This is a genomic window from Microbacterium sp. NPDC056569 (genome assembly GCF_042793475.1).
Lineage (GTDB): Bacteria > Actinomycetota > Actinomycetes > Actinomycetales > Microbacteriaceae > Microbacterium.
The window spans coordinates 206,757-262,920 of sequence record NZ_JBHTUV010000001.1 but is presented as its reverse complement, the minus strand read 5'-3'; the positions used below and the strand labels follow the sequence as shown (position 1 = coordinate 262,920).

The following is a 56,164-nucleotide window of genomic DNA, read 5'->3' as shown; positions in this document are numbered from 1 at the left end:
GCGCGAGCGCGACCCGGAACCGCTCGCCGCCCGACAGCGTCCCGACCGGCCGCTCGACCGCGGCCCCTCGGATGAGGAACCGTGCGAGCCGGTTGCGCAGCTCGACGATCGTCACGTTCGGGGCGGACGGGGCGACGTTCTCGAGCACGGACGCCGCGTCATCGAGTCCGTCCACGCGCTGCGGGAGGTACCCGACCCGGTCGGTGTGCAGCTCGATGTGTGCGTGACTCAGGATGGTTGCGTCCAGAGGGTGCTTTTCCGGGGGCATCGCGGCCGATGATCCTGAATTGCGAACCACGGGACACACGAGCCGCTCCAGGAGCGTCGTCTTGCCGGCGCCGTTGGGGCCGATCAGCGCGACCCGCTCGGGTCCCTGGATGATCCACGAGCGCTCGCCGTCGGCGAGGGTGGCGATGCGGCGCCCCGCAGGAACGCCGGGGTCCGGCAGGTCGATCTTCACGATGTCGTCGTCGCGCACGCGGCGCTCCGCGGCATCGAGCGCTTCGCGGGCGGATGCCTCGCGCTCGGCCTTCTCGCCGCGCAGCTTGCCCGCCGACACCTGGGCCGCCATGCGGCGTCCGTTGGCGACGATCTTCGGCACGCGCTTCTCCTCGAACGCCTTCTTCCCCATCGCCGCGCGGCGCGAGATGGTCGTCTCAGCCTCGATGCGCTGGCGCTTCTCGCGCTTGACGGCCTGGCGGGCCGCGCGTTCGGCGTCGCGGGCGGCGCCCTGCTCGGCGTCCAGCCACGCGCGCCATTCGGAGTACGGACCGCCGAAGACCGACAGCTCGTTCGCATACAGCTCGGCGGTGTCGTCCATCAGCTCGAGAAGCGACGTGTCGTGGCTGACCACGACGAGCGCGCCGCGCCACGAGCGCACCATGTCGTGCAGGCGCGCACGTGCCTCGCGGTCGAGGTTGTTGGTGGGCTCGTCGAGCAGTGCGATGGACGAGCCGCGCAGGCGGATGCCCGCGATGGCGGTGAGCACCGCCTCGCCGCCCGACAGCTGCCCGACGCGGCGGTCGAGCATGTCGGGGGCGAGTCCGGCTTCGGCCAGCGCCGCGTGCGATCGCGCCTCGATGTCCCAGTCGGAGCCGACGGCGTCGAAGTGACGGGGGTCGGCGTCGCCGGACTCGATGGCGCGCAGCGCCCGGAGCGTGTCGCCCACGCCGAGCAGGTCCGCGACGGGGCGGTCGACGTCGAGCGTCAGGCGCTGCGGAAGGTATGCAGCATCCGTCGCGCCCGCGATGTGACCGCCCGAGGGCGTGAGCTCGCCGGCGATGAGCCGCAGGAGCGTGGACTTGCCGGAGCCGTTGCGGCCGACCAGGCCGGTGCGTCCGGTGCCGAACGATCCGGAGACGTCCGAGAGCGCGGTGGTGCCGTCCGCCCAGGTGAACGTGACCCGGTCGAGGATGACGGCAGGGGTGAGGGTGTGTGCAGGCATGAGGCCTCCTTGGTCAGACGTGCGCTGACACCGAGGGGCCGCAGAACCGTCGCCCGGGCATGCCGGAGCGGGTGAGGAAGCGGCGGGTCGACGGCAGCGCGAAGTTGTACAAGCGCTGATGCGTCGAGAGTCGACGGAGCAGCGCGATTACAGCGCGGTCGCGTCGATCAGCTTCAAGGGAGTTCCTCACGGAGGGGACAAGGCCGTCAGCCACCATAGCGGACGTCCCTGGGCATCGCCAGAGGGGCGGGTCAGGCGTCGGAGGCCGCGAGGTCTTCGAGCCGCTTGTCCAGGAAGACGCGGACGTCGGCGAGCTCCTGCTCGGACACGCTGTGCGTGAGGCCCGGGTACACGCGGCCGCTGAGGTCGACGCGTTCGGGCAGCCACTGCGTCGTGTGCTCGACCAGGAACGCCGGGATGATGTCGTCGTTGGTGCCCCGGCCCCAGAACACGGGCGGGCGGCGCTCGCCGAGCTCGGCGTCGCGCGGCAGGTCGCCCGGCGTGACATACCCCGAGAGATTGACGGCGAACGCGAACCGCTGGGGCTCGAGACGCATCGCCTGCAGCGCGACGGCGGCGCCCTGTGAGAAGCCGAGCAGACCGACGGGGACGTCGACGGATGCCGCGGCATCGGTCCACGCGATCAGGCGGTGCGCCGCTGCCGTGACGTGCTCGGGATCGCGACTGTCGAGGCCCTCGATGGGGTACCACGAGTACCCGGGTGCCGGGAAGGGCGGCGCGAGCGGGGCTCGCACCGCCGCGACGACGAACTCCTCAGGAAGGTACGGCACCAGGCCGAAGAGGTCGTTCTCGTCCGCGCCGTAGCCGTGGAGCAGGATCAGCAGCGGGCGGCCGTCACGGTCGGCGGGCTCGGCCGACCACCGGACGGGATCGGCGTCGAGGGGGTCGGGTGGGCTCACGCGTCCATCCTGCCCCCTCGCGCCGACATCGCGTCACTTCAGCTGGCCGCGCACCTCGCCCCCGGGGTACGTCGATGTGTGCACGTTGACGTAGTACGCGCGGGGGTTCTCGGCGATCGCGGTGAGCAGAGCCTGGTCGACCGTCGTGCACGCGCTCGTCTCGGAGCTCTCCTGGTTGGGGATCGTGAGGCCGATGACGACCGGGCCCGCCACGCCCTGCGGGGCGACGTGGACGTGCGCTGCGGTGGCGGGCGCGGTGAGTCGCTTCACCGAGAGCGTGTAGCAGAACTGGGTCCCCTCGATCGTGTACGTGAAGAAGCCATGGGCGCCGCCCTCGGCGCCGGTGACCTCCTGGCCGTTGTTGAGCGGTATCGCGGGCGCCGCCGATGCCGCCGCGCCTCCCCCCAGAGTCAGCAGCGCGATCGCGGTCGCCGCGAGCGCCGCACGTGCGGACGTGCGCATGATGTGTCCTCCCTGCTGGTGGTGCGGCCCCGGACCCGGCGTCTGCCGGCACCGGGCACGCTACGCCGGGTCAGGGCCCTCGACAAGGTGCCCGCGGAGCCGGGCGGCAGGGTATACAAGAGGCATGTCCGTGCGCACTCCCGACCCCGAACCAGCGGGCGACGAGCCGTTCGGCCCGCCGGCCGGCAACGTCTCGAATCCCGCGTGGCTCAGCGACATCGAGCTCGAAGAGGCCCGTCGCCGCCTGCCGATGCTCTACGTCGAGGGCGTGCCGGTGCGCACCGACGGGATGGGCCAGGTCACCCAGGTCGGCATCCTGCTGCGGGCGACTCCCATCGGCGAGATCTCGCGCACGATCGTGTCCGGCCGGGTGCGGTACGGCGAGACCGTCCGCGACGCGCTGTTCCGGCACCTCGAGAACGACCTCGGGCCGATGGCGTTCCCCCTGCTGCCGCCGCAGCCGACGCCCTTCACCGTGGCGGAGTACTTCCCGCTCCCCGGCGTGAGCGCCTACCACGACGACCGCCAGCACGCCGTCTCGCTCGCGTTCGTCGTCCCGGTGACCGGCACTTGCGAGCCACGCCAGGACGCGCTCGAGGTGACGTGGCTGACCCCGGAGGAGGCGGCATCCGATGCCCTCTCCGCCGAGATGGAGGGTGGACGCGGCACCCTCGTGCGCATGGCCCTCGCGAGCGTCGGGGCCCTGCGCTGAGCCGACTCGAACGGGTGCGGAATCCGCCCTCGCGCGGTGTCGCCCACGCCGCATAGGCTCGCAGAGTGACCCTCGCACCCCTGCCCTTCCCGTCCGACGCCGCCGGCTGGGCGGCCTTCGCGACAGAGCGCCCCGCGGAGCGCATCGCCCGCGTGCACGAGATCGACGCGCGCCTGACCTCCGAGCCGGAGCTCGCCACGGCCGAGCGCCTCGAGCTCTGGGACGAGGCCGACATCGCACTCGCCGAGGCCCTCAGCGAGGCCTACGTCGTGAGCGAGGCGCACCCCGACGCCGAGGTGCGCGAGATCGCGGAATCGCAGGTGCAGGCCGTCGAGTCGCTGTCGGCGGCCCGCCTGCTGAACCGCGAACTGTGGAGTGCTTTCGCGGATGCTGCGACCGACGGTCTCGACGACGACCAGGCGCGCCTGCTCACGCATCTGCTGCGCGACTTCCGGCGCGGCGGAGTCGAGCTCGACGAGGCGGACCGCGAGCGGGCTCGGCAGCTCGCCGACCGCGACACGGAGCTGTCGCTGGCGTTCTCGCGCAACATCCGCGACGGGCGTCGCGAGATCACCGTCCCGGCCGAGGGCCTCGCCGGGATGCCGCAGGACTTCATCGACGCCCACCCTGCCGACGACGAGGGGCGGGTGACGCTGTCGACCGACTACCCCGATCTCATGCCGATCCGCGACTACGCGCACGACCGCGCCACGCGGATCGCGCTGGTGAGCGCGTACAACGACCTCGCATGGCCTGAGAACGACGCGATCCTCGCCGAGCTGCTCGAGGTGCGCGCCGAGCGCGCCCGCCTGCTCGGCTACCCGGACTGGGCCGACTACGAGACCGAGACCCGCATGATCGGCGCGGGCGCCGAGATCCCGGCATTCCTCTCGAAGCTCGACGACGCATCTCGGGCCGCGACGGATGCCGAGTACCCGATCCTGCTCGAACGCCTGCGCCGCGACGTCCCCGACGCCGACGTCGTCTCGATCGCCGACTTCTGGTACCTGCTGGGTGCGATCAAGCGCGAGCAGTACGACGTCGACGCGCAGCTCGTGCGCTCGTACTTCCCGTTCGAGCGGGTCGTCGCGGGCGTGCTGGACGTCACCGGGCGCCTCCTCGACGTCGAGTACGTGCCCGTCGACGTGCCCGCGTGGCACGACGACGTGCAGTCGTTCGACGTGGTGCGCGACGGGGACCGCCTCGGCCGCATCCACCTCGACCTGCACCCGCGCGAGGGCAAGTTCAGCCACGCCGCGTGCTTCCCGCTGGCGCCGGGCGTCGCCGGGCGCGTGCTCCCCGAGGCCGCCCTCCTGTGCAACTTCTCGCGCGGCCTCCTCGAGCACGACGAGGTCGTGACGTTCTTCCACGAGTTCGGGCACCTGGTGCACGACATCCTCGGCGGGCGTCAGCGCTTCGCCCGGTTCAGCGGGGTCTCCACGGAGTGGGACTTCGTCGAGGCCCCGAGCCAGCTCCTCGAGGAGTGGGCGTGGGACCCGGAGGTCCTCGCCTCGTTCAGCGGCGACGCCGGCGGCGAGCCGATTCCCGCCGACCTCGTCGAGCGCATGCGCACCGCCGACGCGTTCGGCCGTGCGCTCGAGGTGCGCCGTCAGCTCGGGCACGCCAACGTGTCGTACCACCTGCACGTCGACCGCCCCGCCGACCTGCAGGCCGCGACGGAGCGGCTGTACGCGGCATCCAGCCCGGTCCAGCCGCTGGGCGGACTCCACTCGTACGCCGGGTTCGGCCACCTCACGGGCTATGGCGCCTGCTACTACACGTACCAGTGGAGCCTCGTGATCGCGCGCGACCTGCTGAGCGGTTTCGGCGCCGGACTGATGGACCCGGAGGCTGCCCGTCGCTACCGCACCGAGGTGCTGGAGCGGGGCGGATCGCGCGACGCGCAGGACCTCGTCGAGGCGTTCCTCGGGCGCTCGTCGTCGTTCGAGGCGTACCGCCGGTGGCTTGCGGGCGAATGACGTTTCGCGCACACGGCGGCGCGATGTAGGGTTCACCTACCCCCCGAAGCGCAGTCACCCGCGACACACCCCCCGGTGTCGTCGAGGACGGTGCGGCCACCGCTGCTCGCGCGCGCGGCGACACGTTCGCCGGCGCGGCGGGCGCGGTACCGCACGCCTCCGCCGCGAGCACTCGCCGACACTGCACGACCCTCGCCACAGAAAGCGGAGAAGCCGATGTCCGACCACGCCCAGAGCGCCGGAAACACGGGTCAGGAAGACCCGACCCCGTTCGACAACCTCATCGGTGACACCGCGACGACAGCCTTCGGGTCGGGATTCACGACGACCTTCCGCGGCTACGACAAGGAAGAGGTCGACGCCGCGATCGCGGGGCTCGACGCGCGCATGCGCGCCGCCAACGACGAGGTCGCGCAGCTCAAGCAGCACCAGCGCCGCGCCGGCGCCGCCGTCGCGCAGAGCCGTGCGAAGGCGGAGCGTCTCGAGGCCGAGCTCCAGGCCGCCGCGGAGCGTCGCCAGGCCGAGATCGACGCGGCGATCGCCGCGCGTCAGGCCGAGATCGACGCGACCCTCGTCGCCCGCCAGGACGAGATCGAGCGGCTCGAGGCGGCCCTCGCCGAGGCGGAGCAGACGCGCCAGGCGGAGCTCGAGCGCGTCGCGGCCGAGGCATCCGCCGCACGCGAGGAAGAGGGCGACGCGGTCACGCGCCTGCAGGGCGAGCTCGAGCTGGCCAACGCCAAGATCGCCGACGCCGAGCAGCGCGTGCAGACCCTGAGCGACGAGCTCGTCGGTGCGACCACGGAGTCGCCCAATCGCCAGCAGTTCGAGGAGGTGCTGCGCGTCGCCGAGGACCAGGCGAGCCTGCTCATCCGCAACGCGACCATCCAGGGCGACCGGCTGCTCGAGGCCGCGCGCGAGGAGATCGCCAACCGCCGCGCCTCCGCACAGGCCGAGGCCGACGGCATCGTCTCGCAGGCCCAGCACGACGCCCAGCAGATCCAGCTCAAGATCGACACGGAGCTGACGGCGCACGAGGCGCGCCTCGAGCGCGAGGCGGCCCACGCGGCCGAGAAGGTGTCGCAGGCCGAGCGCGAGGCCGCCGCCATCCGGTCCGAGGCCGAGAAGGGCGCCGCGGTGCTGCGCTCGACGGTCGCCCGCGAGACCGCGCGCGACCGCGCCGAAGCCGAGGAGACGGTGCGCGAGCTGCGCCTGCGCGCCCTCGAGTTCGAGGCATCCCTCACCCGCCGCCAGGACGACGCGCACCAGGAGTTCCTGGTGCTGCACAACCAGGCGGTCGCCCACGCCGAGCGCATCACGCAGGACGCCAACGAGCAGGTCGCCGCCTCGCTCGAGCACGCGCAGCGCGTCTCGGTGAAGGCTGAGGACTTCGAGCGCCTCATGCGCGCGCAGTCCCAGCAGATCGAGGCCGACGCGCAGCTGCGCGCCCGCGAGCACCTCGACCGCGCGCACGTGAAGGCCGAGCGCATCATCGACCTCGTCACGACCCACTCGCAGGCCGTGCTGCGCGACGCCGAGGACCGCACCCGCCAGCTGCGCTGGCAGCAGCACCAGCTCATGAGCTTCATGGCCGAGGTCAAGGAGCTCATCCGCCCCGAGGGACTGCTGGCGGCGGCCGAGTCAGCCGCCGAGGGCGATGCCGCCGAGGCGGAGGAGACGGATGCTGCCGCCGCAGTCGACGTCGAGGCCGAGGCTGCCGCGGTCGAGGTGGCGGCCGGCGAGGGCGCCGAGCCCGAAGGCGAGCACCACGAGGGCGAGCGCCACGAGGCCGAGCACCACGAGGGCGAGCGCCACGACAACTGACCCCCGCCTCGTCCCCCGGTCGTCGGGCGAGCGCGCAACGAGCGTTTCGTCTTCGGGCGCCGGAGCGCCCTCCGCTCAACGAGCGGTGGGCGACGTCTCGCGCGCGATCGCGCCGAGGAAGGCGTCGATGTCGTTCTCGGAGGTGTCGAAGCTGCACATCCAGCGGACCTCGTTCTTCGCAGCATCCCAGTCGTAGAACCTGAACGAGGTGCGGAGGCGGTCGGCGACACCGTCGGGCAGGGTCGCGAAGACACCGTTCGCCTGCGTGGGCTGGGTGAACTCGATGCCGCTGATCGAGCCGTCGGCGAGCCCCGTTTCGATGCCGGCGCGGAGGCGCTGCGCCATCGCGTTGGAGTGCGAGGCGTTGCGCAGCCACAGGTCCCCCTCGAGGAGGGCGAGGAGCTGTGCCGACACGAACCGCATCTTCGAGGCGAGCTGCATGTCGAGCTTGCGGAGGAACTTCAGCCCCTCCGAGGCCTCGGGGTTGAGCACCACGACGGCCTCGCCGAGCATCGCTCCGTTCTTGGTGCCGCCGAAGCTCAGCACGTCGACGCCCGCATCTCGGGTGAACTCACGGAACGGCACGCCGAGCGACGCGGCGGCGTTGGAGATGCGCGAGCCGTCCATGTGCACCCGCATGCCGAGGCTGTGGGCGTGGCCGGTGATCGCCGTGATCTCGTCGACCGTGTACAGGGTGCCGAGCTCGGTCGACTGGGTGATCGACACGACGAGCGGCTGCGCACGGTGCTCGTCGCCCCAGCCCCACGCCTCGCGGTCGATGAGCTCAGGGGTGAGCTTGCCGTCGTCCGTCGGCACCGTGAGCAGCTTGATGCCGGCCACGCGCTCCGGCGCGCCGCCCTCGTCGACGTTGATGTGCGCGGTGCCGGCCGAGACCACGGCGCCCCAGCGGGGGAGCATCGACTGCAGCCCGACCACGTTCGCGCCGGTGCCGTTGAACACCGGGTACGCCTCGACGCCCTCGCCGAAGTGGCGGGCCATCACCTCCTGCAGGCGCTCCGTGTAGACGTCGTCGCCATAGGCGACCTGGTGGCCGTCGTTCGCGGCGGCGATGGCCGCGAGCACCTCGGGGTGGATGCCGGAGTAGTTGTCGCTGGCGAAGCCGCGCAGGTTCGGGTCGTGGATCGTGGTCACGGGTGTCCAATCTAGTTCGGCTGCGGCGGGCCGGCAGCCGTCACAGTGAGGGGTCGGTGAGCTCGACGATCGTGTCGTCGATCTCGGTCGCGTCCGCGAGCCACAGATCGGCGAACCGCTGCGCGAGCGCCTCCTCGAGTCCGTCGAGGCTCTTCACACGGAAGATCACGGATGCTGCGGCCTGCGGTCTCCCCGCATCCCGGGCGTCCTTCGCGAAGCCCTGCGCGACGGCACGCGCCCACGCCTCGGTCGCCGCCTTCACCGCGGCGTAGTTCGCGCCGCCGGCGAGCGGTCGCGCCACCGCGGTGGACGACACCACCGCGAGGCGGCCGGCCCGGGATGCGCGCAGGTCGGCGTCGAACGCCCGGCTGACGTGCCGCAGCGCGGTGAGAGAGCCCTCCAGGAAGCGGTAGTCCGCGTCCGTCTGGCCCGCCAGGCCGCCTCCACCGCGCCAGCCGCCGACGAGGTGCAGCACGCCGTCGACGGGGCCGTCTTCCGCGTGGACGCGCTCTGCGAGCGCCGCGACCGCGGTCTCGTCCGCCAGGTCGCACACTTCCGTGCGCACGCTTCCGGCCGGCGCGGTGCCGAGGGGGGCAGCATCCGTCTCCAGTGAGTCCAGGAGGTCACGCAGCTTGCCCGCGTCGCGCCCGACGGCGACCACGCGCGCGCCCGCATCGCGGAGGACGCGCGCGGCCGTGACGCCCGAGGCGCTGGTCGCACCGGCGATGATCACGAGTCTGCCTGAGACGCTCATGTCTCCAGCCTTCCACGTCGCGAACGTGCGTTCTCGGCGAGAGGCGAGGCCTTGCCGAGAACGCACGCTCCGGCGTCAGGAATCGCGGCCGGTGATCCCGGCGGTCGACTCGATGACGGGCTTCATCTTCTTGTCGAGCGCCTCGAAGAACATCGACAGCGGGAACTCGTCGTCCAGGACCGCGTCGGTGTAGCCCTTCGGTGCGCCCGCGAGGATCTCGTCGGGCAGACCCCGCGCCCACCGTGACGCCGGGTTCGGCGTCAGCGTCGACCGCACGAGATCGTACGCCGCGAGCCAGTGGGCCGTCTTCGGCCGGTCGATGGAGCGCCAGTAGAGCTCGTCGATGGCCTCGCCCAGCGCGATGACCGCGGCGGGGACGTCGTCCCAGTCGAAGGCGAGCGCGGTGTCGGTCCAGTGCAGCACGTCGCGCTGGTGCAGCCACGCGAACAGCAGCTGACCGCCGAGCCCGTCGTAGTTGCGCACCCGCGTGCCGGTGATCGAGAACCGGAAGATGCGGTCGAAGATCACGGCGTACTGCACGAGCTTCGCGTGCTCGAGCATCTCGGCCTCGGCCGGGGTGAGCGTCTCGCCGGCCCCGGCCCGGGCGGAGAGCCGCTTCTCGATCGCGACGCACTCGCGGAACGCCGTGAGGTCGCAGCGCAGCTCCTCGAGCGAGTACAGGAAGTACGGCATCCGCTGCTTGATCATGAACGGGTCGAACGGCAGGTCTCCGCGCATGTGGGTGCGGTCGTGGATGATGTCCCACATCACGAAGGTCTTCTCGGTGAGCTCCTGGTCGTCGAGCATGCGCGCGGCGTCCTGGGGCAGGTCGAGCTTCGTGATCTCCGCGGCGGCGCGCACGACGCGACGGTAGCGCGCGGCCTCGCGGTCCTGGAAGATCGCGCCCCACGTGAAGGTCGGGATCTCCCGCATCGCCACCGTCTCGGGGAAGAGCACCGCGCTGTTGGTGTCGTACCCGGGCGTGAAGTCGAGGAACCGCAGCGAGACGAAGAGCTTGTTGCCGTAGTCGCCCGCCTCGAGCTGCGCGATGAACTCGGGCCAGATCACCTCGACGAGCACCGCCTCGACGTGGCGGTCCCGCGAGCCGTTCTGCGTGTACATCGGGAACACGACGAGATGACGGATGCCGTCGGCCCGGTGCTGCTGGGGCTGGAAGGCCTTCAGCGAGTCGAGGAAGTCCGGGATGCCGAATCCCTGGTCCATCCAGCGCTCGAAGTCGCGGATCGAGGCGGCGAGGTATTCGGCGTCGTGCGGGAATGCGGGCGAGAGGGCGCGGATGCCGGCTGTGATCTCGGCGACCAGAGCGCGGGCGCCGTCGTGGGCTGCAGCATCCGGAATCGACCCGTCCTGCGCCTGGAGGCTCTGGATCGCGGTCGCGGCCGCCTTGAGGCGCAACCAGGAGTCGCTGGTTTCGGCGAGCAGCGCGTCCTCGACGACCTCGGGTTCGCCGACGATCGCCTTCGACGTGTGAAGGGTGCTGCTGGACATGGTGAACCTCCGATCTTCGAGTGCGGTTTCCCTCCTGATTCTAGAGAAGTTCCCCCCGTTGCGTGATTCGGCAGGAAATTTTCCTGTCTCGGCTAGAGTCGAGCCATGCCCGCTCTGGATGACGCGACCGACGCCGCCATCGTGCGCGAGGTGTCGCAGGACGCCCGCGCCACCCTCGCCGACCTCTCGGCGGCCGTCGGGCTTTCGGTGTCCGCGATTCAGGCGCGACTGCGCCGGCTCGAGTCGCGCGGGGTCATCACGGGCTACCGGGCGCTGGTCGACGCCGAGGCGGTCGGCAAGCCGCTCGCGGCGTTCGTCGAGATCACTCCGCTCGACCCCGCACAGCCCGACAACGCGCCGGAGCTGCTCGAGCACCTCTCCGAGATCGAGGCGTGCCACTCGATCGCGGGCGACGCGAGCTACATCCTGCTCGTGCGCGTCGCGTCGCCGCGCCATCTCGAGTCGCTCATCCGCGACATCCGTGCCGCCGCCTCGGTGAACACCCGCACGACCGTGGTGCTGCAGACGTTCTACGAGAACCGCCCGGTCCTGCCGGCCTGAGACCGCGGCCTCGCGCAGATCGAAGGGCTGCGTGCAAGCCCTCGGCCGCGGCGGACGGGCGCGGGTAGCCTCGGCCCATGGATGCGGCGAAGACACCGCACGCCGACGGACGCGGCGTGCTCATCGTGCGGAACGCGCGATCCGGCACGGCGGTGATCCGGTCGGATCCCGCGGCGACCTTCGGCGAGCGGCTGCCGGCCGCGCGCGTGCACGAGCTGGCCGAAGACGAGGACCTCGCCGAGGTCGTCGCCGCGGCGATGGAATCGGATGCTGCACCCGACGTGCTCGGGATCTACGGCGGTGACGGCTCGGTGTCGCGCATGGCGCACCTCGCGCGGCGTTACCATCGCCCGCTGCTCGCGATGCCCGGCGGGACGTTCAACCACTTCGTGCGAGCGCTCGGCGTCGACAGCGTGGATGCCGCGATCGACGCCTGCGAGGCGGGGTCGACCGTCGAGGTCGGTGTGGCGGAGGCGACGGCCGATGCGGGCGACCCGGTGACGGTGCTCAATGTGGTGTCGATCGGCGCGTACCCGGAACTCATCGAGGAGCGCGAGCGGCGCACCAGCCTGGGCAAGTGGCTCGGCGGCGTCGTGGCCACCGCGGCGGCGCTGCGCCGCGCCGAACCGCTCACGATCGTGCGGGACGGGCGACGGGCGCGCGTGTGGTCGGTCTTCGTGAGCGTCGGCCGCAACGATCCCGACCGCGTCGCGACGATGCAGCGGCAGGAGGCGGATGCCGGAGCGCTGGACGTGCGCATCCACCACGCGCGCGGGTCCAAGGTCCGCGCCTTCGCGTCCCTCGCGTTCGGCAAGCGGTCCGCGGCCGTGCTGCGCGCGGTGCGCCTGTTCCCGCGCGACGCCGACATCGAGCGGCTCCTGGTGCGAGAGCTCGAGCTGCACGTGCGCCCCGAGCCGGGGCATCCGTCCGTCTTCGTCCACGACGGCGAGCTGGAGCAGCGGGGTCCCGGCGGCTTCACCCTGCGATGCGTGGCGGTGCCGCGGGCCGTGACGGTTTTCGCACCACCTCGTGAGCACTGATCGCGCTGTGCCCGCGCCGGTACTCCTGTTCGGACGATGAACTTCCGGCTCACACGTCTCGGAGTGGTCTCGGGCGTTGGTGAACTTCCGGCTCACACGTCTCGGAGTGGTCTCGGGCGTTGGTGAACTTCCGGCTCACACGTCTCGGAGTGCTTCAAGAGCCGATGAACTTCCGGCTCACATAACCTTCGCTCTGGGTGCGGGGTCGTGTGAGCCGGAAGTTCATTGAGGTTTTCGGCAAAGCTGAGGCCGCAGGGCGCCTCACACCGCGATTCTTCGGGCTGAGCGCGACGGTCAGTCGTGCTGGGGGAAGCCCAGGTTGATCCCGCCGTGCGACGGGTCGAGCCAGCGTGAGGTGATCGCCTTCTCCGCCGTGAAGAACTCGAACCCGTGCGGGCCGTAGGCCTTCGCGTCGCCGAAGAGCGACGCCTTCCAGCCGCCGAACGAGTGGTACGCCACCGGCACGGGGATCGGCACGTTGATGCCGATCATGCCCACGGTCGCCTCGCGCTGGAAGCGGCGGGCGGCGCCGCCGTCGTTCGTGAAGATGGCGGTGCCGTTGCCGTAGCGGCTCGAGTTGATGATGTCGAGGCCCTCCTCGTAGCCCTCGACCCGGACGACGGACAGCACGGGCCCGAAGATCTCGTCGGTGTAGACCGTCGAGGTCGTCGGCACGTTGTCGATCAGGGTCGGTCCGAGCCAGAAGCCGTTCTCGTCGCCGTCGATCTCGACGTCGCGCCCGTCGACCACGACGGATGCACCGTCGGCGCCGGCGACATCGAGGTACGACGTCACCTTGTCGCGGTGCTGGCCGGTGATGAGCGGCCCCATGTCGCACCCGCGGGTGCCGTCGCCGACCTTCAGCCCGGCCATGCGCTCCGCGACCTTCGCCACGAACGCGTCGGCGACCGTGTCGACCGCCAGCACGACCGAGATCGCCATGCAGCGCTCGCCCGCCGAGCCGAAGCCCGCGTTGACGGCGGCGTCGGCGGCGAGGTCGAGGTCGGCGTCCGGCAGCACCAGCATGTGGTTCTTCGCGCCGCCGAGCGCCTGCACGCGCTTGCCGTGCGAGGTCGCGGTCTCGTACACGTACTTCGCGATCGGCGTCGAGCCGACGAACGAGATCGCGCGCACGTCGGGGTGCTCGAGGAGCGCGTCGACGGCCTCCTTGTCGCCGTGCACGACGTTGAACACGCCGTCGGGCAGGCCCGCCTCGGTGAGCAGGCCGGCGAGCCAGTTCGCGGCAGTCGGGTCCTTCTCGGACGGCTTCAGCACCACGGCGTTGCCGGCGGCGAGCGCGATGGAGAAGAACCACAGCGGCACCATCGCCGGGAAGTTGAACGGGCTGATGATGCCGACCACGCCCAGCGGCTGGCGCAGCGTGTAGACGTCGATGCCGGTCGAGACGTTCTCGGAGTACGCGCCCTTGGTCAGGTGCCCGAGGCCGCACGCGAACTCGACGACCTCCATGCCGCGGGCGATCTCGCCGCGCGCGTCGGAGAGCACCTTGCCGTGCTCGGCGGTGAGGATCTCGGCGAGCTCCTCCTTGCGGGCGTTGAGCAGCTCGCGGAAGGCGAAGAGCACCGACTGGCGCTTGGCGATCGACGCGTCGCGCCACTGCAGCCACGCCGCGGACGCAGCATCCACCGCTTCTGCGACGTCTTCGCGCGACGCGAACCGCACCTCCTTCTGGACCGTCCCGAGTGCGGGGTTGAACACCTGGCCGGTGCGCTCGGATGCCCCGGCCCAGGGTGCGCCGTTGATCCAGTGGTCGAGAATCGCCGTCTCGGTGCGCGGCAGGGTGTCAGTCATCGTGTTCCTCCTTCGGAAGCCCTCCTCGTGAGAGGGCGTGCACGTGTCACGCGAGGTCGCCTTCGACCTTCGTCAGAGCTTCATCGTAAATCGACATCGCCTCCTGCACCTCCTCGTCGGTGACCACGCACGGCGGCACGACGTGGATGCGGTTCTCGGCGGCGAAGGGCAGGAGGCCCCGCGAGGTGAGCTCCTTCTTGAGGCGTCCGATCACGGCGGCGCCCACCGGCTCGCGGGTCTCGCGGTCGGAGACGAGGTCGAGCGCCCAGAACACACCCTCGCCGCGCACCTCGCCGATGAGCGGGTGCTTGTCGGCCAGCTCCGCCAGCCCGGGACCGATCGCCTCCTCGCCGACGCGACGGGCGTTGTCGACGATGCCCTCCGACTCCATCGCGTCGATGGCGGCGATGATGGATGCCGCGGCCAGAGGATGACCGGAGTACGTGAGCCCGCCCGGGAAGACGCGGTCGTCGAACGTCTCCGAGATCTCGTCGGGGATGATCACGCCGCCGACCGGGACGTACCCGGAGTTCACGCCCTTCGCGAAGGTGATGAGGTCGGGCACGACGTCGTAGCCCTGGAACGCGAACCAGCGGCCGGTGCGGCCGAACCCGGCCATCACCTCGTCGAGGATCAGCACGATGCCGTACTTGTCGGCGAGCGCCCTGACTCCCGCGAGGTAGCCGGGCGGCGGCAGCATGATGCCGGCCGTGCCGGGAACGGACTCGAGCAGCAATGCCGCGATCGTCGAGGGGCCCTCCGACTGGATGACGCGCTCGAGGTGGTGCAGTGCGCGCTCGGACTCCTCCTCCGGGGTCGTCGCCCAGAACTCGGTGCGGTAGAGGAAGGGGCCGAAGAAGTGCACGTGTCCGCGGGCGAACTGGTTCGACATCCGTCGCCAGTCACCCGTCGCCACGATCGCTGCGCCGGTGTTGCCGTGATACGAGCGGTACGTCGAGAGCACGGTGTCGCGTCCGGTGTGAAGGCGCGCCATGCGGATCGCGTTCTCGATCGCGTCGGCGCCGCCGTTCGTGAAGAACACCTTGGCGAACCCGTCGGGCGCCTTGTCGAGGATGCGCTGAGCGGCCTGCCCGCGGTGGAGATTCGCCGTGGCGGGGCCGATCGTGGCGAGGCGCTCGGCCTGCTCACGGATCGCCGCGACGACGGCAGGATGCTGATGCCCGATGTTGACGTTGACCAGCTGGCTCGAGAAATCGAGCATGCGGCGGCCGGCGTGGTCCCACACGACGGTGCCCGAGCCGCCGGCGATCACGGGGAGGTCCAGGCCCGCCTGCGCGGACCAGGAGTGGAACACGTACTCGCGGTCGAGTTCTTTCGCGAGGGCGTCGAGGTCTTCGGTCATGCGGCCACGTTGCTGGATCGCGTCGGTCCGCGCAAGACCCGACGATGCCCGCCCGACGCCCCAGGAGGGGCGTCGCGCGGGCGAACGGCGGTCACCGGGCGGCGACGGCCCGCTCCGCGCGCGCCCGCCGGAGGACGGCGACGCCGAACCATGCGGCCGGCACGAAGCCCACGGCGGTCACGGCGGCGAACAGCAGCGGCGTGAAGGGCACGACGAACATGACGACGGTCGGCACGATCGCGAACGCGAGCAGCCACCACGGGACGACACCGGCGCGGGCGAGCCCTGCCGTGGCGAGCGGGGCCGCGATGAGGTTGAGCATCGGGAGCATCGACAGGATCCCGAAGACCGAGCCGCCCTGCACCGCTTCGGACACGGCGACCGCGGTGGCGGAGTCGAGCTCGAGGCCGATCGTCATCGTCCAGAAGTCGAAGAGCACCCATCCCGACACCAGCGCGTGACTGAGGGTCGCGAGCAGTGCTCCGATCAGCGTGAGCCAGCCGCCTCTGGTGCCCCGGACGAGTCCGGGGACGGCGAGGAAGCCCAGGGCGAGGAACAGGTTGCCGAAGTGCAGCAGCGTGGCCGACAACTGGGTGAGGGTCGGGTCGGAGGCGAGGGAGGCGATGTAGTCCGCGGTCGACTCGGAGGCCTGCGGCGGCGACGTCGCGATGCCCGCCGTGTAGAGCACGGCGCCGGCGATGAGGGCGAGCCCGCCGAGGGCGGCGAGCCGGCGCCCGGCCACCGAGGCGGGTGCGGCGACCGGCGTTGCGCGCTGTGCCGCGGGGCCTGCCGGCAGCGGGGTGGTGAGAGCGGGCGGGGTGTCGTGGGCGGTCATGTCGGTCCTTCCGGTTCAGGGGCTCGCTGTGAGCCGTCACCGAAGCTATGGGCGGGCGATGCGGCCGCGGATCGGCCTCCCGTATCGAGCCGCAGCGCCGCTCGGCGGAATCGGTCGCGGTCCCGTTCCGTCGTACGACGGACGCGGGCGTCCCCGCGCGGGCCCTAGCATTTCGGGCATGACGCCGCGCGAACCCGCTCTGCCCTCTGCCCCGTGGCTGTCGCGCAACGGCTCAGCCCTGCTCTACATCGCGGGCGGGGCCCTCGTGATCGCGCTCTCGGTCATGGAGTTCCTGCTCGACGACCGCGTGGTCGTGCCGCGGCAGGCGCTCATCCCTCCCATCGCGGTCGGCGTGGTCGTCATGCTGGCGCCGCGGCTGCCGCTCACTGCGGCGATCGTCGCGGCGCTGTCGCCGCCGTTCAACCTCCTGCTGGGGGCACCGGGGCCGGGCGGCGTGCAGCTGCTCGCCATCATCCTGCTCATCGGGCGTGCCGCCGCGGTGCTGCCGACCCGCCGCGCGGTGTGGGCCCTCGTCATCGGCGCCGTCGCGGCGCTCGCGGCGGGCATGCTCGGTTCGGCCGCTCTCTGGGAGGGCCTCTTCACCGTGTCGGTGTACGTCGCGGGCTTCGGCGTCGGCCTCCTCGTGCGCCGCGAACGCAGCCAGGCCCAGCGTCTGCGCGAACTCGCCGTCGAGCTCACCGAGCAGCGCGAAGCCGCCGCGGCCGCGGCGGTGATGGCCGAGCGCGCGCGGATCGCGCGCGACGTGCACGACTCGGTCGCGCACCAGGTGAGTGTGATGGTGCTGCAGATCGGGGGTCTTCGCCGGCTGCTGCCCGAGCGCCCGGACGCGCAGGAGGTGCTGCGCGGTCTCGAGGGCGTCGGGCGCGAGGCGGTGGACGAGATGCGCCGCGTGGTGGGGCTCATGCGCGAGCCCGCCGCCGACGAGCACCCGTCGCTCAGCAGGCTCGGGAAGGTGCTCGCACCGCTGCGCGAGTCCGGCATGCCGATCGCCCTCGACGTCGTGGGGGACCCCGTGGCGCTCCCGCCGCTGCAGGACACCGCCCTGGTGCGGGTCATCCAGGAGTCGCTGTCGAACGTCGTGCGCCATGCCGGGGCGGCGGCCACGGCCATCGAGGTCGCGTACCTCGACGGGCGGGTGCGCGTCACGGTGACCGACGACGGCGTCTTCCGCTCGGCGGACGCTGCGGGCGCCGCCGGCGGCCATGGCGTCCGCATCATGCACGAGCGCATGGCGGTGGCCGGAGGTTCGCTCACCGCCGGACCGCTCGGCGGCGGCTGGCGCGTCATCGCCGAAGTCCCGGTACGCGAGAGCTCGACGCCGCTGACCGAGAACGCGGTCGCGTCGTGATCCGCGTGCTGCTCGTCGACGACCAGGCGATGGTCCGCGCGGGTCTGCGCATGGTGCTGAGCGCCGAGACGGATGTGGAGGTCGTCGGCGAGGCATCAGACGGTGCGGAGGCGCTCCGGCTCGTCGCGCGCCACACGCCGGACGTCGTGCTGCTCGACGTACGCATGCCGGGCATGGACGGCCTCGAGGCGGCGCGCCGGATGACTCAGGATGCCGCGGGGCCCGGCATCCTGATGCTCACGACGTTCGACGAGCACGAGATCGTCGACGAGGCACTCTCGACCGGCGTTGCCGGGTTCCTCCTCAAAGCGTCGTCGCCGGAGCAGCTCGTCGACGCGGTGCGGGCGGTCTCGGCCGGCTCGGGGGTTCTCGACCCCGCCATCACGCGGCACGTGATCGACCGGTTCGCGACGGCCCCGAGGGTGGATCCCGGAGCCGCGGCGACGCTCGCAGAGCTCAGCCCCCGGGAGATCGACGTGCTGCGGCTCGTCGCCGCCGGTCGCAGCAACGCCGAGATCGCGTCGATCCTGTTCCTCGGCGAGGCGACGGTGAAGACCCACGTCAGCCGGATGCTGCTGAAGCTCGGCCTGCGCGACCGCGTGCAGGCGGTGGCGTTCGCGTACGAGAGCGGCCTGCTCACCCCGGGCGGCTGATCGCTCAGCCGCCCGGGATCGGGCGACTACTCGCCACCCTCCTGCAGTTCGACCTCGATGGGTGCGAAGCCGTCGCCACTGACGTCGACGCCGTCGGCCTCGAGCTCGTCCAGCGCCTGCTGGATGTACTCGTTGCTCCACGCCGTCGCCGGCGGCTCCTCGGTGATGAGGTGCGCGCCGGTCTCGTTGACCGCGGCGAGTGCGCCCTCGACCGTCTGCTGCCACGCCGCCTCGTCGATGATGCCGATGCCCGACGCGGCCGGCCAGATGAGCTTGTTGGTCTCGTTCATCATCCACAGCTCGTGGCTCGGGCCCCAGCCCGAGCCCTGCCCGAGTGTGATGTCGGCGGCCTCCTCCGGGTTGTCGCGCGCGAACGCCCAGCCCTTGATGACGGCCTTGAGGAACTTCACCGCGGTCTCCGCGTATGCCTCGTCGGACTCGAGCCGCTCGGTGTCGGCCCAGATCGCGTCCTGCAGCATCGCTCCCGTGGTGTCGTCCTGGTAGCTGATGACGTTGAAGTCCTCGGGCTGATAGAGCTCGCCCGTGTCGGGGTTCGTGGTCTCGAGGAGCTGCGCGTACTCGTTGTAGGTCATCGCCTGCGCCGCGTCGATGTCGCCCTGCAGGAACGCATTCATGTTGAAGTCCTGCGTGATGATCTGCACGGTGGTCGAGTCCAGGCCTTCGGCGGCCATCGCCGCGAAGATCTCCCACTCGTTGCCGAAGCCCCACGAGCCGATCTTCTTGCCCTCGAAGTCGGCGACCGACTCGATGCCGGAGTCGGCCCACGACACCTGCAGCGTGCCCGAGCGCTGGAAGATCTGCGCGATGTCGGTGAGATTCGCGCCCGCCTCGATCGAGCCGAGCACCTTGGGCACCCAGGCGATCGCGAAGTCGACGTCGCCGTTGGCGAGTGCGTCCTGCGGCACGATGTCGCCGCCCGACGGGATGATCTCGACCTCCAGTCCCTCCTCCTCGAAGAAGCCCTGGTCGGCGGCGGCGAAGTAGCCCGCGAACTGGGCCTGCGGCAGCCACTGGAGCTGCAGCTTGATCTGCGTGAGCTCGCCGTCGCCGTCGTCCCCGCCATCGGTGGGCTCGCCTCCGCCTCCGCCGGCGCAGCCGGCGAGGAGGAGCGCGGCCGACAGGGCGAAGGCGCCGGTCGCGAGACCGCGACGTGTGCTGTGCATCATGAAAGTTCCTTTCGATGTGTCGCTGCGATGGTGCATGGCCGGCCTCGCGAGGCGAGGACGGGCGGTGCCGGCGCGTCTCACGACGCGCCGCCGGTCGGGATGCGGCGCAGCACGAGCCTCTCGAGCAGCGCCGTGGCGAGGTAGAAGATGAGCCCGAGCGCGATCGCCGCGGCCACGTACGCCCAGGCCCGGGCATAGGCGCTCGTGGCGGCGGACGTCGAGATGGCGCTGCCGAGCCCGCCGCGCGGACCGCCGAAGTACTCGGCGACGAGCGCGGAGATGACGGCCAGCGAGCTCGCGATGCGGATGCCCGTCATGAGGTAGGGCACCGCGGTGGGCAGCGTCACGGTGCGGAACTCCTGCGCGCCCGACGCGGCGTAGCTGCGCATCAGGTCGCGGTGGACCGGGCGCGCTTGGCGGAGCCCCCGGAGCGTGTTGACGAAGACCGGGACGAACGAGGCCAGCGCTGCGATCGCCTGGCGGCCGAACTGGCTGTCCGCGCCGAACATGGAGTTGAGCACCGGCGCCAGCGCCACGATCGGCACGACGGCGATCGCGGCGACGATGGGTGCCGACATGCCGTCGACGGCGCGCCAGCGAGCGGCCAGGGCGGAGAGGAGGATCGCGAGGATCGTCCCGACCACGAGGCCGACGAGGGCGTTGGTCCCGGTCACCAGGGTCGCCTGGAGGATGGCAGGCCAGAACTCGACGAACTCCTCGGCGATCGCCGCCGGGCTCGGGAGGAGGTAGTCCGAGACGCCGACGACGCTCACGAGGAACTGCCACAGGGCGAGCCCCAGCAGCCCCACCGTGATCGGGGCGATCACCCGCAGCCGGCGCTCGGCGGCAGTGCTCCACCCGCCGCCGTGCCGGGTCGCGGTCGTCATCGCGCCTCCCGTCCCCCGGGAGCGACGGGCGCGCCGTGAAGCGCCTCGCGCACGGCCGTTACGCGGTCGAAGAACACCGGCGCCTCCCGCAGCGACTCGTCGCGCGCGACCTCCGTCCCGAAGCCCGTCTCGATGACGGTCGTGATGCGGCCGGGGCGGGGCGACATGACGACGACGCGATCCGACAGGAACACCGCCTCCGGGATGGAGTGGGTGACGAACACGACGGCCGCGCCGGTCTCGGCGGCGATGCGCGACAGCTCGGTCTGCATCCGCTCGCGGGTCATCTCGTCGAGCGCCCCGAACGGCTCGTCCATCAGCAGCAGACGGGGCCGCTCGGCGAGCGCCCGTGCGATGGCGACGCGCTGCTGCATGCCGCCCGACAGCTGATCGGGGTAGCGGTCGGCGAAGTCCGAAAGCCCGACGAGCTCGGCGAGCTCGCGGACGCGCGCGGTGCGCTCGGTCGCGCCGACACGGTGCAGCTCGAGCGGCAGACCGATGTTGGCGGCGACCGTGCGCCACGGAAGCAGGCCCGCCTGCTGGAACGCGATCCCGTAGTCCTGGTCGCGTCGCGCGCGGTCGACGGGCTTGCCGAACACCGAGATCGTCCCGGCGCTCGGCGCGTCGAGATCCGCGATGAGGCGCATCAGCGTGGACTTGCCGCAACCCGAAGGGCCGATGAGCGAGACGAACTCGCCGTCCGCGACGTCGAGGTCGACCGCCTCGAGCGCGCGGACCTCGCCGCCCTTCGACGGGAAGGTCTTCGAGACCCCCCTCGCCGATACCGCCAGGGTGCTCGCCCCGCTCGCCTCCGCCATCATGCCGCCTCTCCGCGTCGGTAGTCCTTGAGGATCCAGCCCAGGAATGCGACCGAGCCGGCCGCGACGAGCCCGAGCGCGATCGCGCCGAAGATGGGTGCCCAGGCCTTCGCAGGATCGCCGGACGCCTGGCCGGCGAACTGGATGAGCAGGCGTCCGATCCCGCCCTGCAGGCCGGTCGACACCTCTGCGACGACCGCGCCGATCACCGCGTTCGCGGCGCCCAGGCGCAGCGCGGGCAGGAGATAGGGGACGGATGCCGGGGCTCGCAGCCGCAGGAGCGTCGGCCAGTATCCCGCGGCGTAGGTGTGCATGAGCTCCACGTGGATGCGATCCGGCGACTGCAGCCCGCGCAGCGCGCCGACGGCGATCGGGAAGAACGCCAGGTACGACGCGATGAGCGCCACCGACATCCAGTCCTGCCACTCGAACCCGCCGATCTCGACGCGCGAGCCCCAGCTCTTGACGATCGGCGCGAACGCGATGAGGGGCACGGTCTGGCTGAGGATGATCCAGGGCAGCAGCCCCCACTCGGCGAGCCGCCACCGCTGCATCACCAGCGCGAGCGCGATCCCGACCACGACGCCGACCACCCAGCCGGCGGCGGCGATGCCGAGCGTCGTGAGACCTGCGAGCGCGACGGCCGCCCACAGCGGCGGCGCGCCCTCCTGCCGCGTCACGGGCTCGAGCAGCCGCGCGGCCATGTCCCACACGTGCGGCATCGCGAGATCGGTGGTGCGGGGAAGCACCCGCACGCCGCCGATCACGACGCCGTCCTCGGGTGCGAGCAGCTTGTACAGCTCCCACAGCGCGATCAGCACCCCGATGCCGACCGCACCCCACGCCCACGCACGCACCGACAGCGCGGATCGTCGGGGCCGCGGCGAACGCGAGGGGCGCGCGGGGTCTCCGGGCGCAGGCGGCGGCTGCTCCGTGGAGGGAGCGCCGGCCGCCTGTCCGACCGTCATGCCTTGGCCGTCACATGGGTCTGCAGCGCAGGGATCACGGTCTCGCCGTACACCCGGAGCGTCTCTTCCTTGCTGTCGTGCTGCAGATAGCCCGCGAACTGCGTCACTCCGAGCTCGCGCAGCCGCTCGAGCTTCTCGATGTGGTCCTTCGCGCTGCCGAGGATGCAGAAGCGGTCGACGATGTCGTCGGGCACGAAGTCGACGTGGTCGTTCTCGGCCCTGCCGTGGGTGTTGTAGTCGTAGCCCTGCCGCCGCTCGATGTAGTCGGTCAGCGCCTCCGGCACGCCCTCGCCGTGGTGGCCGTACTTCGCCACGATGTCGGCGACGTGGTTGCCGACCATCCCGCCGAACCAGCGGCACTGCTCGCGCATGTGCTCCCAGTCGTCGCCGATGTACATCGGCGCCGCCACGCAGAACGCCAGCGACTCGGGGTCGCGGCCGGCGGCGGCCGCAGCATCCTTCACCGTCTTGATCATCCAGGCGGCGATGTCGATGTCGGCCAGCTGCAGGATGTAGCCGTCGCCCACCTCGCCGGTGAGCTTGAGCGCCATCGGCCCGTACGCGGCGACCCACACCTCGAGCTCGGAGCCGCGGCTCCACGGGAACTGCAGCGTCGCGCCCTTGTACTCGACCGGCCGCGAGTTCGCGAGCTCGCGGATCACGTGGATCGACTCGCGCAGCTCGGCCATCGTGGTGGGTCTGCCGTTGGTCACCCGCACCGCCGAGTCGCCCCGGCCGATCCCGCAGATCGTGCGGTTGCCGTACATCTCGTTGAGGGTGGCGAAGACGGAGGCCGTGACGGTCCAGTCGCGGGTCGCCGGGTTCGTCACGAACGGGCCCACGGTGACACGGTTCGTCTCGGCGAGGATCGCCGAGTGGATGACGTACGGCTCCTCCCACAGCAGGTGCGAGTCGAAGGTCCACACGTGGCTGAAGCCGTGCGCCTCGGCCAGCTTGGCGAGCTGCACCGTGCGCGCGGCAGGCGGATTGGTCTGGAGGACGACACCGAAGTCCATCGCGATCTCCCTAGATGAGGTACTGCGACAGGCCGCGCTTGAGGAACCGGCCGTCGCCCTTGGCGCCGAGGTACTCGCCGCCGTCGACCACGACCTTGCCGCGCGAGATGACGGTGTCGACGTGCCCGTCGATCTCGTATCCCTCCCAGGCGGAGTGGTCCATGTTCATGTGGTGGGTGCGGCCCTCGCCGTACCCGATCGATGTGTGGCCGTTCGGGTCGTAGACCACGACGTCGCCGTCGGCGCCGGGCTGGATCACGCCCTTGCGCCCGTACAGTCCGAACATGCGCGCCGGGGTGGTGCTGGTGAGCTCCACCCACCGCTCGAGCGTGATCTTGCCTGTCACGACGCCCTGGTACATGAGGTCCATGCGGTGCTCGACCGAGCCGATGCCGTTCGGGATCGCGCGGAAGTCCTCGAGCCCGAGCTCCTTCTGGCCCTTCATGCAGAAGGGGCAGTGGTCGGTCGACACCATCTGGATGTCGTTGGTGCGCAGCGCCTGCCACATGTGGTGCTGGTGACCCTCCTTGCTGCTGCGCAGCGGCGTCGAGCACACCCACTTGGCGCCCTCGAACTGGCCCCACTCCTCGCTGAACGCACCGAGCTGCTCCTCGAGCGAGAGGTACAGGTACTGCGGGCACGTCTCGCCGAACACGTTCCAGCCCTGGTCGCGCGCCCACGCCAGCTGCTCCACGGCTTGTTTCGCCGAAACGTGCACGACGTACAGCGGGGCGCCGGTGAGGTTCGCGAGCATGATCGCGCGGTGCGTGGCCTCCTCCTCCATCTGCCACGCGCGGGCGATGCCGTGGTAGTACGGCGCCTTCTTGCCGGCCTCGGCCAGCTGCGCCGCCAGCACATCGATGGCCGGCCCGTTCTCGGCGTGCATCATCGTGAGGAGCCCGGTCTCGTGCGAGACCTGCATTGCCTTCAGCACCTGCGCGTCATCGGAGTAGAAGACGCCCGGGTAGGCCATGAAGAGCTTGAAGCTCGAGACGCCCTCGTCGACGAGCCCCCGCATCGCGGCGAGAGAGTCGTCGTCGACGCCGCCGACGATCTGGTGGAACCCGTAGTCGATCGCGCAGTTGCCCGCGGCCTTCTCGTGCCAGGCGGCGAGGCCGTCCTGCACGCGCTCGCCGTAGCGCTGCACCGCGAAGTCGATGATCGACGTCGTGCCGCCCCAGGCCGCTGCCCGCGTGCCGGTCTCGAACGTGTCGGACGCGTTGGTGCCGCCGAACGGCAGTTCCATGTGGGTGTGCGCGTCGATGCCGCCGGGGATCACGTACTTGCCGGTGGCGTCGATGACGGTGTCGACGGATGCCGCGACATCCGTCCCGAGAAGCTGCGAGCCGGGCGCGAGCACGGCGGCGATGGTCTCGCCGTCGATGAGCACGTCCGCGGCGCCGCGTCCGGTCGCCGAGACGACGGTGCCGCCCTTGATGAGTGTGGTCGCCATGTCCCTCCCCCTTACGGCTTCGCGATCTTCGTGTAGGAGTCGGGCCGGCGGTCGCGATAGAACTGCCAGTCGTCGCGCATGTCGCGCACCATGTCGAGGTCGAGGTCGCGCACCAGCAGCTCCTCGTGCTCGCCCGAGCCGCGCTCGCCGACGAAGTTGCCGCGCGGGTCGATCACCTGGCTCGTGCCGTAGAAGTCCACGGCGAGGTCGCCGTACTCGTTGTCTTCGCGTCCCACGCGGTTGGGCTGCAGCACGAAGTAGCCGTTCGCGACGGCCGCGGCAGGTCCTTCGACCTCCCACAGGCGGTTCGAGAGCCCGGGCTTCGTGGCGTTCGGGTTGAAGACGATGTGCGCGTCGTTCAGTCCGAGCTCGCGCCAGCCCTCGGGGAAGTGGCGGTCATAGCAGATGTACATGCCGATCCGCCCGACCGCCGTGTCGAACACGGGGTAGCCCATGTTGCCGGGACGGAAGTAGAACTTCTCCCAGAACCGGTCGAGGTGGGGGAGATGGTGCTTGCGGTACTTGCCGAGGATGGTGCCGTCGGCGTCGACGAGCACGGCGGTGTTGTAGTACACCCCCGTCTCGGCCTCTTCGTAGATCGGCAGCACCATGACGACCCCGAGCTCCTTCGCCAGCGCGGCGAACCGCTGCACGATCGGCCCCTCGGACGACTCCGCGAAGCGGTAGTACTTCTTGTCCTGCGTGATTCCGAAGTAGGGGCCGTAGAACAGCTCCTGGAAGCACACCACCTGCGCACCCTGGGCCGCGGCGTCGCGCGCGAACCCCTCGTGCTTGTCGAGCATCGACTCCTTGTCGCCCGTCCAGGTGGTCTGCGATATCGCAGCGCGTACCGTCGTCATCGTCTCTCCGTTCATGAACCGGCTGGTGCCGTGTTCGTCCGTCCCTCGGGCGGGTCGGGCGGGGTCCGATCGATGGAGCGGCCCCGCTTCCCGATCCTGGCGATCCGACGTTTCCCGTCGGTTTCGGCCTGTGACGCGACAGTAAAGCCTCGCCCCGTGCGGCGCAATGGTCGGCTGGGCAGACCTTATGAGTCGGCGGATGGGATGCTGCGCCATCCGGTCCGTACATCCCCCGACGGATCCCGCGCTGCGACACATACAGCGCGGGACGGATGCCTCCGCCCGCGGCGCTCGCGTAGCGTGAGACGGTGTTCCGCCGCATGAAGACGTCCCAGATCGTCGTCGACGTCATCGTGGCGGTCGTCTTCTTCGTGATCGCCTGGCCGATCGAGACGGTGCTGGCGGTCGGCGCGTCGGGCCTCGAGTACCGCTTCGGCGCCGTCGGGCACGCGCTGTTCGGGCTGCTCATCGCGGCCCTGTTCAGCGGCGCGCTCGCGCTGCGGCGCCTGTCGCCTCCGCTCGCCCTCGGCATCGCGTGGGTCGGCGCGCTGCTGCAGATGGGGCTCGGGCGACCGCCGAGCTTCTCGGACCTCGCGATCTTCGGAGTGCTCTACACGACGGCGGCGTACGGGTCGCGGGTCGTCTACTGGTCCGGCTTCGCCTCGGCCCTCGTCGGTGCGCTCGTGATCACCGTCTACCTCTTCGCGGGACCGGTCTTCGCGGGCGGCGGCCTGTCGTGGGAGACGCTGCCGCTGGCGCTCGTCGTGCTCGTGGCGGGGGCCTTCGCGCTCGGGCTGTCGTGGACGATCGGCGCCCTCGTGCGCACCGCGGTGCGGGCGCGCGAGAACCGCGAGGCGCAGCAGCGCGCCGAGGCCGAGACCGCGGCGGAGCAGGAGCGGGTGCGCATCGCGCGTGACATGCACGACGTCGTCGCCCACTCGCTCGCGGTCGTGATCGCCCAGGCCGATGGTGCGCGGTATGCGGCGGCATCCGATCCTGTGATCGCGACGGACGCCCTCGCGACGATCTCGACCACGGCGCGCTCGGCCCTCGCGGACGTGCGGCTGCTGCTCGGGCAGCTGCGGCACCGGCAGGGCGACGGACCGCAGCCGACGATCGCCGACCTCGAGGAGCTGTACGCGCAGGTGCGCACCGCCGGCGTGCAGCTGCGGGTCGACGTCGACCCCGCTCCGCCCGGAGAGCCGCCCGCCGCCGTCCAGCTCGCGGTCTACCGCATCCTGCAGGAGGCGCTCACCAACGCCCTGCGGCACGGCGCTCCCGGCGGCCCCGTCGACGTGCGGCTGTCGTGGCTCGAGGATCGCGTCGAGCTCGATGTGCGCAACCCCGTCGCACCGGGCGCGCAGCCCGGCCGGTCGGGCCACGGCATCATCGGCATGCGCGAGCGCGCGCAGCTCGCCGGCGGCCGGCTCGACGCCGCCGACGAAGCGGGCGCGTTCACGGTGCGCGCCGCCATTCCCCTCGGAGGCACCGCATGATCCGCGTCGCGCTCGTCGACGACCAGTCGCTGTTCCGCGCCGGCATCCGCATGCTCGTGGACTCGCAGCCCGACCTCGAGGTCGTCGCCGAGGCATCCGATGGGCGTGAGGCGATCGACGCGGTGCGCCAGGCGCGGCCCGACGTCGTGCTCATGGACATCCGCATGCCCGTCATGGACGGTCTCGCCGCCACCGCCGAGCTCCTCGCCGATCCCGAGCCGCCGCGCATCGTGATGCTCACGACGTTCGACCTCGACGAGGCCGCCGCGCGGGCGATCCGCCAGGGCGCGAGCGGATTCCTCCTCAAGGACGCCGACCCGGAGTTCCTCCTCGCGGCGATCCGCACCGTGCATTCGGGGTCGGCCGTCATCGCAGCATCCGCCACTCGAGAGCTGTTCGAGAGATTCACGGATGCTGCGCCCCGTCCCGTCCCGCCCGCCTATGCCGAGCTCACCGAGCGCGAGCGCGAGATCTTCGCCCTGGCCGCGCGCGGCCTGTCCAACGCCGAGATCGCCGCACGCGAGTACCTCTCGGAGGCGACGGTGAAGACGCACATCAGCCGCATCCTCACGAAGCTCGGCCTGCGCGACCGCGTGCAGCTCGTGGTCTTCGCCTTCGAGCACGGCCTGGTGTAGCGCTCGGCGCGCCGAGTCGGCCGGTGCTGTCGCATCTGCGCCGGGTGGCGGCGTCAAGGGCCGACCTCGTCGCGCGAGTCGTGCGCCGACGTGGTCCTTCTTGTCGCATCCCCGCCGGGAGGCGGCGTCGAGGGCCGACTCCATCGGGCTCAGGCGCGAGCGATCAGCGACCTTCGAGCGCGGCGCGGTGCGCGGCGTACTTCCGCCGCCCGATCAGGCGCCACGCCAGGCGGCCGGGCGCGGGCATGCGCTTGTGCAGCCACTCGTCGCCGCCGTCGGGCTGCGAGGCGAGGATCTCGCCGAGCTGCTGCCAGGTCTGTCCCTTCGGGATCGACTTGCGGCCGTGCTCGGAGAACCACTCGACCTCGGGCTCGGTGATCGTGTACTCCATCACCGGCACGATGTTGGTCTCCTCGTCGGGCAGGTGCACGGCCATGGCGTCGTTGACGCCCGAGAGAGCCGAGAGCACGGGTTCAGCATCCGTCACGGCCGCCGAATCCCGCCACGCCGGCAGCGCGCGATCGAGCGCGGTGAGGTGCACCAGGAGTTCGGCGTGCTGGGCCTTCATGCGCTCGACGTGTGCAGCGCACGACGGTGCGCGTTCGTCGAGCGCGGGCCACAGGCGTTCGTCCTCGCCCTCGTGGTGGGCGTGCAGCCCCAGCGACAGCGTCTCGAGCTGCGTCGCGACCGCGGCCGCGTGCGCCGCGTCGCCCTCGCGCACGCGACGCACGAGGTCGGGCGCCTCCCCGAAACCCCGCCGGAACATCCGATGGATCTCGACCATCCCGCTCGCATCGCACGTCCTCGGACCGGTGGGCACATCGCCGCTCGGCGGCAGGGGCGTCGCGGGCATCGGGTCTCCTCGTCGTCGGCGGGTCTGGCGCGACCCTACTCCGGCGCGGGGGCGGCCGCGAGAGCCGTCCACAACTCCTCAGAGATGCGCGGTTATCGCGGCCCGGCGGCCGATGACAGCGAGATCTTCGCGTTTCTGAGGAGTTCGGACGAACAGAGGTCGCCACGAATCATCCTCGGGATGTAGACGGATGCCTCTGCCGGGCGACGCGCGCGACACGGGCCCGTCCATACCGTCGAAGCATGGAACTCTCTTCGACCGACCTGGGACTCGCCGCCCGGGTGCAGCAGCTCACCAAGACCTACGGAACCGGCGAGAGCACGGTGCACGCGCTCGACGGGGTGAGCGTCGGCATCCGCCGCGGCGAGTTCACCGCGATCATGGGCCCCTCGGGCTCGGGCAAGTCCACGCTCATGCACATCATGGCGGGGCTCGACGCGCCGTCATCGGGGCGCGCCTGGATCGGCGACACCGACATCACCGGGCTCTCCGACCTCGAGCTCACGATCCTGCGGCGCCGCCGCGTCGGGTTCGTGTTCCAGGCGTTCAACCTCGTGCCCACGCTCGATGCCCTGGGCAACATCCTGTTGCCGTTCGACCTCGACGGCCGCCGGCCCACCGCCCTCGAGCGGGCGCGCATCGACGGCCTCGTCGATCGGCTCGGCCTCGCGTCGCGCCTGAACCACCGCCCGCATCAGCTGTCGGGAGGCCAGCAGCAGCGCGTCGCGATCGCCCGCGCCCTCGCGACCTCGCCGGATCTGGTGTTCGCCGACGAGCCCACGGGCAACCTCGACTCGCGCTCGGGGCGCCAGGTGCTGGCGCTGCTCGCAGCGGCGACTCGCGAGCACGGCCAGTCGATCGCGATGGTCACGCACGACCCCGTGGCCGCGTCGCACGCCGACCGCGTGCTGTTCCTCGGCGACGGACGCATCGTCGCCGACAAGCCGCGCCAGAGCGCCGAAGCGATCTCGGCCTACATGCTGGCCTCCGAGTTGGGCGCCGGCGCCGCGGCGGTGGCGTCGTGACCGCGATCGCCGGAACGGAACGTATGCCGCGGGCCGCGGCATCCGTCACACGAAGCGCTGCGCCGCCGCTGGCGTGGCTCCGCGAGCGCGGCATGGGCGCGAGCGTCCTGGTCGCCGCGATCTCGAGCGCGTTCGGCGCGATCCTGCTGAGCGCGATCGGATTCATCGCCGCCGTGCTGCGCGCCGACCCGTTCATCGGCGAGAGCGGCACGCTCGCCGCGGTGCTCGCGATCATGAGCCTCCTGCTGATCGGCGTCGCCGTGTACGTCGCGTCCATCGTCACCGCGAACACGTTCGCCACCGTCATCGCCGGCCGCACGCGGCGCATCGCCCTGCTGAGGCTGATCGGCGCCTCGGCCCGTTCGCAGCGCGCCGAGGTCGCGCGGCAGGGCCTGGTCGTCGGCGTCATCGGCGCCGTGCTCGGGCTCGTGGGCGGCACCCTCGCCTCGTGGGCGGGCGTCGCGCTGGCGGGCCTCGCGTTCGGCATCGAGGACGTGGAGTACGCCGTCGTCCAGCCGGTGCTCGTGATCCCGGCGGTGGTCGTCGCGCTCACGACGTGGGCCGCGGCGTGGGCGGGGTCTCGGCGCGTGCTGACTGTGACGCCGCTGCAGGCGCTCGGCGGCTCGGTCGAGGCATCCCATGACGCGTTCGCCCGCAAGGGGGCCCGCAACGGCGCCGCGATCACGCTGTTCGCGATCGGCGGCGCGCTGCTCGCGGGCGGGATCGCGATCGGGCTGGTCTCGCCGCTCGGAGTGGTCGTCGCCTTCTTCGGCGGCATCTTCTCATTCACCGGCCTGGCGCTCGGCGCGACCCTCGTGATGCCGCCGGTGCTGCGGCTCGTCGGGAAGCTGTTCGGGTCGTCGGCGACGGCGAGGCTGGCTGCGGAGAACGCGCTGCGATACCCCGACCGCTCCAGCCGCATGGCCATCGGCGTGGTGATGGGCGTGACGCTGGTGACGATGTTCGCCGTCGCCCTGGAGACGGTGAAGGCCGTGCTGACGACGTCGGCGGGCGGTGAGGCTCCGCCGGAGATGACCACGCTGCTCGACACGTTCGCCGGGATCATGATGGGCCTCGTCGCGGTGTCGGCCGTCATCGCCGCCGTCGGGCTCGTGAACCTCCTCACGATCGGCGTGGTGCAGCGCCGCCGCGAGCTCGGGCTGCTGCGCGCGCTGGGCGTGTCGACGGGGCAGGTGCGGCGGATGGTCCTGCTGGAGGCCGCGCACATCACGATCACGGCGACCGTCACCGGCCTCGTGCTCGGTGTGGCCTACGGGTGGGCCGGAGCGCAGTCGCTCCTGGGCGCCGTGCCGATGCCGCCGTCGTTCTCGGCGCCGACGCTCGTCGCCCCCGCGGTGCCGTGGCTCCCGGTGGCGATCATCGTGGTCGCGACGGCGGTGCTCACGCTCGTCGCGGCGGTCGTGCCGACGCGGCTCGCGACACGGGTCGCGCCGGTGGAGGCCCTCGCGGACTGAAGAGTGCCGCTCACCTGTCACGAAGTGCCGGACCGGTCAGCACTTCGTGACAGGTGAGCAGCAAGACTCGGCTGGACGGACGGATGCTGCGGCGCAGGGCTTCGCGTCGCAGCATCCGTTTCACGCGTCGTTCACGAACGGCACCTGACGGAAGGGGCCGTGCGCGGCGTCGGCCTCGAGCTCGACCCACTCCTCGCCGGCGGTGAGGTCGTCGGTCGAGTAGAGGTCGGCGACCTCGCGGAGGCCGGTGACGAGCTGCTGCTGCGGCACGGCGCCGTCGCCCGTGCCGTGGACGCCCTGCCGGGTCGACATGACGGCGGCGAGCCGGGGCTGGCCGGCCGTGCGGTCCTTCCAGAGCGCATGCAGCGAGCGGGGCGTGGCGTTGCGGCTGCCGTGATGCCCGACCTTGTACAGGTCGATGCGGGCGAGCCGGTCGCGCAGCTGCGGCTCATCCTCCAGCCGCTCCAAGGTCATTCGCCAGTTCTCGATCTGCGCGTCGCCGGGGAACAGCATTGACAGGCCCTCGATCTCGAGCAGCAGGATGACGCTGGTGTTGTTGAGGGCGTCGTCGAGGTCGCGCACCAGGCGCGCGGCCGAGTGCGACCGCTGGTTGGCGAGGCGGTCGATGAGCCAGCGCACCGGTCCGGGGCCGTGGGAGATGGGTGCGGGGGCGTCGGTGCCGGCGTCGGCGGCCGAGCCGACGACGCGCAGCGAGGCGCCGAGTGCGGCGAGCCAGTACTCCGGGTCGTCCTCGCGCTGCTTCGCGACGCGGGGATCCTGCTCGACGGTGGGCGGGCCGAGCACGGTCGCGCGCATGCCGGGAACCATGTCCTCGATGCCCGACTCCATCCCGGCGTGCAGATAGCGGCCTCGCTCACCGACGGAGAGCTCGTCCAGCAGGGCCACCGCTTCGGCGTTCTTGAGCTGCTCCTCGGCGGCGGCCTTGACGTCGTCGTCGAGGCCCACGAGCTGGGTGAGCTTCGCCACGTGCTCCTGGGCCTGCGCGAGCAGCGCGGCGTACCGCACGGAAGCACGGCTGAGACCGTTCGGCGGCTCGGCGGCATCCAGTCCTGCGTCGCCGGGGCCGTCGGCGGTCGCCGGCAGCCGGGGATCCTCGGTCCACGACCGCAGCACGAGCTTCGGCGCGAGCTTCCTCATGATGGTCGCGCCGGCGTCGACCTCGAACCCGCGCAGGTGGTCGCGGTGCCGATGCGACACCACCAGCACGTCGAGTTCGCCCCCGGTGTGCTTCTCGATGAGGGCGGCGACGTCGCCCATCCGGCCGCGGGCCATGCCCTCGCGGGGCGAGTGGCTCGTGCCGTAGTCGATGAGGATGTGCCGCTCGGCGCGGCCGTCGGGGAGGGGCTCGTCGTACTCGACCGACACCAGGAAGCAGTCGCCGAACCCGACCTGGTACATGCGCACGCGGACGCGGATGGGAGTGCTCACCATGTCTCCCCGGAGCTCTGTTCGGTGCGGTGCAGCTCCGCGAACGTCTGCCCGCGGGCGGCGCCGTCCGAGAAGCCGAGGCGTCGTTGCGCGTCGATGCGGCCGGTGCGGGCGAGGTGGTCGAGCCGCAGCTGCTGCCGACGCCAGTCGTCGAGGCGCTTGTGGATGTGCAGCTTGAGCCGGCCGAACTGGTCGAAGATCAGCGTCCCGCCGCCGAAGAGCTGCACCGGGGTGTGCGGATCGATGGCGGGGGAGAGCTGCAGCCCCGACTCGTCGGTGAACTCGCGGGCCGTCAGGTCGGCCATCTGGACGTACGTGGCGACCGACTCCGGCACGATCAGTCCGTCGGGACCGATCCGCTGCGTCGGCAGCACCGACTCGATCACCGTGTAGTAGTCGGTCGACACATCGAGGCGGCGGGCGTTCTGCCAGAGGAACCGCGACACCTCGTCGCGGTCGCTGCGCAGCCCCGCGAAGTTGATCCCGAGGTAGCGGGGCGGCAGCTCCGACTCGAGCACATCGGTCACTCGACCCGACGGGAGCTTGATGCCCGCCTTGGCAAACCCGTCGACCAGGAGCTTGCGGTAGCCGAGGTCGTCGTCGGGCACGACCTCGTGGTCGGCGAGGAGGACCGCATTGAGCAGGTCGCCGAAGTCGAACTCGACCGGCGGCAGGTAGTCGAGGCCGCGGATCAGCATCGTGAGCAGCTGCGTCGCCGCCTTGGCGCCCTCCTCGGCGGCCCGTGCGCGGTCGACGGTGACCCCCTTGCCGGTCGCCGCCTCCCCGTTCGGCCGCGAGAGCAGCGCCTGCAGCCGTTTGTCCCAGATCTCGATGAGCAGGTCGAAGGCGATCGCCACCAGCACCTCGCCGCGGCGGTGGGGCTCGAGGAAGTCGGTGCGCTTCGCCCAGTCGGCGGGCGGGGGGTTCAGCGCCGACTCCCGCAGCGCACCGCGGCCCTGCGTCAGCACGCTGCCGATCTGCTCGGCCACGCGGGCGAGCATGTTCCTGCGCAGCGCCTCGGGCTCCACATGGCTGCGGGGGATGCGCCCGCTCTTGTCGGGCTTGCCGAGCGCCTGCTCGATGACCGGACGCATCGAGAAGACCGACAGCAGCGCGACGATGTCGGCGAAGCCCTCGTGGAACGCCGCCTGGTCGGGCAGGCTCGGCTCGAGGAACCGCCCGCGCAGTCCGTCCAGCACGGCGTGCGTCGTCTCGTGCACCACGACGTCGTGGCTCAGGCAGGTGTAGATCGCGTCGCCCCTCGGGTCGGCCGGCGGCACGTAGCCGAACAGCAGCGCGCGATCCTCGAACGAGTAGTAGGCGTTGGCCTCGGCGAAGGCGTGCGGCACGAGGAACAGCTGGTGGCTGCGGAAGCCCCACGGCAGCCGCCGACCGAGCGCCGTCTCGAACGTGGCGAGCGTGCGTGCGGCGGTGGCGTACACGTGCTGCGCATGGAAGGCCCAGTCGGTGCGCAGCACCTCGTCGGTCGCCTCCGCGAACAGGTCGTCCGTGCCCAGCGGCTCATGCTTGACGTACCGGCCGGTCGCGGTGTCGTAGTCGACCACGTGCAGCCGGGCACCGCGCGGCCCGTCCTCCATGCGCGACCACGGCACCTTGACGTTGGCGGTCAGGATCCGCGCGTCGTCGCCGCTCACCGTCGGATCCTGCGCGATGAGCCGCAGCGTCACGTGCGTGCGCGGTTCGTCGGCCGGTTCCGCGAAATCGACACCGTCCGCCATGTCGCACCCCCAGGGTCTACGGCTCCCACAATGCAGCGACTTTCCCCGCTCCGGAAGAGGGTCGCCGCGCAGGGCTGATACGCCCGGCGGCGAAGCGCAAGGGGGTGTCGCGCACCGTGGAGGCCGTGCAGGCTGGCCGCATGCAGATCGAGATCGTGGAGCACGAACCGCCGTACCGCATCGGCGTGATCATCGGCAGCCTGTCGCGGGAGTCGGTCAACCGGCGTCTCGCCGAGGCTCTGCAGCGCCTCGCGCCGAAGGAGCTCGAGTTCTTCGAGATCTCGTACGCCGACCTGCCGCTGTACAACCGCGACCTCGACGAGGACTACCCGCAGGTCGCGCGCGACTTCAAAGCCGCCGTGCGCTCGGCCGACGCCGTGCTGTTCGTCACACCCGAGTACAACCGGTCCATCCCGGGACCCCTCAAGAACGCGATCGACTGGGGCAGCCGGCCGTACGGCGACAATGCGTGGGAGGACAAGCCCACCGGCGTCATCGGCGGGTCTCCGGGCAAGATCGGCACCGCGGTCGGCCAGCAGACGCTCCGCAGCACGCTGAGCTACCTCAACGCGCGGCAGATGACGTCACCTGAGGCCTACGTCCAGATCACGCCCGGCCTGATCGACGACGACGGCGGAGTGACCGACCCCGACACCGAGAAGTTCCTCCGCACCTTCATGGTCAAGTTCCTGGAGTACACCGCGCGGGTGCTGACCGTCATCCCGCAGACGTGAGGGGAACGGATGCCGCGGCCCGCGGCATCCGTCTCACTCTTCGGTCTGCGATTCGGGCTCGTGGGCCCAGGTGGGCGCGAGCGCGCGCACGCGCGCTGCCCGCCACTGCCACATGCCCCAGAGCACCGGCCACAGCAGCGGCGCCGTCGGCCCGCCGATCACCAGGCGGTCGCGCCACAGCGTCCTGCCGGGATCTCCCGGCGCGGGCGACACCGCCATCTGGTGGTCCCACACGTCGAGGCTGGCGAGCGGACCGGTGAGGGGGATGCCGCTGTCGCGGAAGATCCGGACACGTCCGCCGGGTTCGACGACGGAGCGCTCGCTGACGTGGATCAGCTGGCGGCCCATCGGCACCGCGCCGAACGCCGACAGCTGCACCGGCACATCGTCGCCGGGCGTCCACGACGTCGGCAGACCGCTCGGCACGAGCGGCGCCAGGTCCAGCAACGGGCCGTAGAGCTCGGCCACCGCGCGGGGCGAGTGCACCGCCCGCCAGGCGGCGTCGGCGTCGCAGTCGATCACGAACTTCAGCAGGATCCGCATGCGCTCCAGTGTCGCATTCGCCCGCCGGCGGTGATTCGGACTTGCGCAGCCGGCCACATCATGTGCTGTCACCGAGCGCACGCGACATGCACGCGCGCAACGCGTGGTCTCGGTGAGAGCACGCGATGTGAACGGGGGGCACGAGGATGGGAGCACGGATGCCGCGGCCTACGCTGGACGGATGCCCGAGAGCCCGTTCGACCAGCGCCGCTACCAGGTCCGCCACGACTGGGGGATCGAGGGGCTGCGGCGCCTCGCGCCCGCCGACGTCGTCGTCGTGGTCGACGTGCTCCGGTTCTCCACGACGGTGACGGATGCTGTCGCCCGCGGCGAGACGACGGCCCTCGACGCGTCTGCGCACGCGGTGTCGATCAATGGTGCGCCGGTCGCGGAGGCGGCGGCCGAGTCCGGGGCGGTCGTGCTGCTCGGCTGTCTCCGCAACGCCGCCGCGGTCGCCCGGGCCGTGCTCGACATCCAGCACGGGCGCGCCGCGCGCACCAGCATCGCCGTGGTCGCGGCGGGCGAGCTGGCCGGCCGCGGGGCCGGTGCACCACTCCGGTTCGCGGTCGAGGACCAGCTGGGTGCGGGGGCGATCGTCGACGCCCTGGGTGCACTCGGCGTCGACCACACGTCGCCCGACGCGGCAGCGGCCGCTGAGGCGTTCCGCGGGTTGCGCGGCGCGGTCCGCCACCTGCTGACCGCGAGCGGTTCGGGCCAGGAGCTGCTCGAGCGCGACGCCCGCGACGAGGTGCTGAACGCGGCAGCGGTGGATGCAGCATCCGTCGTCCCGGTCCTGCGCGACGGGACGTTCGTCGCGTACTGACCCGGCTTCAGTCCCGCGGGGTCATCGCGGCGAGGCGCGTGGCCCGCGTGATCTCACGGCGCGTCCACGTGAAGGCGTGGCGCTCGTCGAAGTGCGGGGCGCACTTCGCGCACGACGTCGGCCGCGTCGCCTTGCGGTGGCGGTAGGCGAGGTGCCCTGCGGGGCACACGCCGATCCACGGAGCGAGCTCGGTCGCCGTCTCGCCGTTGTGGGTGGTGCCGCCGACGTAGCCGAGGTCGCGCGCGACGGCCTTCCACCGTGGGCCGTGGCCGGCGCGCGGGCCCGCGATGGCGTGCGCCACCTCGTGCAGCAGCGTCTGATGGTTGGTGTCGTCGTCGTAGCGCGCCGCGAGGTACCGCGACACGCTGATGCGCCTGTGCGTGTAATCGCACAGTCCCGCCCGGCGCTTCGCGTTGTCGAACGCGAAGCTCCACGAGTCGTCGAGGTGGAGGGCGATCAGGGCCTCGGCCCAGTGCCGCACGCGATGCAGTTCCGACATGGCGCGAGACTAGAACGTATCTCCGACACTCCGGCTGGCGGCATCCACCTCAGCTGGCGACGGATGCTGCGGCACGGCGCCGATCGGCGGCGTCGATGGCCAGGAGGGTCGATTCCAGCTGGTCCTCGGTGGCCCCGGATTCCTGGCGCAGGAACAGTGCGCGCTTGAAGTCCTTGCGGGCGGACTCGAAGTCGCCGGCGTCGTAGTTGACCTTGCCGCGGTGCTGGTACGCGAAGGCGCCGATGCCGGCCCAGCCCTGCCCGTCCGCCTCCTCGGCGCACGTGGTGAGCTCCTGCTCGGCGGCGCCGTACGCGCCGCGTGCCTGCAGGACGGTGGCGTGGAGGATGCGCGCCCGCAGCAGGTCTTTGCGGGTGCCGGCCATGCGCGCGACGCGCACCGACTGCTCCGAGATGACGAGGGCCTCGTCCGCGCGGTCCAGGACCTTCAGCAGCCACACCCGCTCGAGCAGCGCGGGGAGGCTCCGCTGATCGCCGATCTCCTCCAGCCGCTCCTTGCACTGGCTCGCGTTCACCTTTTCGCGGAGAGTGTCGGGATCGTACCCGCTGATGTAGCTCACGTCTGACTCCCTTCGCCGCGCCGGTGGCCTGTTCCAGTGTGCCCTGCCGCGTCCCGGGTCTCGGTCGTGCCACGCCGGGCCGCAGCATCCGTGACCCTTCCCACCCCGGTTCGTTCGTCACAGATGTATGCCGAACGCTGCGGATCGCGTGCATCTGTGACGAACGAACAGAGGGGACCGAGCACGCCGAGGCGCCCGGCAGGGCGGACCTCAGCGGGTGAAGACGGATGCCGACGGCTTCGGCGACGGGGTGGCGTCGGCGTCCGTCGCGACTCGCGCGCCGCGCGCGAACTCGTCGAGCTCCCGGCCCTCGGCGACCTTGGCAGGGTGCGGACCGGCCGCCATGAGCCGCGGCAGCCACTCGGTGGGCAGCGGGGCACGGGATGCCGCGATCACGAGGTTGCCGAAGCGGCGGCCCTTGAGCGTCTGCACCTCGGCGAGCACGATGACGTGCTCGAGCACGGCCTGCACCGTCGCGACCTCGCGGCGGGCGAATGCGAGGCCGGCGCCGTCGGCGACATTGACGAGCAGCACGCCGTCGGGCGCGAGGAACCGGGCGGCCTCGGTGAAGAACTCCACGGTGGTCAGGTGCGCGGGGGTCTGGGCGCCGGAATAGACGTCCGACACGACGAGGTCGGCAGCGCCCACGAGGCCGGCGGGGAGGCGGCCCAGGGTCTCGCGCGCGTCGCCGATCCTGACACGGATCGATGCGCCGCGCGGGAGCGGCAGGTTCTCGCGGACGAGATCCCACAGCGCGGGCTCGAGCTCGACGACCTGCTGCCGCGAGCCCGGCCGCGTCTGCTCGATGTAGCGCGGGATGGTGAGGGCGCCGGCCCCCAGGTGTATCGCGGTGAGCGGCTGCCCCGGCATCCGCAGCCGGTCGATCACGGCCCCCATGCGCGCGACGTACTCGAAGTGCAGGTGCGTCGGATCGTCGAGATCGACGTGCGACTGCGGCGTGCCGTCGACATCGAGCTCCCACCCGCCGCCGAAGGGCGAGCGCACCACGCGGGCGAGCGTGCCGTCCGACAGCCGGACGGTGGGGACGGCCGATTCCTCCCGCGCGCGTGCCATGCGCTCCACGTTAGCCGTCCCGGTCTGTCCGCCACGCTTCGGCTGACACATCTGCTCGCGAGCGTGCGCGGGCATGACGCAGTTCGCCCAGTCCGAGGCATCCGTCCTGGTCGAAACACAATCGAGACACAGGTGTAATCCTCGATGCGCCGCTTCGCGGGTAGCGTCGGAGCATCACACCCCGCTGAGGGCTGCGCGCACCTCTGCTCCACGACGATGTGCAGCGGAGCCCACACGACACGGAAGGTGCACAGCACATGTTCCACACTGCGAGAAGGCGCTGGCTCACCGGCGCCGCCGCGGTCGCCATCGGTGCGATCGTCCTCACCGCCTGCGCGAGCCAGCGCGACGACGGCGGCGGGGACGAGCAGGCGAGCGACGTCGACTCGACGTTCATCTTCGGCTCCTCCGGCGACATCGCCGGTCTCGACCCGGCGATGGCGAACGACGGCGAGACGTTCCGCGTCTCGCGACAGATCTTCGAAGGACTCGTGGGCGTCGAGCCCGGCTCGGCCGACCCCGCTCCGGGCCTGGCCGAGAGCTGGGAGCAGTCGGAGGACGGCCTCACGTACACGTTCGCGCTCAAGGAGGGCGTGACGTTCCACGACGGCACCGACTTCAACGCCGAGGCGGTCTGCTTCAACTTCGACCGCATGAACAACTTCACCGGCCTCGCGGCCACCGAGAGCCTCTCGTACTACTGGGGCAAGCTCATGCGCGGCTACGCGGAGACCGGTACCTCGATCTACGGCGGCTGCGAGGCGACGAGCGACACCGAGGCGGTCATCACCCTGACCCAGCCGTTCGCCGGGTTCATCCCCGCGCTGTCGCTGCCGTCGTTCGCGATCCAGAGCCCGACGGCGCTCGAGGAGTACAACGCCGACGAGGTGGGCGGCACCGCCGAGGCTCCTGTCCTCAGCGAGTACGCGCAGGGTCACCCCGTCGGGACGGGTCCGTTCAAGTTCGACGAGTGGTCGCCGGGCGAGTCCGTGACCGTCAGCGCCTACGAGGACTACTGGGGCGAGCAGGGCCAGGTGCAGGAGGTCATCTTCCAGGTGATCGGCGACACCACCGCCCGTCGTCAGGCGCTCGAGTCGGGCTCGATCGACGGCTACGACCTCGTCGCTCCCGCCGACCTCGGCGCCCTCGAGGAGGCCGGGTTCAACCTTGTGAACCGTGAGGCGTTCAACATCCTCTACCTCGCGATGAACCAGGCCGTGCCGGCGCTGGCCGACATCCGCGTGCGACAGGCGATCGCCCAGGCGATCGACAAGGAGCAGCTCGTCACGCAGGTGCTCCCCGAGGGCACCGAGGTGGCGCGCGAGTTCATGCCGCCCGTGGTCATCGGCTGGAACGAGGACGTCACCACGTACGACTATGACCCCGAGGCGGCCAAGGCGCTGCTCGCCGAGGCCGGCTACACCGAGGCGAACCCGCTGACGCTGCAGTTCAACTACCCCGTCAACGTGTCGCGTCCGTACATGCCCAACCCGGAGCAGATCTACACGAACCTGAGCTCGCAGCTCGAGGCCGTCGGGATCACCCTCACGCCGGTCGGCGAGGACTGGAACCCCACGTACCTCGACCGCATCCAGGGCGGCGCGGACCACGGCATCCACCTGCTGGGCTGGACCGGCGACTACAACGACCCCGACAACTTCGTCGGGACGTTCTTCGCCACCGCCGGCAACGAGTGGGGCTTCACGAACGAGGAGCTCACCGCGGCCCTCACGCAGGCGCGCGGTCTCGCGTCGGCGGAGGAGCAGGAGGCCGCGTACCTCGCGGTCAACGAGCAGATCATGGAGTACCTGCCGGGCATCCCGCTGGCGCACCCGGTCCCGACGCTGGCATTCGCCGAGCGCGTGACCTCGTACCCGGCGAGCCCCGTGCAGGACGAGGTGTACAACCTGGTGGAACTGAGCGAGTAGGAGCAGCAGAGCGGATGCCGCAGCCGCGGGCTGCGGCATCCGCTCTCTCTTCCCCGCCCCGACCCGGCTGCGCCCACGCGCCGCCCGTCTCCCGGAGAGATCTTCCGTGCTACGCACCATCGGGAGCAGACTGCTCCTGCTGATCCCGACCCTGTTCGGCCTGTCCATCCTGCTCTTCATCTGGGTCCGCGCCCTGCCGGGCGGCCCCGCCGTCGCCCTCCTGGGCGAACGGGCCACGCCCGAGGCCGTCGAGCAGATCAACGAGCAATACGGCTTCAACGAGCCGCTCATCGTCCAGTACTTCACGTGGCTCGGTCAACTGCTGTCGGGCGACTTCGGCGTCTCGCTGCAGACGCGCCAGCCGGTCCTCGAGGAGTTCGCCCGGCGTCTGCCCGCGACCATCGAGCTCGGAATGCTCGCGATCATCATCGCGGTGGGCCTCGGCATCCCGCTCGGCTACCTCGCTGCCCGCCGCCACGGCAAGGCCTCCGACCACGTCCTCGTCGGCGCGAGCCTTCTGGGCATCACGATCCCGGTGTTCTTCCTCGCGTTCATTCTGAAGTGGGTGTTCGCGGTGCAGCTCGGGTGGCTGCCCTCGGAAGGCCGTCAGGATCCGCGCCTGGACGCCACGCACTACACCGGCTTCTATGTGCTCGACGGCATCCTCACCGGCGAATGGGATGCCGCGTGGGACGCGTTCCTGCACCTGATCCTGCCCGCGATCGCGCTGGCGTCGATCCCGCTCGCGATCATCGTGCGCATCACCCGCGCGTCGGTGCTCGAGGTGCAGAACTCCGACTACGTCCGCACCGGCATGGCCAAGGGCATCTCGCGCTCGACGATCCGGTCACGCTTCATCCTGCGCAATGCGATGCTTCCGGTCATCACGACGATCGGTCTCCAGGTCGGCCTGCTGATCTCGGGGGCGGTGCTCACCGAGACCGTGTTCGCGTTCCCGGGCATCGGCTCGTTCCTGGCACGCGCGATCTTCACGCGCGACTACCCGGTGCTCCAGGGCTTCATCATCTTCATCGCGATCGGCTACGCCCTCATCAACCTGGCGGTCGACGTGTCGTACAGCTTCATCGACCCGAGAGTGAGGGTCTCATGACATCCGCGATGCTTCCCCCCGCGCCGAGCGGCGGGCCCGTCGACGACACCTCCATCGACGACAAGGAGCTGCTGGCGGCGAAGACCACAGGCGGAGGGTTCTGGCGGGACGTGTTCCGGCGGATGCGCCGCAACCCCAGCGCCTGGGTGGGCGGCGCCATCATCGCGCTGCTGGTGCTCGTCGCCGTGCTCGCCCCGTGGCTGGCGCCGTACGGACCGACCGAGCTCCCGGGGCAGCGCTACATCACGCCGACGCACATCCCCGGCCCCGGTGAGATCCCCGAGTTCCCGCTGGGCCTCGACCGCTTCGGCGGAGACGTGCTGTCCAAGCTGATCTGGGGTGCGCGCGCCACCCTGATCATCGGAGTGGTGTCGACCGCGATCGGCCTCATCGGCGGCATGATCCTCGGATTCCTGTGCGGCATGTTCGGCGGCTGGGTCGACACCCTCATCATGCGCATCGTCGACATTCTGCTGTCGGTGCCGTCGCTTCTGCTCGCGGTCTCGATCGCCGCCATCCTCGGCCAGACGCAGGCGTCGCTCATGATCGCGATCGGCGTCGCGCAGGTGCCCGTGTTCGCGCGCCTCCTGCGCGCGTCGATGCTCCAGCAGCGCAACGCGGACTACGTGCTGTCGGCGCAGACGCTCGGCCTCGGGCGCGGCAAGATCACGATGAGCCACGTGCTTCCCAACGCCGTCGGGCCGGTCATCGTCCAGGGGACGCTGTCGCTGGCGACCGCGGTGATCGAGGCGGCCGCGCTGTCGTACCTCGGTCTCGGCGGCGACGTGCCGCAGACCGCGGAATGGGGACGCATGCTCACCTACGCCCAGCTCGAGCTCGCGGTCGCACCGTGGCTCGCGTTCCTCCCCGGCATCTGCATCACGGTGACGGCGCTCGGCTTCACGCTGTTCGGCGAGGCTCTGCGTGAGGCGATGGATCCCCGCACCCGCGCACGCTGAGAACCGCCGAAGGGCAGATCTCCGCACGCATGCGGAGATCTGCCCTTCGGCGATTCCGGAGAGCGGTCAGACGGCGATGTCGAGCTCGTTGCCGGGGATCGACGCGAGGAGGCGCCGCGTGTAGGGGTCGCGCGGGTTGGTGAAGATCTCCTCGGAGGATGCCGCCTCCACGAGCTCGCCGTCCTTCATCACGCAGACGTAGTCGCTGATGAGGCGCACCACCGCGAGGTCGTGCGAGATGAAGAGATAGCTGAGGCCGTACTCGCGCTGCAGGTCGCGCAGCAGCGTCAGCACCTGATCCTGCACCAGCACGTCGAGCGCCGACACCGGCTCGTCGCACACGATGAGGTCGGGGGAGAGGGCGAGCGCGCGCGCGATGGCGATCCGCTGGCGCTGACCACCCGACAGCTCCGAGGGGTACCGCCGCAGCATCGTCTGCGGGAGTGCCACGTCGTCGAGCAGCTTCCGGACGCGGGCCGCGCGCTCCTTCGCATTGCCGCGCTTGTAGAACTCCAGCGGCTCGGAGATGATCCGCTCGATCGAGAACATCGGATTCAGCGACGAGTACGGGTCCTGGAAGATCGGCTGCACGCGCTGCCGGAAGAGCCTCAGGTCGCGTGCTTTGAGGGCTGCGACGTCCTGGCCCTCGAAGCGGATCGTCCCGCTGGTGGGCTCGATCACTCGCAGCATCATCCGCGCCGTGGTCGTCTTGCCCGACCCCGACTCGCCGACGATCGCCACCGTCTCACCGCGGGGGATCGAGAACGACACGTCCTTGACAGCGGCGAAGTCCTCCTTGCTGCCGCGCACCTGGTAGATCTTCGTAAGGCCCTCGACCTCGACGATGTTGTCGGGAACGGATGCCTCGGCCGCGGGCGCCGCGGCGGGCTCGGCGGCGCGTGGCTCCGTGCGGGCGGTGGTCGGGGCATCCGTCGCCTGGCTGACCGGAGCGATGTCGGGCGCGGCCTTCTCGGGCGCGGTCGTGCGGAAGACCTCGGGCCGCAGCCGCACCGCGGCGACGGACGGCGCCGCCTTCACGAGCGCCTGCGTGTAGGGGTGCTGCGGGTCTTCGAGGATCTGCCGCGCCGGGCCCTGCTCGACGATGCGCCCGCGGTTCATCACGACGACCCTCGAGGCGCGTTCGGCCGCGAGACCGAGGTCGTGCGTGATGAGCATCACGGCCGTGCCGCGCTCGCTGGTCATCCGCCCGAGCTGGTCGAGGATCGTCTTCTGCACGGTGACGTCGAGAGCGCTCGTGGGCTCGTCGGCGATGAGCAGCTTCGGGTCGCACGCGAGGCCGATCGCGATGAGCGCGCGCTGGCGCATGCCTCCCGAGAACTCGTGGGGGTACTGCTTGGCACGTTCGGCGGCGTTCGGCAGACCCGCTGCCGCGAGGGTCTCGACGACCTTGCGATCGACGTCCTTGCGGGTGGCGAGGTCGTGGGCCAGCAGGGTCTCGGCGATCTGCGTGCCGATCTTCGCGACGGGATTGAGGTTCGACATCGGATCCTGCGGAACCAGCCCGATCGACCGGCCGCGGATGGCGCGCATCCTGCTCTCCGGTGCGCCCACGATGTCTTCGCCCTCGAACAGGATGCTGCCCTGGGTCACCTTGCCGTTGCCCGGCAGCAGGCCGATCACCGCCATCGCGGTCGTGGACTTGCCGGAGCCCGACTCGCCCACGATCGCGAGCGTCTCGCCGGCCGCGATGTCGAGATCGACGCCTTCGACGGCGTGCACCGGGCCGTCGATGGTCTGGAACTGGACGGCGACGTCTCGCACCTGGAGCAGCGGTGCTCCGGCCGCGAGGCGGGGGGTGGTTCGGGCCATGCGCTCCATCCTGCCCCGCGGTGTCGCAATGCGCACCTGTCCACCGCCAGCCTTTACGGATCCGTAACGAGCCGGCTCGCGGCGTGAGCATGATGCACCCGCTGGGCGTCGTGAGTCCGGTCGACGCCGGGACGCTTCGACGGCGGCTGTGCCGCAACTCCTCCCGCCCGGCGCGTGCGGGCTCGGAAACCGCTCTGCGGGGCGCGAGCTCCGGCGTCTCGGAGGAGTTGCGGCACGGGGCCGACCGAGAGGCTCGGCAGTACCGTGGAAGCATGGCGGCGATCGACCTGAACGCGGACCTCGGCGAGACCGTCGACGGGGTGCCCACGGCCGACGACGAGGCGATGTTCGCGCTGATCTCGAGCGCGAACGTCGCGTGCGGCGGGCACGCGGGGGATGCCGCCTCGATGCGCGCGGCGGTGGCGCGGGCGGACCGGTTCGGGGTCGCGGTCGGTGCTCATCCCTCCTACCCCGACCGTGCGAACTTCGGCCGGGTCGCCGTGGCGATGGAGCCCGCGGAGCTCATCGCGGCGGTGGCGGCGCAGCTCGCCGCGCTCGCCGACGCGGGCGCCGACCTCCGGTATGTGAAGCCGCATGGCGCGCTGTACCACGCCGTCACGACCGACCGGCAGCAGGCGGACGCGGTCGCCCGCGCGGTCGCCGACTGCTCGACGCTGCTCGGTCGGCCACTGCCCGTGCTCGGTCTGCGCGGCGAGATCGCGCGGGCCGCAGCATCCGTCGGTCTTCCGTTCGTGTCCGAGGCGTTCCTCGACCGCAACTATCTGCCGGACGGGTCGCTCGTGCCCCGAGGGCAGCCGGGCGCGCTGCTCGACGATCCCCAGCTCGTGGCGGAGCGCGCCGTGCGCCTCGCGCGGGAGGGCGTGGTGGAGGCGGTCGACGGCTCCCGGGTGCGGGCGGATGCCGCCTCCCTGTGCGTGCACGGCGACTCGCCGTCGGCGGTCGACATGGCCCGCGCCGTGCGCGCGGCGCTCGACGCCGCGGGCGTGGAGGTGCGGGCGCCGTGGTGACCCCGCGCGTGCGGCCGATGGGGGAGCGCGCGTTCCTCCTCGAGGTCGGCGCACTCGGCGACGTGCTGCCGCTGCACGCCGCGCTCGCCGCGTCGCGGCCCGACGGCGTGACCGATCTCGTGCCCGCGGCGCGAACGGTGCTCGTGCGTGTCGATCCGCGGGTGCTGCCGCTGTCCGCAGCCCGCGCATGGGCGATCGCCGCGGCGGCCGAGGCTGAGCCGGGGTCGCTCACCGCGCGGCCGACCGTCGAGCTCGACATCGTGTACGACGGGGCGGATCTCGCCGAGACCGCCCGGCTGCTGGGCGTCGAGGCCGACGAACTCGTGCGGCGCCACGTGGACGCGGAATGGCGGGTCGCGTTCACCGGGTTCGCGCCGGGCTTCGGGTATCTGGTCAGCGACGACTGGCCGTTCGACGTGCCACGGCTCGAGTCGCCGCGCACCCGCGTGCCGGCCGGTTCCGTGGGTCTCGCGGGCGTCTTCAGCGGTGCCTACCCGCGCGACACCCCCGGCGGCTGGCGGCTGATCGGCACGACCGCGGCACGCCTGTTCGACCCGGATGCCGCGTCCCCGGCGCCGCTCGCGCCGGGAGCGCGCGTGCGCTTCCGGCCGGTGCCCGCCGCGGTGTCCGAAGTTCGCCCCGCCCCGATCGACCGCAGCTCGCCTGTCACGAACGGTCGGACGGATCGACAGGTTGCGACAGGCGAGCGGATGGGGGCCGGGGATGCGGCGGCGGCCGCGGATGACGCCGCGGCGGATCGCAGCATCCGTGTCGTCGAACCGGGGCTGCTCGCCACCGTGCAGGACCTGGGTCGCGAGGGCGCGGCCTCGGTCGGCGTCGCGGTGTCGGGCGCGCTCGACCGCGGAGCCCTCCGCACCGCCAACCGCCTGGTCGGGAACCCCGAGGGCGCCGCCGGCATCGAGGTCACGATGGGCGGGCTGCGCGCCGTGGCCCAGTCCGAGCTGTGGGTCGCCGTGACCGGGGCGTGGGGCACGGTGCGCATCGACCGGCGCGAGGTCGACCCGTACGAGGCGCATGCGTGGCCCGCCGGCGCCGAACTGCACATCGACTGGTTCGCGCACGGGGCGCGTGCCTATGTCGCGGTGCGCGGAGGGCTCGACGCCCATGTCGCACTGGGCTCGAGGGCCACCGACCGGCTGGCCGGACTCGGGCCCGCGGCCCTTCGCGCGGGGGACGTGGTGGGCGTGCGCGACGACGCGACGGCGCCGATCCCCATCGCTCCTCCCGCCGGCTGGGGTGCGCCCCGCGATGCGGAGTTCGAGCTCGAGCTCGCCCCGGGTCCGCGGGCCGACTGGTTCACCGCGGACGCCCTCGCGACCCTGTACGACACGGTCTGGACGGTGTCGAACCACGCCGACCGCGTCGGAGCCCGCCTGGACGGGCCCGAGCTCACGCGCGTCCGCACCGGCGAGCTCGCGAGCGAAGGCATGGTGCCGGGGGCGCTGCAGGTGCCGCCCAGCGGGCGGCCCACGATCCTCCTCGCCGACGGCCCGGTGACCGGCGGCTATCCCGTCATCGCGGTCGTGACCGACCCCGGACTGGACCTCATCGCGCAGGCGCGGCCGGGCACCCGCATCCGGTTCCGGCACGCGCGGCCGGGCCGGTGACGGACGGAACCCCCGCGCACCGGTCCGGGCGCGGACGTCCCTCCGCGATCAGTCGCCCCCGGTCTCGATCAGGTCGGCCGTGGCCCGCAGGATCGCGACGATCGCCGCCTTCCGTACATCCCCCGCGGTGCGACTGCCGTTGGACCCGACCTTGATGCTGGTGGGCTCGACGGTGTCGTGCAGCGAGCTCAGGAGCACGCGCGCGCCGAGCGAGCCCGCCGCCGAGAGCATGGGCCGCTGCTCGTAGGTGTCGTCGATGATGTCGTAGACCGCTGCGACGAACTCGCTGTTGGTGAGGCCGGGGCTCTTCGCCAGCACCGCGAGCGCCGCGGTGGTGAAGACGCCGTGCCCGTTCGTCTCGAGTGCGACCTGGTTGGGCTGGCACGCGCTCATGAGCACTTCGCGCTGCTCGCCGCGCGGCGCCGGAGCCTCGGCGGCGCGGTCGGTCTCGACCGCGACGACGCGTTCCCAGGCCGCGCGCCGGAAGTCGTCGCCGAGCGCTGCGGCCCGCTTGTCGCGGAAGGCCTCCACCTCGTCCCCGTCGAGCACCGTCATGCGGGGCTTCGTGCCGGGAGGGAAGTTCTTCGCATCGAACTCCGAGCGCGTGAGCCCTCGGTTGACCGTTCCCGAGTGGCATGAGTCGAAGAAGAGCGTCGCCGCGACGCCGGAGGGGATCGCGTCCCAGATCGCGCCGAGGTCGTCGTCCACGATGAGCTCGCCGTCGCGGAAGTCCACGGGACAGAGCGCCTCATCGCTCGGGCCGAAGGTGTCGGTCTCGTCGCCGTCGAGGTCGGGGACGAACGTGCCGTGCCCCGCGAACTGGATCGCGACGATGTCGCCGTCCCGCGCGGTCGAGACCTTGTCGAGCATCGCCCGGAGGATCCCGTCGCGCGTCCCCTGCTCGTTGCGGAGGTATTCGACGTCGAAGCCGGCCGCGTCCAGTGCAGCGCCCCAGGAGTCGGCGTCCGCCACGCAGCCGCTGAGCGGGTCCTTGGGGTACTTGTCGATGCCGATGCACAGCGCGAGCTTCCGTGGAACGGCGCCGCGGACGCCCGTCGGCTCAGGACGTGGCGTGCGCGATCCCTCGCTCTCGACGCCGACCTCTCGCGTCCTCGCGGGGTAGGTCGTGAGACCGTCCGGCTCGTCGCTGTCGGGCACACCGAGGACGCGACGCGCGAGACTCATCATCGTCTCGACGTCGTTGTCGAAGTCGCCGTGCGACGTCGCCTGCGTGCTGCTGAGGCGACCCTGTGAGGTCGGCCCCTTCACGAGCCGCGCGGGGTCGTCGCCGAGATACGCCATGGTGCGCCCGGCGCTGCGCAGATGCTCGTCGAGGCCCAGGATCTTGGCGTCGCGCTCGGCCTCGAACGCCCGCGAGACGAGGTACAGCAGCGACTTGCGATAGACCCCCGCGGTGTTGTCGCGCTTCTCGTGCTTCTCGTCCATCGTGAAGATCGAGACGTCGTGGATCTTGCCGGTCTCGGCGAGCGGCAGCAGCTGCGCCTCGAAGGTGTCGAGACGCACCGCCGGGGCGAGGAAGGTCACCGTCGCGACGTGGTCGACGGGGTTGGGGCCCTCGAACAGCCGGGGCACGAAGTGGGAGTGGTAGATCGACCCCGCGCTGTGTCCGGCGACGTGGATCTCGATGGCGTCCTGATTGGCCGCCATGTAGTCGCGGAGCTCCGCCGCCAGGACGTCCGCCCCGCCGCGGGTGCCGTCCTTCAGTGCCGGGAGGCAGGCCGCCGCCGAGTCGAGCTTCATGTCGTCCCAGAATTTGCGCCCGCCGAGCACGCGGGCGGCGGCCTCGACGGCGAGATCGGTGATGTCGGTGAAGCCCCGCGATCCCGTCGCCTTGCCCGAGAGCACGTCTGCCAGCGTCGTCATGAGGCCGCTCTCCCACACCAGATGGATGGGGTAGACGCCGTTCTTCTTCCACCAGTCGACCTGGTGATGGGCGGTCTTCAGGCCGGCCGCCTTGTCGGTGAGTCCGCCGTGCGCCCAGATCAGCACCGGCACCGGAGCCACGTCGCCCTTCGCCTTCTTGGCCTGCTGGTCGACGAACGCCGCGAGGTCCTGCGTGACGAGGCGGTGGACGTCGGCAGCGGTGGTCCCGAACTGGCCGACGTCGCGAGGCTTCGCCGGGGCGGTCGGAGTCAGCTTGCCGTCTGCCGTGTGGATGACGTGCTTGCGCAGCGCGGCGAGGTCGGTCGCGCTCAGCGTCGATCCGCGGGAGGCGGTGGTGGTGTCCGGCATGGTGTCACGTCCTGTCTGGTGATGGGTGGCGGGGTGTGGTGTGCAGCCCTGTCGCTGCCGGTCATCGCGAGAGCTTGAGCCTCGCGCGCGGGTCGGCGAAGACGGTGAAGGCGAGGGAGGTGAGGTCGCCCGCCTCGCGGGCGGCGCGGCGCGCCGCGAGGACGGCCTCGCCGAGAGTCGCCTTGTTGCGGAGCGCCTCCTCGTAGAACGTGCTGACGAACTCGGCGGTGACGTCGTCGCGCACCGCCCACGAGCACCCGATGAACACGCCGACGCCGCCGCGGAGGAAGACCTCCGCGAAGCCCCCGAGGCCGGTCGCGCCCGAGCGGAGGCGCCCGACGTCGCACGCGCTGAGGAACACGAAAGGCGCGGGCGGAGCCGCACGGCCACCCGTGCCGTCGTCATCGGTCTCGGGCATGTCCCTCCGGGCATCGGAGTCCGTGTAGGAGGCGGTGGGGTCGTTGCGACGCAGCGAGAACTTCGCGAACGCGATCTCCTGGCCGAGCGGCGCGAGGTCGCGCCAGCGGCCGTGACCGGCGAAGTGCAGGAGATCGAAGTCGCCGGCGACGATGGCGTCGTGGAGCTGACCGGAATCCTCAGCGGTGAGGGGCTTGCGCTCGAGGAGCCGCTCGAGGAGCGTGACCTCTTCGCGGGCGCGCGGCAGGCGCAGCCGACGGTTGGCATAGCTCGGTGCGATGGCGATGACCTTGCCGGGGTCGAGCGGGATGACGGTCGGACGCGGCGTCCCGTACATCCACCTCATGAGACCGAGGTCGCCGAGGAAGAACCGCTCCTTGTCGGGGCGCTGGGTCCCCACCGGGACGAGGTGCACCATCTCCCAGGGGATGTCGAGCTCCCCCGAAGTCTGCAGGACGACCTGCGACATGCGTCGCCGCCGGTTCCACAGCAGCGAGTTGACGTCGTCGCCGAGGAGCTCGCGGGCGATCCGCGCGCCCAGCGTCCGCACGTCGCGCCGAGCGTCCGGGGCGGCGGTGGGGTCGTCGACTTTCGCCTTCGCCTCGTACGCGGTCCGGATGCGCGCCAGCTCCGCGTAGATCCCGCCGACATAGGCCGCCTTGTCGGGCAGTCCCGTCGCGTCGTCGGGGAGGTGAGCGGTGTGGCGCGCCACAGTGCCACCGATCTTCGCCGTGATGGTGAGTTCCGACTTCCCGCCGGCGATCGACTCCTCGATGGTGAGAGTCGGCAAGTCGGCGATACTGCGGGGCGGGACCGCGACGCCCGCCTTCGCCACGTGCCGACCGTCCGGGCCCGCTGCACCTGCGCCGGCGGGGTGGATCGGGGCGCTCACAGCAAGCGTCGCCAGGATCTCGGTCGACGGCGGCTGGGTGAACTTGACGGTGATGTGACCGCGCCCGGGATCCTCCGGAACGAGCCGGAAGGTGAGCTTCCTCGGCCGGCGGGCGGTGGCGGGAAGCGGGGTGGACTGGGATGACGCCTGCCCGGGCGCGAGGGAGAGCCCGCGGAGCTGGACCGCCACTTCGATGTCCCGCGTCGGATCGAACCGGGCCGAGGCCTTGGCGTGCGCCGTGCCGGCGGTCGGCACGAGATCCTCGAGCGACACTCTCACGACCGCGTCGAACTCGGTCCCCTGCTCGAGGCGCGACGGGATCTCCGCGTCGACGAACGCCGGAACGCGGGTCGCTCCGTCGACGCCCGCGGACGGCGCGACCCTCGGCTGCGCCGCGCCGCCGTTCGCAGGCGTCGCGGCCGGTGGGGGCGCGGCTGCGGCACCCGCGGAAGGCGGGGGCACCCGTCGCCTCGGCGGCGCCGGGGCCGGTGCAGCGACGGGAGGGAGGGGAACCGGTGCACCTGGCGCGAGCCCGGTGGAACGGCGACGCACGGCTCCGCCGATCACGAGCCCCCCGCGCTGCCCCGCGACCGGTCCACCGGGCGGTCCCCCGATGACTCCGCCCAGGTCGGGCGGCGGGAACGCGCGAGGAAACGGCTGCGGGCGCGTCGCGCCCATCCCGCCGCGCGCCACCTCGGCCTCGAGGGCGTCCATGCCCCGCTCGAAGTCGCTCGAGACGACGACCAGGAACACCGTCTCGCCGCCGGCCACGCGGATCCGCGCCGCGAAGCCGTCGCCGTCGGGCTCCAGGGGCACGAGCTCCAGCTCGACGCCGCGCGCGACGATCACCGCGTAGTGGAAGCCTCCCGGCCCGCGCAGGCGGACCGTCGCCACGGTGTCGGATGAGCCTTGGAGCCTCGCGTCGGCCAGGTGCGTGATGCCCCTCTCGTCGGGGCCGCCGCCGGGCGGTGCGGGGTCGACGTGCACGTCGAGGGCATCGTGGTCGGCTTCGACGTCGACACGCGGTACATCAGGAACCAGAGTCATCCCGACCCCCTCGCTCCGGCGCCCGAATCCCCACGAGCACCGTCACCCAATGAATCCGAGGAGCGCAGTCCGGTGCACAGCATAGAACCGCACGCATCACCGCACCAGAGCATGCGACGTGCGGCGCTGATACACCGGACGACGACGGTCGTCGCGGCCGCAGCATCCGTGTTCCGGCCGTCGCGGCAGAACTGAGTAGTCGTTGCCTACGGACCGCCCAGGGGGTGCGGATACATTCGAATGGATCGAACGGACGGAGGACGTGTGAGCGTGTACGACGAGATCGGCGGCGCGACCACCATGAAGGCCGTGGTGACGGTGTTCTACGAGCGGGTGGTCGCCGATCCCGAGCTCGAGACGTGGTTCCGGGACGTCGACATGACCCGGCTGAGGGCCCACCAGCGGGCGTTCCTCACCGCCGCGCTCGGCGGCCCTGAGATGTTCTCGGGGCGCAGCCTGGAGGCGGCGCACGCGGGTCTCGAGATCACCGGCGACGCCTTCGACGCGGTCGTCGAGCACCTCACCGTGAGCCTCCACGACCTCGGGGTGCCGGACGACGTCGTCGGCAGCGTGCGCGCACGCCTGGAGGCGAGCCGCGGCGAGATCGTCACCGTCGCCGTGGCGTGACCTCCGCGGAGTGGTCCCGCGGGCGGGCTACAGGCGCGCCAGCTCGTGGCGGCCGCTGATGCCGAGCTTGCCGTAGACCGACTGCAGGTGGTTGTCGACGGTACGCGTCGACAGGAAGAGCTTGGCCGCGATGTCCTTCGAGCTCGCGCCGTCTGCAGCGAGCGTGGCGATCTCGCGCTCGCGGCGGGTGAGGGGCGTGAGCTCCTCACTGAACCGCAAGAGCGGTGTCGCGGGCCCCTCGCAGCGCGCGGCCTCCACGTCGCTGCGATTCTGCAGCGCCATCGCGTGACGCTGCTCTCCCGCGGCGCGGGCCGCCCGTGCCGCCGAGGCGAACGCCTCCGCGGCGAGCAGGTGCGCGCCGTGCGCCGCCCACGCCTCGCCGGCGGCTTCCAGCCCGGCGCAGTCCGCCCCGGCCTCGGCGGCGACATGGGCCGCCTGCATGGCGAGCAGCGGGCTCTGCGGCAGGCCGGCGGCGAGCCTCGCTATCGAGTGGGCCGCGGCATCCGCCCCTCCCATACGGGCGAGGTGCACGAGGAACGTGCCCGCGAGGAACACGTGGCCCGTCTCGGCCATGTTCTGCGCCTCGTCGACGAGCAGGCGCCGGGCGGTGCCGAGATCGCCGTCGAGGGCGGAAAGCCACGCTCGCGCGATGAGCCCGCCCGGGCCGGTGTCGACCCCGGCGGGCACCGAAGCGAGCTCTCTGCGCGCGTCATCGAGGTCGCCGTGCGCGATGAGCGCGACCGCGAGGCTCGCGAGTCCCGGGATGTAGAGGCTGATCGGGCCGGCCGTCATCGCGCCGCTCATCGTGTCGCGGAACCATCGGGCGGCGGTCTCGAGCAGGCCGGCGTCGGCGGCGATGCGGCCGAGCAGGAACTCGATCGAGCGGGACACGATCTCGTCGTCCGCGTCGATGGCCTCGACGAGCGCCTCCGTGGCGGTCGCGCGGGCGGCGTCGATGCTCCCAGCGTGGAGTTGCACCGTGCCGAGGGTCAGCAGCGCGTTCGCGACGGTGTGCCCCGGGATCGCACGGCCCTGCGTCGCGCGCGCGAACGCGAGCGCCGTTTCGGCGGCCGCGAGGGCTTCGTCGGTGCGCCCGAGCGCGGCGAGCGGCTGGGCGCGCGAGGCCGCGATGATCGCCTGCTCGGCGGGCGAGTCGCCGAAGCCGCCGGCCACGCCGCAGACGATGCGGTCGGCTTCGGCGGCGTTGTTCGAGTAGAGCTCGATGAGCGCGCGGATGAGGGCCAGCGACGGGTCGGGCGCACCGCCGCCGTCGGCGCCGCGGAGCACGGCGAGCGCCTCGGCCAGACCTTCGTGCACGCTCGCGTGCGCCATCGCCGTGGTCGCGGTGATCGCCGTCGCGAGCTCGCCGTCGGGACCGAGCGCCGCCCCGGCGTGCAGCTGCTCGAGCGCCTCGCTCACACGACCCATCCGCAGCAGCGCCTCGCCGCGCAGGAGCAGCAGGTCAGGTCGCGGGCCGCCGGCCGACAGGGCGGCGGTCGCGAGCCGGTCGACGGTGCGGTGGTCGCCGGCCTGCCGGGCGAGGCGGGCGGTGCTGGCCAGGATCTCGGGGTCGGCGTCGGCCCCCGCCGCGAGCCGCCACGTGACGGTGCGCAGGGCATCGGCCGCCGTGGTGCCGTCGCGGTCGAGCAGCTCCGCCTGCTCGAGCAGCAAATCGGCGGTGCGGAGTCGTGAGAGGGAGGATGCCACGACCGCGGCGTACTGCGGATGCGCCAGGCGCACCTCGAGCCGCTCGCCGATGTGCACCAGACCGGCGTTCTCGAGCCGGGCGAGCGCGTCGCGCGCACCCGGCGCGACGAGGTGGGCGGCGCGCAGCTCGCCGGTCACGGCGAGCCGGTCGACCACGTCCCGCTCGTCGGGATCGAGCTGCGCGACGCGCGCGAGGATGAGGTCGCGGAGGGCGGGGGAGCCGACGGGGTCACCGGTCAGCTGCCAGACGCCCGCCTGCGCGGCGAGGCGCCCCGACTCCAGCGCGCCGACGACGAGCTCGCGCAGGTACAGCGGGTTGCCACCGGTCGCCCGCTCCAGGTCGCTCGCGGTGCGGTGGGCGACGGGACCTGCCAGCACATGGGCGAGCAGCTCGCGGATCGTCTCGACGTCGAGCGGTGCGAGCTCGATGCGCAGCGCGCGGTCCGCGCTCCACGTCGACATGAACGGGTCGGGGAGCGCGTCTCCCGACCGGAGCGTCGCCGCGATCCGCAGCGCGTCGACGGCCACCAGCTGCGCCACGAGCGTGGCCGAGAGCGGGTCGAGCAGACCCAGGTCGTCGATCACGAGCAGCCGGGGCGAGGGTGCGACCGCGTCGAGGGCGACGATCGCACGATCGAGCAGCGTGGCGGGCACGGTGGAGGCCTCGCTCAGCTGCGCGCGATCGGTGGGGAACAGCGGCAGCAGGGCGCCGAGCGGCACCGTCGACATGATCGAGGTGCCTGTCGCGTGCAGGACCGCCCACCCGTGCGCCGCGAGCCCCTCGCCGACGGCCGCGACGGCGCGGCTCTTGCCGACGCCCGAGGCCCCCGAGATCACGAGCGTCCGGACGTGTCCCGTCAGCGCGGCCGTGCTGCGCTGCACGATCGCCGCGCGACCCGTCAGCGGCCACGGCGCGAGTGCGCTCTCGAGCGGTTGTACGGCCATCGAGCCTCCTCAGCCTCCCCAGGCTGAGCGAGATTCTAGGGCTCGTGCGTGCCGAGGGCACGACATTCCTCGGCGCAACGCGCCGCCGCTTCCGGGTCGCGGTGGACCGCGCGCACCATCCTCGGCGTTCGTTCGTCACATGTGTACGCGGATTCGCCGGATTCGCGTGCATATGTGACGAACGAACAAGAGAGGGACGGATGCCGCGGGCCGCGGCATCCGTCCGCTACCAGGCCTTGAGCGCGTCGGCGACGGTCGCGAAGTCGTGCTCGTCGAGTGCCAGCTGCACGGCCTCGGCGACGGTGAGCTCGGCGCCGGCGATCTCGCCCGCCTCGACGCTCTGGGGATCGCGGCCGCGCAGGATCTCGAGGTACGGCGTGTGCACGGTGAAGGCTTCCACGTCGAAGATGCCGATGCGGCGGCGGATCTCGCCCGCCGCGACCGCCAGGGCCGCCGCCCGCCATGCCTCGCCGTGCGCGGCGGCGACGGCGCACACACCCTCGAGCCCGTATGCCACACCCTCTTCGTAGTGGAGCCCGATGGAGAGGAGCAGGGTGTGGACGAACTCGCGCTCGGCCTCCTCGATGCGCCCGAGCTGGAAGTTCAGCCGCGAGCGGAGGTTGCCGGCGACGGACGTCGTGAACAGGTCGCCGCGCGACTCGGCGACCGAGGTCGCGCGGTCGAAATGGGCGAGAGCGTCGTCGGTCCCCCCGCGCACCCACGCGAGCCGGCCGAGCGAGACCTCGGTGATCGCCTCGGCCCACGTGTTCCCGAGGCCGCGCAGGGTCACGACCGCTTCGCGGAGCTCGGTCTCGGCCTTGTCGGTGTCGAGGTGGGAGAACTGCACCCGCGCCGTCGCACGGGCCGCGAGCGCCATCGCGGCCGCGTCCTCGTCGCCGCTCTCCCGGAACAGCCGGACGCATTCGCCGAGTCCGGCGACCACCTGCTCGCTGGGGCGCTGCCACATCTCGCCCCAGAGTGCGAAGAACCACGCGATCGCGCGCGTGTGCGGCGTGATCGGCTGCTCGTGCTGCTTCTCGAGCAGTTCGAGCATCCACACCCGCACCTCGGCGAAGAAGCCCGAGATCCACCAGTAGATGAGCAGGCTCCACGCGAAGTCGCCGGCGTCGTCGAGCCGGTTCGTGTACACGAGGTGGCGCACCGCCGCACGCAGGTTCGGCAGCTCGAGGCCGAGTCGCACGACCGCGTCGGCCTGCCCGCGCCCGCCGAGGTCGGGCGCGATGCGCTCCACGAGCGCGCGGTAGTAGTCGGCGTGCGCGCGGCGCACGCGCTCC

The 56,164-nt window shown here is 71.7% G+C and carries 47 protein-coding genes (2 of these 47 only partly in view); 19 read left to right on the top strand and 28 right to left on the bottom strand.

Annotated features, from left to right (window positions below; genetic code table 11):
- From ACFQ7C_RS01030 to ACFQ7C_RS01020, 3 genes are all read right to left on the bottom strand, one after another.
- Positions 1-1,444, bottom strand: the 5' portion of a protein-coding gene (locus tag ACFQ7C_RS01030) for an ABC-F family ATP-binding cassette domain-containing protein (protein ID WP_378896731.1). 212 nt of this gene lie to the left of the window's left edge; only the first 1,444 of its 1,656 coding nucleotides appear in the window; the start codon lies at positions 1,442-1,444; its stop codon lies off the left edge, out of view.
- A gap of 251 nt (positions 1,445-1,695) precedes the next feature.
- Positions 1,696-2,364, bottom strand: a complete 669-nt coding sequence (locus ACFQ7C_RS01025; protein WP_378896728.1) for an alpha/beta hydrolase — start codon at positions 2,362-2,364, stop codon at positions 1,696-1,698.
- Between the two features lie 33 nt (positions 2,365-2,397).
- A complete protein-coding gene (locus ACFQ7C_RS01020) occupies positions 2,398-2,826 on the bottom strand; it encodes a CHRD domain-containing protein (RefSeq protein ID WP_378896725.1) in 429 nt (142 codons plus the stop codon).
- A gap of 124 nt (positions 2,827-2,950) precedes the next feature.
- On the opposite strand from ACFQ7C_RS01020, the gene ACFQ7C_RS01015 reads away from it, so the two are divergent.
- The 3 genes from ACFQ7C_RS01015 to ACFQ7C_RS01005 all read left to right on the top strand — a co-directional run bounded on the left by ACFQ7C_RS01015 (position 2,951) and on the right by ACFQ7C_RS01005 (position 7,338).
- Entirely contained in the window at positions 2,951-3,538 is a 588-nt protein-coding gene (locus tag ACFQ7C_RS01015; protein WP_310288214.1) for an NUDIX hydrolase family protein, read from the top strand.
- 65 nt (positions 3,539-3,603) lie between these two features.
- The gene (locus ACFQ7C_RS01010) at positions 3,604-5,517 is read left to right on the top strand and encodes a M3 family metallopeptidase (protein WP_378896723.1); all 1,914 of its coding nucleotides are present in this window, start codon (positions 3,604-3,606) and stop codon (positions 5,515-5,517) included.
- Positions 5,518-5,733: 216 nt separating this feature from the next.
- Entirely contained in the window at positions 5,734-7,338 is a 1,605-nt protein-coding gene (locus ACFQ7C_RS01005; RefSeq protein ID WP_378896721.1) for a hypothetical protein, read from the top strand.
- A 75-nt stretch (positions 7,339-7,413) separates the two neighbouring features.
- On the opposite strand, the gene ACFQ7C_RS01000 is transcribed toward ACFQ7C_RS01005, so the two are convergent.
- The 3 genes from ACFQ7C_RS01000 to ACFQ7C_RS00990 all read right to left on the bottom strand — a co-directional run bounded on the left by ACFQ7C_RS01000 (position 7,414) and on the right by ACFQ7C_RS00990 (position 10,753).
- The gene (locus tag ACFQ7C_RS01000; RefSeq protein ID WP_378896719.1) at positions 7,414-8,490 is read right to left on the bottom strand and encodes a threonine aldolase family protein; all 1,077 of its coding nucleotides are present in this window, start codon (positions 8,488-8,490) and stop codon (positions 7,414-7,416) included.
- Positions 8,491-8,530: 40 nt separating this feature from the next.
- Complete coding sequence (locus tag ACFQ7C_RS00995; RefSeq protein ID WP_378896716.1) at positions 8,531-9,244, bottom strand: SDR family NAD(P)-dependent oxidoreductase; 714 nt, start codon at positions 9,242-9,244, stop codon at positions 8,531-8,533.
- A gap of 75 nt (positions 9,245-9,319) precedes the next feature.
- On the bottom strand, positions 9,320-10,753 hold the full coding sequence (locus ACFQ7C_RS00990) for a DUF6421 family protein (protein WP_378896713.1): 1,434 nt from the start codon (positions 10,751-10,753) through the stop codon (positions 9,320-9,322).
- Between the two features lie 105 nt (positions 10,754-10,858).
- On the opposite strand from ACFQ7C_RS00990, the gene ACFQ7C_RS00985 reads away from it, so the two are divergent.
- Both ACFQ7C_RS00985 and ACFQ7C_RS00980 read left to right on the top strand, forming a co-directional pair.
- The gene (locus ACFQ7C_RS00985; RefSeq protein WP_378896711.1) at positions 10,859-11,314 is read left to right on the top strand and encodes an Lrp/AsnC family transcriptional regulator; all 456 of its coding nucleotides are present in this window, start codon (positions 10,859-10,861) and stop codon (positions 11,312-11,314) included.
- 77 nt (positions 11,315-11,391) lie between these two features.
- On the top strand, positions 11,392-12,354 hold the full coding sequence (locus ACFQ7C_RS00980) for a diacylglycerol/lipid kinase family protein (protein WP_378896708.1): 963 nt from the start codon (positions 11,392-11,394) through the stop codon (positions 12,352-12,354).
- Positions 12,355-12,648: 294 nt separating this feature from the next.
- Here the strand turns inward: ACFQ7C_RS00980 and ACFQ7C_RS00975 are convergent, their stop codons facing one another.
- The 3 genes from ACFQ7C_RS00975 to ACFQ7C_RS00965 form a co-directional block, all read right to left on the bottom strand.
- Positions 12,649-14,166, bottom strand: a complete 1,518-nt coding sequence (locus ACFQ7C_RS00975) for a CoA-acylating methylmalonate-semialdehyde dehydrogenase (RefSeq protein WP_378896706.1) — start codon at positions 14,164-14,166, stop codon at positions 12,649-12,651.
- Positions 14,167-14,212: 46 nt separating this feature from the next.
- Positions 14,213-15,529: an aspartate aminotransferase family protein gene (locus ACFQ7C_RS00970; RefSeq protein WP_378896704.1), complete on the bottom strand. Its 1,317-nt coding sequence runs from the start codon at positions 15,527-15,529 to the stop codon at positions 14,213-14,215.
- 91 nt (positions 15,530-15,620) lie between these two features.
- Complete coding sequence (locus ACFQ7C_RS00965; protein WP_378896701.1) at positions 15,621-16,364, bottom strand: hypothetical protein; 744 nt, start codon at positions 16,362-16,364, stop codon at positions 15,621-15,623.
- A 178-nt stretch (positions 16,365-16,542) separates the two neighbouring features.
- Here ACFQ7C_RS00965 and ACFQ7C_RS00960 point away from each other — a divergent pair, with 178 nt between their 5' ends.
- Both ACFQ7C_RS00960 and ACFQ7C_RS00955 read left to right on the top strand, forming a co-directional pair.
- Positions 16,543-17,733, top strand: coding sequence for a sensor histidine kinase (locus ACFQ7C_RS00960; RefSeq protein ID WP_378896698.1), 1,191 nt, complete (start codon positions 16,543-16,545; stop codon positions 17,731-17,733).
- Positions 17,730-18,386 (top strand): response regulator, encoded by a 657-nt coding sequence (locus ACFQ7C_RS00955; RefSeq protein WP_378896696.1) that lies wholly within the window; start codon positions 17,730-17,732, stop codon positions 18,384-18,386. The genes ACFQ7C_RS00960 and ACFQ7C_RS00955 overlap by 4 nt, the downstream gene beginning before the upstream one ends.
- Positions 18,387-18,412: 26 nt before the next feature.
- Here the strand turns inward: ACFQ7C_RS00955 and ACFQ7C_RS00950 are convergent, their stop codons facing one another.
- From ACFQ7C_RS00950 to ACFQ7C_RS00920, 7 genes are all read right to left on the bottom strand, one after another.
- A complete protein-coding gene (locus ACFQ7C_RS00950) occupies positions 18,413-19,573 on the bottom strand; it encodes an ABC transporter substrate-binding protein (RefSeq protein WP_378896693.1) in 1,161 nt (386 codons plus the stop codon).
- A gap of 77 nt (positions 19,574-19,650) precedes the next feature.
- Positions 19,651-20,460 carry an ABC transporter permease gene (locus tag ACFQ7C_RS00945; RefSeq protein WP_378896690.1) on the bottom strand — a complete coding sequence of 270 codons (810 nt, stop codon included), beginning with the start codon at positions 20,458-20,460 and terminating at the stop codon, positions 19,651-19,653.
- Positions 20,457-21,278, bottom strand: coding sequence for an ABC transporter ATP-binding protein (locus ACFQ7C_RS00940; RefSeq protein WP_378896687.1), 822 nt, complete (start codon positions 21,276-21,278; stop codon positions 20,457-20,459). The genes ACFQ7C_RS00945 and ACFQ7C_RS00940 overlap by 4 nt, the downstream gene beginning before the upstream one ends.
- Complete coding sequence (locus tag ACFQ7C_RS00935) at positions 21,278-22,246, bottom strand: ABC transporter permease (protein WP_378896685.1); 969 nt, start codon at positions 22,244-22,246, stop codon at positions 21,278-21,280. Before ACFQ7C_RS00935 ends, ACFQ7C_RS00940 begins: the two co-directional genes overlap by 1 nt.
- Positions 22,243-23,262, bottom strand: coding sequence for a TIGR03842 family LLM class F420-dependent oxidoreductase (locus ACFQ7C_RS00930; RefSeq protein WP_378896683.1), 1,020 nt, complete (start codon positions 23,260-23,262; stop codon positions 22,243-22,245). The genes ACFQ7C_RS00935 and ACFQ7C_RS00930 overlap by 4 nt, the downstream gene beginning before the upstream one ends.
- 10 nt (positions 23,263-23,272) lie before the next feature.
- The gene (gene hydA / locus ACFQ7C_RS00925) at positions 23,273-24,715 is read right to left on the bottom strand and encodes a dihydropyrimidinase (protein WP_378896680.1); all 1,443 of its coding nucleotides are present in this window, start codon (positions 24,713-24,715) and stop codon (positions 23,273-23,275) included.
- 11 nt (positions 24,716-24,726) lie between these two features.
- Positions 24,727-25,575, bottom strand: coding sequence for a nitrilase-related carbon-nitrogen hydrolase (locus tag ACFQ7C_RS00920; protein ID WP_378896677.1), 849 nt, complete (start codon positions 25,573-25,575; stop codon positions 24,727-24,729).
- A gap of 308 nt (positions 25,576-25,883) precedes the next feature.
- Between ACFQ7C_RS00920 and ACFQ7C_RS00915 the strand changes: the two genes are divergently transcribed.
- Both ACFQ7C_RS00915 and ACFQ7C_RS00910 read left to right on the top strand, forming a co-directional pair.
- Positions 25,884-27,071: a sensor histidine kinase gene (locus ACFQ7C_RS00915; RefSeq protein ID WP_378896675.1), complete on the top strand. Its 1,188-nt coding sequence runs from the start codon at positions 25,884-25,886 to the stop codon at positions 27,069-27,071.
- Positions 27,068-27,706, top strand: coding sequence for a response regulator (locus ACFQ7C_RS00910; RefSeq protein ID WP_378896673.1), 639 nt, complete (start codon positions 27,068-27,070; stop codon positions 27,704-27,706). Before ACFQ7C_RS00915 ends, ACFQ7C_RS00910 begins: the two co-directional genes overlap by 4 nt.
- Positions 27,707-27,869: 163 nt before the next feature.
- Here ACFQ7C_RS00910 and ACFQ7C_RS00905 read toward each other — a convergent pair whose 3' ends face one another.
- On the bottom strand, positions 27,870-28,559 hold the full coding sequence (locus ACFQ7C_RS00905) for a hemerythrin domain-containing protein (protein ID WP_378896671.1): 690 nt from the start codon (positions 28,557-28,559) through the stop codon (positions 27,870-27,872).
- 242 nt (positions 28,560-28,801) lie between these two features.
- Here ACFQ7C_RS00905 and ACFQ7C_RS00900 point away from each other — a divergent pair, with 242 nt between their 5' ends.
- Positions 28,802-29,584 (top strand): ABC transporter ATP-binding protein, encoded by a 783-nt coding sequence (locus ACFQ7C_RS00900; RefSeq protein ID WP_378896668.1) that lies wholly within the window; start codon positions 28,802-28,804, stop codon positions 29,582-29,584.
- A gap of 23 nt (positions 29,585-29,607) precedes the next feature.
- Positions 29,608-31,059 (top strand): FtsX-like permease family protein, encoded by a 1,452-nt coding sequence (locus ACFQ7C_RS00895; protein WP_378897386.1) that lies wholly within the window; start codon positions 29,608-29,610, stop codon positions 31,057-31,059.
- A gap of 120 nt (positions 31,060-31,179) precedes the next feature.
- On the opposite strand, the gene ACFQ7C_RS00890 is transcribed toward ACFQ7C_RS00895, so the two are convergent.
- A complete protein-coding gene (locus tag ACFQ7C_RS00890) occupies positions 31,180-32,508 on the bottom strand; it encodes a hypothetical protein (RefSeq protein WP_378896666.1) in 1,329 nt (442 codons plus the stop codon).
- A complete protein-coding gene (locus ACFQ7C_RS00885) occupies positions 32,505-34,247 on the bottom strand; it encodes a hypothetical protein (protein ID WP_378896663.1) in 1,743 nt (580 codons plus the stop codon). Before ACFQ7C_RS00885 ends, ACFQ7C_RS00890 begins: the two co-directional genes overlap by 4 nt.
- 140 nt (positions 34,248-34,387) lie before the next feature.
- On the opposite strand from ACFQ7C_RS00885, the gene ACFQ7C_RS00880 reads away from it, so the two are divergent.
- Positions 34,388-34,981, top strand: coding sequence for an NADPH-dependent FMN reductase (locus ACFQ7C_RS00880; RefSeq protein WP_378896660.1), 594 nt, complete (start codon positions 34,388-34,390; stop codon positions 34,979-34,981).
- A gap of 33 nt (positions 34,982-35,014) precedes the next feature.
- Here ACFQ7C_RS00880 and ACFQ7C_RS00875 read toward each other — a convergent pair whose 3' ends face one another.
- Complete coding sequence (locus tag ACFQ7C_RS00875) at positions 35,015-35,524, bottom strand: hypothetical protein (RefSeq protein WP_378896658.1); 510 nt, start codon at positions 35,522-35,524, stop codon at positions 35,015-35,017.
- A gap of 181 nt (positions 35,525-35,705) precedes the next feature.
- On the opposite strand from ACFQ7C_RS00875, the gene ACFQ7C_RS00870 reads away from it, so the two are divergent.
- Entirely contained in the window at positions 35,706-36,347 is a 642-nt protein-coding gene (locus ACFQ7C_RS00870) for a 2-phosphosulfolactate phosphatase (protein ID WP_378896655.1), read from the top strand.
- Between the two features lie 7 nt (positions 36,348-36,354).
- Here the strand turns inward: ACFQ7C_RS00870 and ACFQ7C_RS00865 are convergent, their stop codons facing one another.
- The 3 genes from ACFQ7C_RS00865 to ACFQ7C_RS00855 form a co-directional block, all read right to left on the bottom strand.
- Entirely contained in the window at positions 36,355-36,846 is a 492-nt protein-coding gene (locus tag ACFQ7C_RS00865) for a SprT-like domain-containing protein (RefSeq protein ID WP_378896652.1), read from the bottom strand.
- A 49-nt stretch (positions 36,847-36,895) separates the two neighbouring features.
- Positions 36,896-37,423 carry a hypothetical protein gene (locus ACFQ7C_RS00860; RefSeq protein WP_378896650.1) on the bottom strand — a complete coding sequence of 176 codons (528 nt, stop codon included), beginning with the start codon at positions 37,421-37,423 and terminating at the stop codon, positions 36,896-36,898.
- 210 nt (positions 37,424-37,633) lie between these two features.
- On the bottom strand, positions 37,634-38,497 hold the full coding sequence (locus ACFQ7C_RS00855) for a spermidine synthase (protein ID WP_378896647.1): 864 nt from the start codon (positions 38,495-38,497) through the stop codon (positions 37,634-37,636).
- Between the two features lie 257 nt (positions 38,498-38,754).
- Here ACFQ7C_RS00855 and ACFQ7C_RS00850 point away from each other — a divergent pair, with 257 nt between their 5' ends.
- From ACFQ7C_RS00850 to ACFQ7C_RS00840, 3 genes are all read left to right on the top strand, one after another.
- A complete protein-coding gene (locus ACFQ7C_RS00850) occupies positions 38,755-40,425 on the top strand; it encodes an ABC transporter substrate-binding protein (protein ID WP_378896644.1) in 1,671 nt (556 codons plus the stop codon).
- A 106-nt stretch (positions 40,426-40,531) separates the two neighbouring features.
- Positions 40,532-41,536, top strand: a complete 1,005-nt coding sequence (locus tag ACFQ7C_RS00845; RefSeq protein ID WP_378896642.1) for an ABC transporter permease — start codon at positions 40,532-40,534, stop codon at positions 41,534-41,536.
- Positions 41,533-42,495 carry an ABC transporter permease gene (locus ACFQ7C_RS00840; RefSeq protein WP_378896640.1) on the top strand — a complete coding sequence of 321 codons (963 nt, stop codon included), beginning with the start codon at positions 41,533-41,535 and terminating at the stop codon, positions 42,493-42,495. Before ACFQ7C_RS00845 ends, ACFQ7C_RS00840 begins: the two co-directional genes overlap by 4 nt.
- Before the next feature lie 66 nt (positions 42,496-42,561).
- Here ACFQ7C_RS00840 and ACFQ7C_RS00835 read toward each other — a convergent pair whose 3' ends face one another.
- A complete protein-coding gene (locus ACFQ7C_RS00835) occupies positions 42,562-44,325 on the bottom strand; it encodes an ABC transporter ATP-binding protein (protein WP_378896637.1) in 1,764 nt (587 codons plus the stop codon).
- A 272-nt stretch (positions 44,326-44,597) separates the two neighbouring features.
- Between ACFQ7C_RS00835 and pxpA the strand changes: the two genes are divergently transcribed.
- On the top strand, positions 44,598-45,353 hold the full coding sequence (gene pxpA, locus ACFQ7C_RS00830; protein WP_378896634.1) for a 5-oxoprolinase subunit PxpA: 756 nt from the start codon (positions 44,598-44,600) through the stop codon (positions 45,351-45,353).
- Positions 45,347-46,981: a 5-oxoprolinase/urea amidolyase family protein gene (locus ACFQ7C_RS00825; RefSeq protein ID WP_378896631.1), complete on the top strand. Its 1,635-nt coding sequence runs from the start codon at positions 45,347-45,349 to the stop codon at positions 46,979-46,981. Before pxpA ends, ACFQ7C_RS00825 begins: the two co-directional genes overlap by 7 nt.
- A gap of 48 nt (positions 46,982-47,029) precedes the next feature.
- On the opposite strand, the gene ACFQ7C_RS00820 is transcribed toward ACFQ7C_RS00825, so the two are convergent.
- Positions 47,030-49,234, bottom strand: a complete 2,205-nt coding sequence (locus ACFQ7C_RS00820) for a caspase family protein (RefSeq protein WP_378896628.1) — start codon at positions 49,232-49,234, stop codon at positions 47,030-47,032.
- Between the two features lie 61 nt (positions 49,235-49,295).
- Positions 49,296-51,590, bottom strand: coding sequence for a CHAT domain-containing protein (locus tag ACFQ7C_RS00815; protein ID WP_378896626.1), 2,295 nt, complete (start codon positions 51,588-51,590; stop codon positions 49,296-49,298).
- Between the two features lie 264 nt (positions 51,591-51,854).
- Between ACFQ7C_RS00815 and ACFQ7C_RS00810 the strand changes: the two genes are divergently transcribed.
- Positions 51,855-52,217, top strand: a complete 363-nt coding sequence (locus ACFQ7C_RS00810; protein WP_378896623.1) for a group 1 truncated hemoglobin — start codon at positions 51,855-51,857, stop codon at positions 52,215-52,217.
- Between the two features lie 27 nt (positions 52,218-52,244).
- Here ACFQ7C_RS00810 and ACFQ7C_RS00805 read toward each other — a convergent pair whose 3' ends face one another.
- Positions 52,245-54,869, bottom strand: coding sequence for a LuxR C-terminal-related transcriptional regulator (locus ACFQ7C_RS00805; RefSeq protein WP_378896620.1), 2,625 nt, complete (start codon positions 54,867-54,869; stop codon positions 52,245-52,247).
- Between the two features lie 226 nt (positions 54,870-55,095).
- Positions 55,096-56,164: the 3' portion of a DUF4062 domain-containing protein gene (locus ACFQ7C_RS00800; protein ID WP_378896618.1), read on the bottom strand. The gene runs 1,571 nt beyond the window's last position; 1,069 of the gene's 2,640 nt are visible here — the last part of the coding sequence; the start codon falls outside the window, past its right edge; its stop codon occupies positions 55,096-55,098.

Coding starts and splice junctions, on each gene's coding strand:
- ACFQ7C_RS00970 (WP_378896704.1), bottom strand. CDS start 15,529: ATGACCGAAGACCTCGACGCCCTCGCGAAAGAACTCGACCGCGAGTAC.
- ACFQ7C_RS01020 (WP_378896725.1), bottom strand. CDS start 2,826: ATGCGCACGTCCGCACGTGCGGCGCTCGCGGCGACCGCGATCGCGCTG.
- ACFQ7C_RS00935 (WP_378896685.1), bottom strand. CDS start 22,246: ATGACGGTCGGACAGGCGGCCGGCGCTCCCTCCACGGAGCAGCCGCCG.
- ACFQ7C_RS00895 (WP_378897386.1), top strand. CDS start 29,608: ATGCCGCGGGCCGCGGCATCCGTCACACGAAGCGCTGCGCCGCCGCTG.
- ACFQ7C_RS00835 (WP_378896637.1), bottom strand. CDS start 44,325: ATGGCCCGAACCACCCCCCGCCTCGCGGCCGGAGCACCGCTGCTCCAG.
- ACFQ7C_RS00850 (WP_378896644.1), top strand. CDS start 38,755: ATGTTCCACACTGCGAGAAGGCGCTGGCTCACCGGCGCCGCCGCGGTC.
- ACFQ7C_RS00975 (WP_378896706.1), bottom strand. CDS start 14,166: ATGACTGACACCCTGCCGCGCACCGAGACGGCGATTCTCGACCACTGG.
- ACFQ7C_RS00880 (WP_378896660.1), top strand. CDS start 34,388: ATGCAGATCGAGATCGTGGAGCACGAACCGCCGTACCGCATCGGCGTG.
- ACFQ7C_RS00990 (WP_378896713.1), bottom strand. CDS start 10,753: ATGTCCAGCAGCACCCTTCACACGTCGAAGGCGATCGTCGGCGAACCC.
- ACFQ7C_RS00875 (WP_378896658.1), bottom strand. CDS start 35,524: ATGCGGATCCTGCTGAAGTTCGTGATCGACTGCGACGCCGACGCCGCC.
- ACFQ7C_RS01005 (WP_378896721.1), top strand. CDS start 5,734: ATGTCCGACCACGCCCAGAGCGCCGGAAACACGGGTCAGGAAGACCCG.
- ACFQ7C_RS00940 (WP_378896687.1), bottom strand. CDS start 21,278: ATGGCGGAGGCGAGCGGGGCGAGCACCCTGGCGGTATCGGCGAGGGGG.
- ACFQ7C_RS00870 (WP_378896655.1), top strand. CDS start 35,706: ATGCCCGAGAGCCCGTTCGACCAGCGCCGCTACCAGGTCCGCCACGAC.
- ACFQ7C_RS00965 (WP_378896701.1), bottom strand. CDS start 16,364: ATGACCGCCCACGACACCCCGCCCGCTCTCACCACCCCGCTGCCGGCA.
- ACFQ7C_RS01015 (WP_310288214.1), top strand. CDS start 2,951: ATGTCCGTGCGCACTCCCGACCCCGAACCAGCGGGCGACGAGCCGTTC.
- hydA (WP_378896680.1), bottom strand. CDS start 24,715: ATGGCGACCACACTCATCAAGGGCGGCACCGTCGTCTCGGCGACCGGA.
- ACFQ7C_RS00815 (WP_378896626.1), bottom strand. CDS start 51,590: ATGACTCTGGTTCCTGATGTACCGCGTGTCGACGTCGAAGCCGACCAC.
- ACFQ7C_RS00920 (WP_378896677.1), bottom strand. CDS start 25,575: ATGACGACGGTACGCGCTGCGATATCGCAGACCACCTGGACGGGCGAC.
- ACFQ7C_RS00900 (WP_378896668.1), top strand. CDS start 28,802: ATGGAACTCTCTTCGACCGACCTGGGACTCGCCGCCCGGGTGCAGCAG.
- ACFQ7C_RS00905 (WP_378896671.1), bottom strand. CDS start 28,559: ATGCCCGCGACGCCCCTGCCGCCGAGCGGCGATGTGCCCACCGGTCCG.
- ACFQ7C_RS00995 (WP_378896716.1), bottom strand. CDS start 9,244: ATGAGCGTCTCAGGCAGACTCGTGATCATCGCCGGTGCGACCAGCGCC.
- ACFQ7C_RS00805 (WP_378896620.1), bottom strand. CDS start 54,869: ATGGCCGTACAACCGCTCGAGAGCGCACTCGCGCCGTGGCCGCTGACG.
- ACFQ7C_RS00885 (WP_378896663.1), bottom strand. CDS start 34,247: ATGGCGGACGGTGTCGATTTCGCGGAACCGGCCGACGAACCGCGCACG.
- ACFQ7C_RS00960 (WP_378896698.1), top strand. CDS start 16,543: ATGACGCCGCGCGAACCCGCTCTGCCCTCTGCCCCGTGGCTGTCGCGC.
- ACFQ7C_RS00910 (WP_378896673.1), top strand. CDS start 27,068: ATGATCCGCGTCGCGCTCGTCGACGACCAGTCGCTGTTCCGCGCCGGC.
- ACFQ7C_RS00855 (WP_378896647.1), bottom strand. CDS start 38,497: ATGGCACGCGCGCGGGAGGAATCGGCCGTCCCCACCGTCCGGCTGTCG.
- ACFQ7C_RS00980 (WP_378896708.1), top strand. CDS start 11,392: ATGGATGCGGCGAAGACACCGCACGCCGACGGACGCGGCGTGCTCATC.
- ACFQ7C_RS00930 (WP_378896683.1), bottom strand. CDS start 23,262: ATGGACTTCGGTGTCGTCCTCCAGACCAATCCGCCTGCCGCGCGCACG.
- ACFQ7C_RS00865 (WP_378896652.1), bottom strand. CDS start 36,846: ATGTCGGAACTGCATCGCGTGCGGCACTGGGCCGAGGCCCTGATCGCC.
- ACFQ7C_RS00820 (WP_378896628.1), bottom strand. CDS start 49,234: ATGCCGGACACCACCACCGCCTCCCGCGGATCGACGCTGAGCGCGACC.
- ACFQ7C_RS00840 (WP_378896640.1), top strand. CDS start 41,533: ATGACATCCGCGATGCTTCCCCCCGCGCCGAGCGGCGGGCCCGTCGAC.
- ACFQ7C_RS00945 (WP_378896690.1), bottom strand. CDS start 20,460: ATGACGACCGCGACCCGGCACGGCGGCGGGTGGAGCACTGCCGCCGAG.
- ACFQ7C_RS00985 (WP_378896711.1), top strand. CDS start 10,859: ATGCCCGCTCTGGATGACGCGACCGACGCCGCCATCGTGCGCGAGGTG.
- ACFQ7C_RS00950 (WP_378896693.1), bottom strand. CDS start 19,573: ATGATGCACAGCACACGTCGCGGTCTCGCGACCGGCGCCTTCGCCCTG.
- pxpA (WP_378896634.1), top strand. CDS start 44,598: ATGGCGGCGATCGACCTGAACGCGGACCTCGGCGAGACCGTCGACGGG.